The following is a 52,463-nucleotide window of genomic DNA, read 5'->3' on the forward strand; positions in this document are numbered from 1 at the left end:
CCAACGTCGCGGCGGCGGAAATGCTCGAGAAGAAGTCGCTGCCGCTGATCTACCGCGTGCATGACGAGCCGACGCTGGAGAAGGTCCACGCGCTGGCAGAATTTTTGCAGACGCTCGACGTGCCCTTCGCGAAGACAGGCGCGTTGCGCCCCGCGCTGTTCAATCGCGTGCTGGCACAGCTCGAAGGCCACGACCATTTCCCGCTGGTCAGCGAGGTCGTACTGCGCGCCCAGGCGCAAGCCGAATATTCCGCTGAGAATTACGGTCATTTCGGACTGAATTTGCGCCGCTACGCGCATTTCACCTCGCCGATCCGCCGTTACGCCGACTTGGTCGTGCACCGCGCCCTGGTCCGCGCCCTCGGCCTTGGCGAAGGCGCCCTGCCCGACAGCGAGACGCCGGAAAGCCTCGGCGAGGTCGCAGCCCACATCTCGGTGACCGAGCGGCGCGCGATGAAGGCGGAGCGCGAGACCGTCGACCGGCTGATCGCGCATCATCTCGCCGACCGTATCGGCGCGACCTTCCAGGGCCGCGTCTCCGGCGTCACGCGCGCGGGCCTGTTCGTCAAGCTTGCCGAGACCGGCGCCGACGGCCTGATCCCGATCCGATCCCTTGGCACGGAATATTTCAACTATGACGAGGGCCGCCACGCGCTGGTCGGCACGCGCAGCGGCACCATGCATCAGCTGGGTGACGTCGTTGACGTCCGTCTGATAGAAGCAGCTCCCATCGCGGGCGCGCTGCGCTTCGAGCTGCTGTCCTCGACCGGTGAGACCGCGCCGCGGGGCCGCAGGCCATCCGGTCCGCAACGCCGCCCCTCGTTCAAGGCGCATCCCGGACGCAGTCCGGCGAAGAAGCACAAGCCTGCGAAGCAAAAGAAGCCCGGCAAGGGCAAGAAGAACAAAGGAAAAGGTAAAGGCGCAAAAGGCAAGGCGTGGTAGCGATGAACACGGTCCCAAAAGTCTGGACGCGCGAGACCGGCCTCGTCGAGAAGCGCGACCTCTGGGCTGCGATGAGGCGCGGCTTTCGCGGCCGCTGCCCGCGCTGCGGCCAGGGAAAATTGTTCCGCGCCTTCCTGAAAACGGCGGACAATTGTTCGGCCTGCGGCCTCGATTTCACGCCGCATCGCGCGGATGATTTGCCCGCCTATCTTGTAATCGTCATCGTCGGCCACATCACCGTGCCGACCATCCTCTGGATCGAGACCAACTACACCACGCCGGTCTGGATCAGCTTTGCCGCCTATCTGCCGTTCACATTCGTCGCCTCGCTCGGACTGCTCCAGCCGGTCAAGGGCGCCGTGGTCGGATTGCAATGGGCTCTGCGCATGCACGGCTTTGACGACAGCCCTCCGGATGGTATTCCGCCGGTGTAAGCAAAATAAACAAAAGCGGTTTGGGTGAGGACATGACGGGCACGGCGCAGGCGGAAAAGGCAAAGATCCACGAAGGCAAGGAAGCCGATCACCATCCCTATTTCCGTCCCCGGGATGCCGCGACGCTGATCCTGGTCGATCGCAGCGGTGCGATCCCAAAAGTGCTGGTCGGCAAGCGCCACGACAAGGTGGTGTTCATGCCAGGAAAATTCGTCTTCCCCGGCGGCCGCGTCGACAAGACCGACTATCGCGTGCCGGTCGCAGCACCCATCACATCCGAGCTGGAAGCCAATCTCGCCAAGGGCAGTCCGAGGACGCCGCCTTCACGCGCAAAATCACTCGCCATTGCCGCGATCCGCGAGGCCTGCGAGGAGACCGGCCTTTGCCTCGGGCGCAAGATTGAGGGCAAGGCACCCAAGCTTGAGGGCAACTGGAAGCCGTTCGCGGATGCCGGCCTTTTGCCCGATCCGTCCAGCCTGTTCCTGATCGCACGCGCAATCACCCCGCCCGGCCGCGTCAAGCGCTTCGACACGCGCTTCTTCACGGCGGATGCTTCAGCGATCACCCACCGCGTCGAGGGTGTGATCCACGCGGATGCGGAGCTCGTCGAACTGGTCTGGGTCGAGCTCGGCTCAAAGCCGCTCGCCGATTTGCATCCGATGACACGCAACGTGCTCAACGAGCTCGACACGCGCCTTGCCACCGGCCCGCTCCGCCACGATGCGCCCGTGCCGTTCTACCATTTCTACAGCGGCACGATGCAGAAGGATATTCTGAGCTGATCCAGCCGCCGATGTCTTGAAGCCCGCTCACGCGATCAGCAAACTCAGCGCGGCACCTCTGAAGGCGCGGTCTTCGCTGCCGCCTTGTCCGTGGCCGATAGCCCAATGCCGGGGCCACGAAAGCTGGTCCAGCCCTTGCGCCGACGCGGAGGTGAAGGACGACCAACGGCCGGAGTCATGATGGCGGTACAGGAGACCGCCGGGACCCATATCCGGATAGATCGTCACGTCAATGTCGAAACCGGCGCATGCTGGAAGATCAGGTCCAAACCAATAGGACGGACTGCGCCCCGGCTGACGGCCAACGATGGCTGTCAGAGTTTGCTTCGGTCCCCGGAGCCCGAGCCAGAACGGCGCGATCGAACCAGGCGCGAAGGCCGTCAAAATCGTCTGGGCTGACGCCACATCGGTCGCGGCGCTTTGCCCCAATAGTCTCAACTCGATCCGACGTCCGCTCTGCACACACCCGCTAAACGGCGCTGCGACATCTCCGAACGGCAGCTCTTTCCAGCCGGCGGGATCAGGATCACGCAGCGGCCACTCAATCCTCTCCCTCGCTACGCCGTCGGTATCGAGCACCTGATAGCGCAGACCTTGCTCGTCGAGCGCGGCCTGAACGCAATGCAGATATTCGACACCTTCCGGCATCCTGTGAGCCGTTCCCGCGCCCGCCGTGCAAATCTGCAGGACGCCGCGATGCGCCTGCACATCGAAGGCGAGGATATGGCTGCACAAATAGGCAAGCACGTTCTCGTTCACCAGAATGTCCCAGAACGGGCGCGCGTATTCGTGGCCGATCTCGCGCTGATACGTCCCCGTAAAGCCGTTGATGGGAAATACCGGGTGATGACCGAGGACGAGCTTATGCCGCGCGTCAGCATTTTCTCTCAGCGTGGCTTCCAGCCACGCGAGCTCAACATGGCCCTCACCGCCAAGGCCGCTCCAGAGCGTGTTGACGAATACCATCAGGAGGTCGCCGCGCCGCACGAAGTAGGAAAGACCAGTCTGCCCCGGCGGCCCATTGTCCGGCAGGTCCAGAGCGGCGCGAAACACCGCCTCGCTCATCACGTCATAGGTCGTGTGATTGCCGGTTGTGTGCCACATCGGAATGGCTGCTCGGTCGAGCCAGGCCATTTCCGTATCCAGCCAATAGCGCCACTGCGCGCGCAGAGCGTCTGGGTCCGGCGTCAGTCCGATGATCTCGTCGCCCGGAAACAGAATGAATTCAGGCTGCGGTCTCAGGCGTTGAACGACAGCGTTGACCGAGGCGAAGGTCCTTTCGTGCAATGCACCCGGCACGCCGGAGCAGGAGTCGCCATACAAGACAAACTGATGGCCCTTGCCGCGCGGCAGAATCGCGGGGATAGAATGATTCGTTGAGGTCATGGCCTTCCATTGCGGTGTCCGGCCGCAAGGATGGCAATTTTGGCAACTGGGAGCAACAGGTCGCGGCCAGGCTTGATCAGTCCGCGTCCGGCTCGGTGCCGACATAGTCGCGCGCCGGCAGCTTGAGGACATGGCCGATTTCATTCGCCAACTTGTCCGCCTCCTCGCGCGTGGTGAAGCTCATCAGCGTGATCGGCTCGGTGCCCTTGTTGCCGCAGAGATTGACATCATAGGCCGTCAGCTCCGGATCGTAGTCGTCGGTGATGCTGATGAAGTGATAGTCGGCGAGATTGCGGCGCTTGCGAATATTGAGCGGGCCAAACTGCCTGGTGATGACGATCTGGCGCAGCGTCTCGTTGAGCACGACGAAAGTGCGAAACGTCAGCAGGATAAAGCCGGGTATGCCGACGAGCAGCCCGAGGGCCGTGAACACCAGCACCGGCACGAGATCGTCGGCGAGCCGGCCGAAGCCGGAAAAATCCTGGCGCAGGCCGAGGGCGACATTCCAGAGCAGATAGGCGCTTGCCGCCAAGAGCGGCAGCGACAGCAGCCGGCCGATCCAGGGCATCGGCCGGTCGATGCGGACGGTACTGCCATCCACGGTCATTGCACCTGCCATGTCACGTTTCCTCACGGGCCGAGTTCATGGCTTGGTCGGGTCGAGCAGCTGAATGGTTCGAGGGCCTCTCCTCCGTCATTCCGCGGCGCGCCCCTCCGGCGCGGGCCCGGAATGACGCGAATGTGCTGAGGACGCATCGAAAAACGAAAAAATGTTCCTGCCCCGCCCGATGGCAGAGTTTCGCGGCGTTCCTATGTCTTCTCTAACGACACCCAGAACGGATACGGGGCGATGGCACAACGGCAACTCAAGCTTGGCGCGTTCATGCGCCCGATCAGCATCCACACCGGCGCCTGGCGCTATCCCGGGGCCTGGCCGGACGCCAATTTCAATTTTGGTCACATCAAGACGCTGATCCAGAAGCTCGAGGCCGGCAAGTTCGACGCCTTCTTCATGGCGGATCACCTCGCCGTGCTGAACATGCCGGTCAATGCGCTCAAGCGCAGCCACACCGTGACGTCGTTCGAGCCGTTCACGCTGCTGTCGGCGCTCTCCGCCGTCACTGAGCGGATCGGCCTGATCGCAACGGGCTCGACCACCTTTGACGAGCCCTATCACGTGGCGCGGCGCTTCGCCTCGCTCGACCATCTCAGCGGCGGCCGTGCGGGCTGGAATATCGTCACCACCTCGAACCCGGACGCCGCGCTGAATTTCGGCCTCGACGACCACATGGAGCACGCCGAGCGTTACAAGCGCGCCCGCGAATTCTATGACGTGGTCACGGGCTTGTGGGATTCCTTCGCCGACGACGCCTTCGTCCGCGATGTCGAAAGCGGCCTGTTCGTCGATCCCTCCAAGATGCATGTGCTCGACCACCAGGGCAAATATCTCAGGGTACGCGGCCCCCTCAACATCGCCCGTCCCGTGCAGGGCTGGCCGGTGATCGTGCAGGCCGGCGCCTCCGAGGACGGCAGGCAGCTCGCGGCGGAGACGGCGGAAGCCGTGTTCACCGGTGGCGGCAGCCTCGCCGACGGCCAGAAGCTTTATGCCGACATCAAGGGCCGTATGGAGAAGGTCGGCCGCGACCCCGAGCACCTCAAGATCCTGCCCGGCGCATTCGTCGTGGTCGGCGACAGCGTCGAAGAAGCCAAGGAGAAGCGCGCCCTCCTCGACAGCCGCGTGCACTACGACAGCGCCATCGCTTCGCTCTCCGTCATCCTCGGCACCGATGCCTCAGGCTTCGATCCCGACGGCCCACTCCCCGAAATCCCCGAGACCAACGCCAGCAAGAGCGGCCGCCAGCGCATGGTCGACCTCGCCGCCCGCGACAAGCTCACCGTGCGCCAGCTCGCCCAGCGCGTCGGCGGCTATGGCGGGCTCGCCTTCGTCGGCACGGCCAAAACCATCGCCGACCAGATGGAGGAATGGCTGGTCGGCCGCGGCTCCGACGGCTTCAACATCATGTTCCCGTTCCTGCCCGCCGGCCTCGACGATTTCGTCGACAAGGTGGTCCCGGAGCTCCAGCGCCGCGGGATTTTCCGCAAAGAGTACGAAGGGCCCACTTTGAGGGACAATCTGGGCCTGCCGCGGCCGAAAAACCGGTTCTTCGAGGCGTAATATTTTTGACGCCGAAGACGACCGAACCAACAAAACGTTTTAGTAGTGATATCGACATTGGGCGATGACGAGCTGCTGCCCGTCATCCTTGCCCTGAAGGCGGTACACCAATCGTTGCTCGCCTGTAATGCGGCGAGACCACCAACCGCGCAGATCATGCTTGAGGGGCTCCGGTTTCCCGAGCCCCCTGAACGGATCTCTTTTGATGTCCTTGATCAAATCGTTGATGGCCGTGAGGATCTTTTCGTCCTCTGTCTGCCATTGCAGATAGTCCTGCCAGGCAAGCTCGGTCCAGGCGATCAGCATGCGCCTAGCCGGTCGAGCCGGGCTCGATCAATTCACGCGCGACCAGCTTGCCCTCATCGGCTTCCTTGATGGAGCGCAGAAGGCGCGCGGCGTTGGCCGGGCTCTTGAGAAGATGAACCGTCTCGATAAGGCCCTCGTACTCTTCCTCCGAGATCATCACCACGCTACGGGCGTTCTGGCGGGTGACAACGAGCGGGGCGCGATCGTCGCAGACCTGGTCCATGTAGGCCGCGAGGTTGCTCCGTAGCTCCGTATACGAGACGTTTGCCATGGCAATTGTCCTAGTCTTTTTGTACAGACAACCGTACATATCAACGTACAGAAACTCGTACAAGGGCGACTGATAGACTTAGGTCCTGCTACGGCTATTTTGAAGCCTGAAAGGGCCGATTTGAGTGGTTTTCGGGCCCAAAAACCTTGACATCAGGCGGTTTCTGGCTACGTTGCCGGCCAACGCGGGCCGTTTGGCCGGCTCCAGATTCCCCTAATTTTCAGAGGTCCTGAACATGGCCAAAGCGGTCACCATCAAGGTCAAGCTCGTGTCCTCGGCTGACACCGGCTTCTACTACGTCGCCAAGAAGAATTCGCGCACCATGACCGACAAGCTGGTCAAGAAGAAGTACGATCCGGTTGCGCGCAAGCACGTCGAATTCCGCGAATCCAAGATCAAGTAAGATCGCGGAACGTTGAAGACTTTTGCGGGGCCCTCTGGGCCCCGTTTTTATTTGGGCGCTTGATCCGAATGCGCTGCGTCCGGAGCGCGAGAGCGAGAATTGTCGCGTCCGCGATGCGCGTGGAAGACGACGTTGAATCCGGAGGCTCGATGTCAGCTTTGGGCCCAGAAATAGACATCCCTAAGTTGTCAGAGCACGGTTCGTTTACGCGTTTGGCGGAGAGTACCGTGCCATGTGGTCGACCCGGCTCCTCTGGACAGGTGTAATCAGTGCCTTTGCCGTTGCGGCATTGATGCTTGCTGGAATGTTTGTCGTGTTGCTTGCTGCGTCTGGCGGCGAGCACCCAGGCTTGGCAATGATTGTGGTCTTCGCATCCCCCGGCATGATTGTTTATCCGGCGTGTTGGTATGCGGTCATCTTTCGTCGACGCGACTACTCGCGGCACCAAACGTTGAAGCTCATCGGCGCGGCGTATGGTGTCGTCAGCATGATCATTGCGTCATCAATGCTCGTTGACGGTCTTGTTTCAATGATTTCTGATCCCACTTCGAAGATCACCCCCTTATTGATCCTGATCCTACCGTTGGAAATAGTGGCGGTCGGAACCGTCATCCTGGGTATCCCTTACGCAATAGTTGCGACGCCCATGGCGTTGCTGCACCGCTGGCTTCTCTCGAAATGCTTTACCTCAACCAATTTCGCAAACCCGAGCGACCAGTGGCCTTCGCTGTCCCCTCCTGGTTAGAACGCGCGCGATCGTCGGTCAGCCCGCATCCCGAAGCTGACGCTAGCGCGCGCCCCCAGCTACGCCGTCCGCAACACCGGCGGCTGCGACGGCCGGATCAGCGCGAATGCCACCTGCACTATGCCGCCGGCCAAGCCCAACGCGACGCCGATGCGCCACGCCATGGTGTATGACCCTAGCGAGTCGTAGATCACCCCTCCTCCGTACGCGCCGAGGAAGCTGCCGATCTGGTGGCTCATGAAGGCGAGGCCCTGGATCATGGCCTGCCAGCGCAGGCCGAACATCTCGGCGACGGCGCCTGCGACCAGCGGGCCGACGCCCATCCACAGGAAGCCCATGATCGCACCGAACAGCAGCGTCGATGCGGGCGTCGCCGGCAGCATGAAGTACCAGGCGAGCGCGAGCGAGCGGAAGATGTAGATGCCCCCTAACAGCGCGAGCTTGTTCCAGCGCTGGCCGGCCCAGCCGAAGAACAGCGAGCCCAGCACGTTGAAGCCGCCGATCATGCCGAGCGTCTGCGCGCTCAGCATCGGATCGAGGCCGCAGATCGCGAGATAGGACGGCAGATGCGTGGTGAGAAACACGAGCTGCATGCCGCAGACGAGATAGGCGCAGGTCATCACCACGAAGGACGCGTTGCCGAACGCGGTCTTGGCCGCAGTCATGGCAGTGGCATCGCCGATGTCATCGGCCGCAGGCTTCGGCAGCGGAATCATGTCAACGCGGCCGGCGTACCAGGCCGCGGGAATCATCAGCACCGACATCACCACGAAGCCGGCGAGCCCGACCCGCCAGCCGAATCCTTCATTGAGCATCTGCCCGAGCGGCGCCGACAGCAGCGCGCCGAGCGAACCCGCGCCGGAGACGATGCCGAGCACGGTCGAGCGCACGGTCGCAGGCACCGCGCGCGCCGCCACCGACATCGCGATCGCGGCCGCGGTGCAGGCGAGCGAGGTACCAATCAGCACGCCGGCGCCGATCATGATGGCGACGAGCCCGTTCGCGGTCGCCATCAGGATGAGGCCCACGATGTACATCAGTGCGCCCACCATCATGATCGGGCGGAAGCCGTAGCGCGTGGTCATCGCGCCGGCGAGCGGCTGGAGAAAGCCCCAGGCGAGGTTTTGCACGGCGAGTGCCAGCGTAAAGTCGGACACCGATAGATGGATGTCGTGCGTCAGCGGTTGCATGAAGATGCCGAGCGACTGTCGCAGCCCCATGCTCAGCGTCAGCATGATGGAGGCGCCGATCAGGATGGGCAATGTCGGACGCAGGATCTGCAACAGGGGCATTGTTGTTCTCCCTCGTGGGCACGGCACGCGTGCCGGCGTCTGCAATTCGCGTTGATTTTGGTTACACAGACCTGTGTAATTAGTCTATAGGAGACGGGCGCTGTCAAGCCAAGAGAAGCCCAACAGGATGCTCGCCGCCGCATGGCTCCCCCGCCCGCCCCACAGACGATGAAAGAGCGGATCCTCCAGACCGCCGACAAGCTGTTCTATCTGCAAGGCATTCGCGCCATCGGCGTCGACACCATCGCGGCCGAGATCGGCATCTCCAAGCGCACGCTCTACAACCACTTCCCGTCCAAGGACGCGCTGATCGCGGCCTATCTGGAGCGCCGCTTCGTTCATGCGCGCCCGTCCGACAAGCCGCCGGCCGAGCAAATCCTTGCCACCTTCGATTCGCTGGAGCGGCGTTTTGCAGCAAAAGATTTTCGCGGCTGCCCGTTCGTGAATGCGGTGGCCGAGCTTGGACCTACGGACCGCGCGGTGAAGAAGATCGCGATCGCCTTCAAGGAAAGCCGCCGCGTCTGGTTTCGCGAGCGGCTGAACGAGCTCGGTGTTGCGGATGCGGACGCGCTGGCAACCCAGCTCGTGCTGCTGGTCGACGGCTCGATCGCGCAGGATCTCGTGCGCGACGACCCCGCGATGGCACGGGCTGCGAAGGAAGCGGCGACGGTGCTGTTGCGGAATGCTGGGGTGGATATGGGGGATGCGGTGAAGCCGGCAGTGAAGCGAGGCAAGCGCGCGTCACACTAGTTGTCGTCCCGGCGAAGGCCGGGACCCATAACCACGAAAAGCAATTTCGCGAAGACTCGTGGTGAGCTGTTTCGCGCCACAACCCCTCCCTGGGATTATGGGTCCCGGCCTCCGCCGGGACGACACTGAGTGTTAGGCCCCAGTGTTCAGCTCAATCCGCGATCATACCAAAATGCGCCTGTTTTGCCCGACGAGTCAAACCGCTCTGCTGAAGCATTCGCTCCCGCATAAGCCGTTGATCCGACTAACGTCGGCTACTGTGCATGGGGTTGTTTTCGCACTTTTGTGAAGCCGCCAGCCTTTACGCCGCGTGCGAGACCACCCGATTGCGGCCGTCATGCTTGGCGCGATACAGCGCGGTGTCGGCGCGCTTGAGGACGTCGGCCACCGCCTCGCCCTTCTGCTCCAGCGTGGTGAGGCCGATCGAGATCGTGACCTCGATGCGCTTGGTGCCCTTGTGGACGGCAAAGGGTTCGCCCGCGATCGAGCGGCGCAGGCGCTCGGCGACCATGCCGGCGACGTGGAGATCGGTCTCCGGCATCACGATGACGAATTCCTCGCCGCCGTAGCGGCAGGCGAGATCAATGCCGCGGATCGATTTGCGCACGCGCACCGCGAACTCGCGCAGCACGTCGTCGCCGGCATCGTGGCCGTAATTGTCGTTGATCGACTTGAAATAGTCGATGTCCAGGATCATCAGCGCGAGCGGCTTGCCGCGCGTGGAGGCCTGCTCGGCCAGCGTCGCCAGATGGCTTTCCATGTAACGGCGATTGTGCAGTCCGGTGAGCGCGTCCGTGATCGCCATCTCGATCGAGTTCTGCACGTTGTCGCGCAGATGATCGGTGTAGCGGCGGCGGCGGATCTGCGTGCGGACGCGCGCCAGCAGCTCGGTCTTGTCGATGGGACGCAGCAGGTAATCGTTGACGCCGATCTCGAGGCCGCGGAGCAGCCGCGTGGAGTTCTCGGCCTCCGCGATCGCCAGGATCGGCACGTGCCGGGTGCGCTCCAGCGACCGCGCCTGGCTGCATAGCCTGAGCCCGTCGAAATTGTTGAGGTCGAGCGAGACGATCAGCAAATCGTAATTGCCCTCGGCCGCGTGGAACAGCGCCTCCGTCGGATTGGGCTCGACGTCGACGGTGTGCTCGGCCGCGAGCAGGCCCGCGAGCCGCTCATAGGAGGACTGGCGGTCGTCGACCAGCAGAATACGGCCGCCCTTGCCGGTGTCGGCGACCGCCGTGCGCTCGGGCGCCTGCATGCCGATCTCGAGCGAGGTGATGGCGCGCATGCGCAGCTCGTCCGTCATCATCTTCAACCGCGTCAGCGAGCGCACGCGCGCGATCAGCACGACGTCGGAGACGGGTTTTGTCAAAAAGTCGTCGGCACCGGCTTCCAGCCCGCGATTGCGATCGGCGGGGCTGTCGAGCGCGGTCACCATCACGACGGGGATGTGGTGGGTGTTGGGATCGGTCTTCAGGCGGCGGCAAACCTCGAAGCCGTCCATGTCGGGCATCATCACGTCGAGCAGGATGATGTCGCATTCGGCACGGGCGCTGATCGCCAGCGCCTCGGTGCCGTTCGAGGCGGTCATCACGTCGAAATATTCGGCGGAGAGACGGGCTTCGAGCAGTTTGACGTTGGCAGGGACGTCATCGACAACCAGGATACGCGCGGACACTGAAACTCACTCCCTACCCGATGAAACGTCGGACCGTCTCAATGAATTTGCCGACCGAGATCGGCTTGGACAAATAGGCTTCGCAGCCGCCCTCGCGGATGCGCTCTTCATCGCCCTTCATCGCAAAGGCCGTGACCGCGACGACGGGAATGGCGCGCAGCTCCGGATCGTCCTTGATCCAGCGCGTCACCTCGAGCCCCGAGACCTGCGGCAATTGAATATCCATCAGCACGAGATCGGGGCGCATCTTGCGAACGAGGTCGAGCGCCTCGTAACCGTTGCTGGTACCCGAGGTCTGGTAGCCGTGCGCCTCCAACAGGTCGCGGAAGAGCTTCATGTTGAGCTCGTTGTCTTCCACGATCAGGACGGTCTTAGCCACCCTGTCCTCCTGACTGGCAAGGAGAGCAATACATATGACGCCTCAGGCGCCGATTGCCGGCGCTTCGAAAACTGGATTCAAACTAGCCTCAGATTCGCTCTAGTTTCGTTAAACCCGAGGGCCCACTTTCTGCGATGTGGTTTCCAGTTGCTTGTCTGGGGTCGCAAGACTCAAGGCCGAGACTCGGGCATGATCCAAAGTAGACACCGAAAGTTAACGGAAAGGCAAACCGGGCCCGTGAAAAAGCCTGTTCACAACCCTCGCGAAGTCGCTGAAATCGTTGCGATTCAGGCGCTGTCCTTCGTCGCAGGCGATCCCGAGCGGCTGGGCCTGTTCCTGGCTGAGACAGGTGTCGGCCCGGAGACTCTGCGGAACGCTGCTTCCGACCCGAATTTCCTGCTGAGCGTGCTCGATTTCGTGATGCGCGATGACGCCACCGTGAAGGCGTTTGCCAGCACCGCGGAACTGCACCCGACCAACGTTGCCGCAGCGCGGCAGGTGCTGGGCGATGCGCTCGGCGACCGCACCTGGGAGCGCGACGTGCCGTGAGCGCTCCCGACCCGGCCGGGCCCCGCTGCTTCTGCCGGGATTGTCTGGCCGATCTGGATATGGGCGTGCGGCGCTGTGCCGCCTGCGGTTCCCCTCGCCTCGTCCGCCACCGCGCGCTCGCGACGCTGACCATCGCCCATATCGACTGCGACGCCTTCTATGCGACGGTCGAGAAGCGCGACAACCCAGACATCGCCGACAAGCCCGTCATCATCGGTGGCGGCAAACGCGGCGTGGTGTCGGCCGCCTGCTACATCGCACGCACCTTCGGCGTGCGCTCGGCGATGCCGATGTATAGGGCGTTGGAAGCCTGCCCGCATGCGACGGTGATCAGGCCGGACATGGCAAAGTATGTCCGCGTCGGGCGCGAGGTACGCCAGGCCATGCAGGCGCTGACGCCGCTGGTCGAGCCGCTCTCGATCGACGAGGCCTTTCTCGATCTCTCCGGTACTGAGCGTGTCCACGGCATGATCCCGGCAAAGGTGCTGGCGCGGTTCGCACGAGACATCGAGCGCGACATCGGCATCAGCGTTTCCGTCGGCCTGTCCTGTAACAAGTTTCTCGCCAAGATCGCCTCCGACCTCGACAAGCCACGCGGCTTTGCCGCGCTCGATCAGGACGAAGCGCGCGCGATGCTGGCGGAGAAGCCGGTCGGCTTCATTTTCGGTGTCGGGCCTGCAACGCAGGAGCGCCTGGGGCAGCGGGGTTTCCGCATCATCGCCGATCTTCAGAAGGCCGATGAGATCGAGATGATGCGGCAGTTTCCGAGTGAGGGCCGCAGGCTGTGGCGGCTCGCGCGCGGCATCGACGACCGCCGCGTCGAGGCCGACCGCGGCGCCAAGACGATTTCGAGCGAGACCACGTTCGAGACCGACATTCGCGATTTCGCGACGCTGGAGAAGATCCTGTGGCGGCTCTGCGAGAAGACGTCGTCGCGGCTCAAAAGCAGCGAGCTCGCGGGCTCGACCGTCACGCTGAAGCTGAAGACCGCCGACTTCCGCCAGCGCACGCGCTCGCAGTCGATCGCAGCGCCCACGCAGCTCGCCGCCAAGATTTTTGCGATCTGCCGCGAGATGCTGGCCAAGGAAATCGACGGCACTGCCTTCCGCCTGATGGGCGCCGGCGTCAGCGCGCTGCGCGAGGGTTCCCCCGCCGACGACACCGACATGCTCGACCGCCGCGCCGCGCATGCCGAGCGCGCCGTGGACAGTCTGCGCAAGAAGTTCGGCAGTGCCGCTGTGATCCGGGGGATTGCGTATGAGGGGCCGGAGAAGGCGGAGGAGTGATCGTCGGCAGTCATGACAGGTGAACGCGATCTCGATGCGCTGCTGAGACACATGAAACCGGAGATGCGACCGGGCATCTTCGTATTCTGCATGATCCCGCCAAACGAGCCCATTCCCGCAAGCACCAGTCCGCTACTAACGTTTCGCGAGCAGGAAGGAACGACGCTGGTAATCCTGCGTGAAGAAGCCGAAGCGGCAGGATTACGCACCGCATTCGCCTCACGCCTGATCACCCTTACAATTCACTCCGCGCTCAATGCGGTGGGGTTTCTTGCGGCCATCACGGCGCGTCTTGCCGAAGCCGGCATCAGCGTAAACGCCGTCTCGGCCTTCCATCACGACCATCTTTTTGTGCCCGCGGACAAGGCTGATGAAGCGATGGCCATCCTGCAAGAGATGTCCAGAGCGAAGCGCCTTTAGCCCGGATGGAGCGAAGCGCAATCCGGGGCGGTGTATGCGCGGCTATAGGTTTCCCGGATTACGCTTCGCTCCATCCGGGCTACCGGTTCAAACTCTTAATCCGCGACCGCGACCGCCTCGATCTCGATCAGCCATTCCGGCGCGGCGAGTGCGGAGACGCCGACAAGCGTGCTGGCGGGCGGCTCCATGCCTTCGAAGAAGACGGAGCGGGCCTTGCCGATGATGGGGCGGAGTTCGGGCTTGTAGCCGACGACGAAGGTCGTGATCTTCACGATATTAGCGTAGCTCGCACCGGCCGCCTTCAGCGCGTGACCGAGATTCTGCATCACCTGCGTGGTCTGGGCGGCGAGATCGCCCTCGCCGACGATCCGGCCCTCTTCGTCCACCGAGACCTGCCCGGAGATGTAGATGGTGCGCGCGCCGGTGGCGGTGACGACGTGGGAATAGGCCGGATTGTGATGCAGGCCGCTGGGGCGGAGATGGTCGAGCTTGGGCATGGGCTTGCTCCCGGAGATTTGTGATTGGGAGCGAGCGTAGCCGCAGAGTGCGACAAGGGCTAGACGTTTCGCCCCTCAATTACAGGGCTTGCTGTCCTTGACGTCGAATTTGCCCATCGCGCCGGAAATGACAAAGTCGTTGTAGTCGAGCACGAGCTGGCGGGAGACGCCATTCTCGTAGAGCTCGAACGACATCGCATAGACCGGCGTCTGCTCGCCTTCCTTCTGCTGGGCTTCGCGATCGAAATAGCTGACGGTGACGGGCCAGCGCTTGAGCGATTTCATGTGCTCATCCGACGTCGACGGATCGGGCGAAGCGGTGCGGTCGTCGGAGATCGGTTGCCCGATCACGGTCAACGTGTTGTAGACCTTCTGGCCGTCGTCGGAGCCGTCGTAGACCGAGAGCTCCAGCAGCGGCTTGCCGTCCTTGGCGGCGGCAATGATGCGCTGGATCTGCTCGGTCGGGAACACGACCTTGCCGTCGAGGGTGAAATTTTTCGGCTCAGGCAGCTTCAGCTTGACGTTGATGTGGTCGCCGTCGCGTTCCGCCGAGCCGTCGACCAGGCCAGCCTCGGTCTCGTTCATCCGCGTCTCGATCTTGAAGCGGTAGCTCTTCCCCGCCGCATCCTCCCAGGAATTGGAGCGGAGATCGCTGAGTGTGATCTTGCCCTCGCCGCTGTCGAGCTCGGAGACCTGGCGGAATTCCGACGTGTAGCCTTCGCAGCTACTGCCGGCGAAATTGTAGAGGATGCGGCCGCGCGCGCTGTTGATCGAATTGGAGCGCGATTTGACGAGGCTCAGATCGTAGAGCGCCTGGTGCGAGAGAAACGGACCACTGGCCGCGTGAGCCCCGCCGCCTGCCCCGAAAGCGGTCGCCGCGAGCGCCATCACACCGAGCGAAGTCCGGAAAAGGTGCACCATGTCTGTCCCTTGGGAAGCGCAGATTCGACACTTTAATGACCGTTCCATTGCGTCGCAACTGCGGCGGTTTCACGTAAAGTTGCACCTCTTCGTTGAACCTCCTGTCCTGCCTCAGGAAAATGCAGTCCGGTCCGCCACCCCCGCCGCCCTGCCGGCTTGCTTGCATGTGGCGGCACGATGGGCGAAACAGGGCGCGCCCGGCCGCCAACGGACGCGCCGGGACGGATGAATTTTGGGACAACGAGGTCGAAGATGGCGGGCACGGTCGAACAGAAACTGGCTGAACAGGGCATCAAGCTGCACGAGGCCCCCACCCCCGTGGCCAACTACGTGCCGTTCGTGCGCACCGGTAATTTGCTGTTCGTCTCCGGCCAGGTCTGTTTCGCGCCCGACGGCAAGCTGATCGCCAAGGGCAAGCTGGGCGCCGGCGTCTCGCTCGAAGACGGCGCGGCGGCCGCGCGCGGCTGCGCCGTCAACCTGCTGGCCCAGGTCAAGGCGGCGCTCGGCGACCTCGACAAGGTCGTGCGGGTGGTGCGTCTTGGCGGCTTCATCAACTCGGCGCCCGACTTCCTGGACGGGCCGAAGGTGCTCAACGGCGCCTCCGACCTGATGGTCGCGGCCTTCGGTGACAAGGGTCGCCACGCCCGCACGACCGTCGGCGTCGCCTCGCTGCCTGCGGATGCGGCGGTCGAGGTCGAAGGCGTGTTCGAGGTCGCCTGAGGCCGATGCGCGCTCCGGATTGGCTGACAGCGCGGCCGGTCGCCCATCGCGGCCTGCATGACATCTCGCGTGGTATCGTGGAGAACATGCCGGGCGCAGTGCAGGCGGCGATCGCGGGCAATTTCTCCATCGAGGTCGACATCCAGCTCTCCGCCGACGGCGAGGCCATGGTCCACCACGACCATGCGCTCGGCCGCCTCACTGAAGCCACTGGCGAGCTGGTCGAGAGCACCGCCGCAGCGCTGAAGACCCTCAAGTTTAGGGATACGGATGAGCGAATGATGTCGCTGTCCGACCTTTGCGCCATGGTCGCCGGCCGCGTGCCGCTGGTGATCGAGGTGAAGAGCCATTTTGACGGCGACCGCAAGCTGGTGAAGCGGATGGCCGACGTGCTGTCGACGTACAGCGGCCGCGCGGTCGGCATGTCCTTCGACCCCGACCAGGTACTGGCGCTGCGCGAGCTGCTGCCCTCCCGCCCGCGCGGCATCGTCGCGCAGCGGAGCTATGAGGACGAGTACTGGGCGAAGCTGACGAGGGAACAGCGCGACAGCATGCTGTACCTGCGCCACGGCTTTCAGACCCAGCCGCATTTCGTCGCCTTCAAGGTCGACCATCTGCCAGCTCCCGCCCCCTGGATCGCCCGAAACGTGTTCGGCTGCGCCCTGCTTGGCTGGACCGTGCGCACGGCGGAGCAGCGGACGCGGGTTGGCCAATATGCCGACCAGATGATCTTTGAGGGATTCGTACCGTAGGCTTGATGTTCCCTACTCTTGAAGTCGCTGCTGCAATGCACGATCTTGGGCAAGATGGCATCATCTGAAATCACACTCGAGGCTGTACCCTCGATTGGCGAGGTATCTGCCGAGGATTGGGACGCCTGCGCCAATCCCGGCGGCAAGTGCAACGGGCATGGCGCAGGAACCTCATCCGGGCTTCCAGGCGATTCTCTCGGCCTCTCAAAACCTGCCTACAACCCTTTCGTCTCGCACGCATTTTTGTCCGCCGCTGAGAAATCAGGTTCGGCGACTGTGCGCACCGGCTGGGGGCCGCGGCATCTCGTGGCCAAGATCGACGGCCGCGTCGCCGGCGTCGTGCCCTGCTATCTGAAATCGCATTCGCAAGGCGAATACGTCTTCGACCGCGGCTGGGCGGACGCCTATGAGCGGGCCGGCGGCCGCTACTATCCAAAGCTCCAGGTCTCAGTTCCCTTCACGCCGGCGACGGGGCCGCGGCTGCTGATCCGTGACGGCGTTGATCGCGAGCGCATCGCGGAGGCGCTGGCGGGCGGGCTGGTGGCGCTGTGCGGCGTCAGCAAGGCCTCCTCGGTACACGTCACCTTCGCGCGCGAGGCTGAATGGAAGCTGCTCGCGGAGCACGGCTTCCTCCAGCGCACCGACCAGCAGTTCCACTGGCATAACGAGGGCTTTGCGAGCTTCGACGACTTTTTGGCGACCCTGAACTCGCGCCACCGCAAGTCGATCAAGCGCGAGCGGCGTGACGCGCTCGCCGCCGGGATCACGATCCACTGGCTCACGGGCCGCGACATCACGGAGGACGCCTGGGACGCCTTCTTCGGGTTCTACATGGAGACCGGCTCGCGCAAATGGGGCCGGCCTTACCTCACGCGCGAATTCTTCTCGCTGATCGGCGAGACCATGAGCGATGACGTGCTGCTGGTGATGGCCCGCCGCAACGACCGCTGGATCGCGGGCGCGATCAACTTCATCGGCTCGGACACGCTGTTCGGCCGCAACTGGGGCGCGGTCGAGCATCATCCGTTCCTGCACTTCGAGGTCTGCTACTACCAGGCGATCGATTTCGCGATCAAGCGCGGCCTGACCCATGTCGAGGCCGGCGCGCAAGGCGAGCACAAGATCGCGCGCGGCTACCTGCCGCGGACCACCCATTCCGCCCACTTCATCGCCGATCAGGGTCTGCGCCGCGCTATCGCCGATTACCTCAAGCGCGAGCGTGCCTATGTCGCGGAGGCCGGCCGGGAGCTGGCCGAGCTCGGCCCGTTCCGGAAAGACGCCGACGAGGCGCCTTGACGGTGTGCTGTGGCTGGTGACAGTAAGCGCAAAATTCCAGGGAGCCGCTGAGGAGCCGTCATGACCGCCTACGACCCCAACAACATCTTTGCAAAGATCCTGCGCGGCGAGTTTTCCTGCCACAAGGTCTATGAGGACGAGCACGTGTTCGCTTTCCTCGACATCATGCCGCGCGTACCCGGCCACACGCTGGTGATCCCGAAGGCCCCTGCCCGCAACATCCTCGACATCAAGCCCGACGATTACGCCCATGTGGCCCGCGGCGCGCACAGAATCGCCGCTGCCGCGATGAAGGCGTTTAACGCCGCCGGCATCACCGTGCAGCAGTTCAACGAGGCGGCCGGCGGACAGGTCGTGTTTCATTTGCACATGCACGTGATGCCGCGCCACGATGGCGTGGCGATGCTGCCGCCCGCGAGCCGCAAGGAAGACGTCAAGGTACTGGAAGAGAACGCGACCAAGCTGATCGCGGCGCTGAAGGCGGGCTAAGTCTCTCTCCGCTCGTCATTGCGAGCGCCCCGTAGCCCGGATGGAGCGAAGCGCAATCCGGGACCGCCCCCGCATATCGCTTCGCTCCATGCGGGCTACGATCGCCCCCTCACTCCGTCTGAAAATCCCCCGCCTGCGGCGCGGCCAACGGCGTGAACTCGCAACGGTCGGGCTTGAGGTCGATCAGCGGCGTATGGTCGATGCAGTCGAGGCCGCGCACCAGGATCGTGCTGCCTTCGATGCCGACGAGCTTCACAATCGAGGTGCCGATCGGATTGGGCCGCACCGGCGAGCGCAGCGAAAACGTGCCGCGGGTTTTCTCGTTGTTCTTCGGGCTTTGCAGGACGATGTCGCGGCGCGACTTGTCGAGCCAGTACAGCACTTCGAGATTGCTGTAGAAGTCGACGCCCTTGATCGCCGGCACAAACGGCTCGAAAATCTCCAGCCGGCACACTGGACCGTCGACGCGACCCTGCCGCGGCGTCTCCAGCCGCGAGGTCCAGGGTGTGCGGATACGACCGATGAAGAAAAGGCCGGCGTCCTGCGTCGGCGGCAGCTCGATGGCGACCTCGCCCTCGCGGAGCTCGTTTTCGCGAACCATATGTCCAGTTCCCTGCTATTCGGAAGCGATTTTAGCCCAACCACCACTTGCCGGCCAGCATGAAGACTTCGCCGGCGACCACGCCCGCAAAGATCGAGCGGCGGGTCAGCAGGAACACGACGAGCCCGGCGCACACCGCACCATAGCGCAGCACGTCCGGCACGCTCGCAAGCGCGCCCGGCGGCTCGACCACGATCTGGGCGATGACACCGGCCAGGATCGCGGTCGCGACCGCCCTCACCCAGACCAAAAGCTCCGAGCCCTCGTCGATGCCGCCACCGAACCACAGGCCGAGCATGCGCCAGATCTGATTGGGAATGACGCCGGCGACGAAGAGCACGAACAGCGCGTGCCAGTCGCCAATGAGTTGCGCGGCGCTCATGCGCGCACCTCACGCCACCAGTGCACGCCATAGGCGATCGTGCCAGCCACCAGGCCGCTGACGAGGATGTCGAGGCCGGAGCTCATCTTCGCGGCCAGCGGATAAAGTAGAACTCCGAGCGCCAGCGCGACAACGTCCGCGACTTCGCGGCTGTTGCGCGCGGTCGAGAACAAGAAAGACAGCGGCGTGAGCAGCAGGATCGCGGCGCCCAGCGTCTGCGTCAGGTTGGCGGCGAGGAAATAGCCGATCGTGTTGGCAGTAAGACACACCGAGACCAGACCGAAGCCAAGTCCGTTGACGAAGGCGATCCGCCGCTCGCGCGGCACCTGCGGCAGGAAGCGGTGGCATTCGACCCACAGCGTCACGGCCGTGAGATGCGCCGCGAAGAACAGCTCACGCCGCTTGGTCGTCGGCGTGCGCATCAGCGGCAGCACCGAGACCACCATCGGAAACAGGCGGATGGCGCTGACGGTGACCGCGATCGCCGACTGAATCACGGTCGCGCCTGAGCCGAGCGTGGTGATCAAAATGATCTGGGCCGGACCGGCCCAGACGAACAGCGTCGAGGCGAGCGCCCAGGCCAGGCTGAAATGGGTGTCGTGGGCGAGCGCGCCAATGCCGAGGTAGGTTGCGAACAGGACGAGAGTGAGGATCGTCTGCGTGATGGCTCGCAGCCCCCACGCAAAGGCGCGCCAGGGGCTTTGCCATTGAGGTGAATCGAGCGGAGGAAATGCCACGGGAATTTTGGCCGGGGTGAGGAATCGTGCCCGCATAACGGGCAATGCGGCCGGCCTCGTCAAGGAAGCGCGCGGCGGGGCTGGCATGCGTGCAAGGCGAGCGCCCTACCCGGTCACACCGCGGTTCTTCAGCACGAAGCAGGCGCCGCCAGCCTTGCGGATACGGTTGCAGAGATCGTCCGCCTCGCTGCGTGTGTCGGCACCGATGCGCACCAGGTAGAAGGCGCGCGTGCCGCGGCTGCGCATCACCGAGGAGAGCAGGCTCGGATCGCGGTCACCGATCACGGCACTCAGGCGCGTCACCGCGCGGGAATACATCGCCAGCGCCTTGTTGCGGTCGAAGCCCGCGGCAAGTTGCACGCCCCAGATCTTTGCGGCGGCGAGCTGCACATGCTGCTCGAGCTCGGCCACGAAGGGATTTGGCGCACGCTTCAGGAGCGCCATCAGATCGCGGCAGCTCGTCGGCGGCGAGCTCGCTGGTCCCTTGCCTGTGCTGCCCGCCTTGGCCCACGCATCGACCGTCGCACCGGTGATGGCGAAGACATAGTTGCGGGTCTGCTCGGGCATTCCGCCGGTGCCGGCGAGCCATTCCTGCACCCGCCGTGGCCCGGCATTGTAAGCAGCCGCAGCCAGGCCGAGATTGCCGAACTGGTTGCGCAGCTCATTCAAAAACTCAGCCGACTTCGGCAGCGCCTGGACCGGATTGAAAGGATTGAGCAGCCCGCGCTCGCTGGCGGTGCCCGGCATGAACTGCGCAATCCCCTGCGCGTGCTCGCCGCTGCGCGTCATCGGGCCCACCGCATCGACCTGGAAACGGCTCTCCTGCCAGATCACGCGGGCGAAGAATTCCAACGGCAGATTGGCATCGCGCGCGGCCGCCTCGATGATCAGGCAGATCGATTCCCGCGTGTCGCTCTCACGCGCATCCGCCGGCTTCTCGGGCGGCATCGCAAGCTCCTCGACGCTCGGGACCGCGACGTCAGTTTTTGCCGGTGAGCTATCCCATGCCGCCGCCTGTGTCACCGAGACGAGCAGTGCGGCGATGACGCGCCATGCAATCTGCATCAACTGCGTGCAGGCATCGCGGTGGCGCGCGCCGGCGCGGCATGCAACAAGGTGATCTGCCATGTTGTGGCATCGTGCCATGGTTCGACGAGTTGCCAATATATGCCTGACCTGTTTCTCCCAATGCGCTTCCCCGCCAAACGGATCCGCGCGGTCCTTGCCATCGCCGCAACTATCCTGTCCGCCGCGCCGGCCATGGCGCAAGTCAATTGGCGGATGACCACGGAATACCCGCAAAACAACATTTCCGGGATCGGGCTGACCAGTTTCGCCGATCGGGTCGCCACGCGCACAAACGGTTTCGTGACCGTGGCCAACGCCTTCGACAACGAGCTCAAGATCAGCTCGGGCGAGATGCCTCGCGCCGCGGCCGATGGCCGGATCGCCGGCGGTGATGCCTTTGCGGGTGCACTGTCCGGCCTCGACCCCGTGCTCGGCCTCTCCACCCTGCCCTTCCTGGTCCAATCGGCCGACATCGCCCGCGCCGCCAATGCGCGGGCCCGCCCGCTCTACGAGAAGGCGTTGGCAGCGCGCGGTCTCAAGCTGCTCTATCTGACGATCTGGCCGGCGACGGGCCTCTGGTCGGACCGTTCGCTTGCAGGGGCTGACGATTTACCGAAGCTGAACTTGCGGGCCTACGATGCCAATTCGAGCGAGGTGATGCGCGCGGCCGGCGCGAACGCGCAATTCCTGCCGATGGACACGGCGCTTGCCGGGCTCAGGGAGCGCCGGCTGAATGCTTTCCTCACCTCCGGCGATGGCGGCGCGGGACGCAAGCTCTGGGACTTCCTGCCCTATTTCACGGCCATCAACTACGCGATGCCGGTCTCGATCGCCTTCGTCCGCAGCGAGGCGTTTGCCGCGCTGCCCGAACCGATGCAGCGCGAGGTGCTGGTCGCCGCAGCCGAGACCGAGCAAAGCCAGTTTGCGCTGCTGGCCCATCGCACCGTCGAGAATTATGCGCGCATGCGCGACAACGGCGTCAACATCACCGAGCCCGCACCGGCGTCGCTCGTCGCCGCGCTTCGAACGGCCGCAACGGGCGCAATCGCCACGTGGGAGGCCCAGGCCGGCGCGGATGCGACTGCGATCGTCGAATGGGCGAGACAGCAATAAGGCGAACCGCGGCGGCCGTCGGCACGCCGCTACGGTCCGGCGATGAAATGTCCGCCAGTCCCGCCTTTCGCCCGCTTCGGTCTTAAGTCGAGACGGGCTTTTCTGCGCTGATTGCGCGGTCGAGGGCATCGATCAGTGTCTGAAGCTCGACGAATTTGTTCCGTGCTCGCTCGGCCTTGTCATGATCAAAAGGAGCGGCCAGTACCTTTGCATGCGGATCTCTGTCCTCGATCATGCGATCACGAGCCTTCTTCAATATTTCAAGTCGCGCGTTCATCTCTGCTTCTCCACCAACATCTGCTCGGCCGCGACCTCAGGACTCAGTCGAAGCCTCCCGGAAGCTCGCCCTTTCGGAAGAACACCGTAGGTTCATCATCATAGTCACCCATTTCGGCATCGCCGCTGGACGAGAACGCAACGACGCCGAGTTTGCTCAATGCCAGTCTCTCCGCCGTTCGCAGCGCGCCGCTTTCGGACTTGCAGACGATGGGAGGGTCGGCCTTCAGATTTCCACCCTTGCCGGCGTTGAACGCCTGCACCACGTAGGTTGTTTCACGGACCATGACGGCACCTCTGACCTGTTGGCAAACGGAGTTGACGTCAACGACCGTGAAGGCCGCGCTCAGCGGCGCATCGCTTCGATGAGCGCGGAAATCCTGATCGTTGCGAAACTGGAGAAGGTGTCCGACACGGCATATGGCAAGATGATCTGGTCATTGTGCCGCATCGCACCGCAGGTGTAGACGACGTTGGGGACATACCCTTCGCGCTCGGACGGTTCAGGCCGCAACAGCGGCTCGACCGAACGCGCCAGCACCTTGGACGGATCGCGCTTGTCGAGGAGCGCGGCTCCGATCGAGTATTTACGGATCGGACCGACACCGTGCGTCAGCAGCAGCCAACCTTCGTCAAGTTCGATCGGCGACCCGCAATTACCGATCTGGACGAACTCCCAGGGAAATTGCGGTTTCAGAAGGGGGACCCCGCCGCCTTCCCACGTGTAGAGGTCGTCCGAATAGAGCAGGTACAGATTCTCATTGTCTTGTCGCGCGATCATGGCGTAGCGGCCGCCGATCTTGCGTGGGAACAGCGCCATGCCCTTGTTGTATGACGCAGCCCCCCGCAATGGCGTCAGTCGAAACGACATGAAATCGCCGGTCTCGATCAATTCCGACCGGATCGCGCGTCCGCTGTAGGCCGTATAGGTCGCGTAATAGGTCTCCCGATCGCCATCGCTGAATTTGACAAAGCGCGCATCCTCGATGCCGTTCGATTGGGATTCGGTAATGGGAAAGATGACCCGCTCGCTGAGGTCTTCCTCAGGCCTGAACGTCAATTCCACACGGTCACCGTCCGGCCCGGATACGCGATCGGTGATCCTGGGGACCGAGGCAAGGCGCGCCGTCGGGTCGACGGCCAGGCTTCCGTCAGCCGCAATCGTTCCGGTTCGAAACGTCAGTGACGAGACATGCCCCTCGCCGACGCCGCGGAGACTGATGATGAAGCGCAGACCCCCTTTCGGCGCCCCCGATTGATCGGGGTGCGGGACGATGCTGGGGTTGAACAAGGCGGAGGCTTCGAACGAATATTCACTGAGAAAATAGGCGCCGACCAGCTGACGCTGGCTCTTCGAGAAGACGCCATGCGTCGCGAAAGCATCCTCCATTTCGTCCGCGCGGGTCTCGAACCTCTCCAGGAGGTTACGATGTCGCCCCTGGAAATTGTCGAGGACATCCGCAAGCTGAACCGCGACGGCTTCCGAACTGAGCGCGAGAACCCGGTCGACGATATGATTTGCACGCATCTTGTCGGTCGGGTTCAGGTCGCGGGGTTCGGTCGTCGGCTTGAAGGGCCGCACGATGACTCGCGCCGGATCGGGGCGCAAATGAAGCCCCTGCCGGTTCAGGAAAGAAGCTTGTGACACGGTATCCTCGGCTCGCTGAATGAAAGGATGAAGTTCAGGCGCTCACGGCGCGCAAGGCTGTGGGCCTTGTCAGGCTCGGGTTGACGCGCGCAAGCTGACGCATTTCCGCGAGTCCAAGGAGATAACAAACAACCGACTCGCCCCCGCGGTTTTCGTTGGCACGATCGGGGTGCAAGCCATCCCGGCAACTGCCAGTAAGCGGATCGACCAGCGCCACCGAGAGATCGTTGCTGCCGAGGAACCAGGCGAAGGCCCGCGTGGCCTTGGCTTTCCATTCGGCATCGCCGTCGGCACGCCACGCGGTGAGGCAGGCAGCGATCGTTGCCGTTGCCTCCACGGGCTGCTGATCAAATGCACGGGGATGTTGCCGCCGTTCGCCGAAGCCGGCGGTGCCGACCGGCCGGAAATGCCCTGCCGCGGTCGTCTGTTGCGTCATGAGCCAGCGCAGAGACCGCAATCCGGCATCGAGATATTGAGGCGTTTGCGTCGCCACGCCCGTGAGTATCAGGGCCTGCGGCAATCGCGCATTGTCGTAGGCCAGCCCTTCCTCGAACCACACCCAGTCCGGCGTCTCGACCGAGGCCAGACAGGACATCAACCTGCCGGCAAGGGAATGCCGGACTTCCCTGGCGTGCAGATCGTCCGGAGTTACAGCGCAATAGGCGTCCAAACCCAGCAGCATGAACGCCCACGCGCGGGGCGAACGAAAGCTCTCCGCGATCGACAATGCCCGGGCGAACAAGGCGGCAGCCCACAGGCGCCGCGACGGACTTGCGTCTCTGCGTGCGGCCTCACCCAAGGCCCATAGCGTCCGCCCGTGACTGTCTTCGGACCCTCTGTCTTCGAGCCAGGTTCGATTGAAGCCCATGAAGTTGCGAAATTGCCCGGTGTCAGGGTTCCAGGCGTGCTGCACGAATGCCGCAAACCGGCTCGTCAGGACTTCCGACAGGGGCTGTTCGCCTGGACTGTTGAGGGCGCAGGCCAGCAACAGCGCTCGGGCATTGTCGTCCACGCAATAGCCGTGCGCGCGATCCGGCACCGAATGGACCGCGTGCTGGAACAGGCCGACATCATCGCACATCGACAGGAAATAGCTGATCTGCATATCGGGCGGCGCAGGGCTACGTGGCTCCGGCGTGTTCATCTCGGGGCGCGCGAAGACCTTCAACCGATGACCTTGCCGCGCATTCTCGAAGACGGACACGTAGCTCTCAGCCACGCGCTCCCATGTCATCATCCGGCTCGCCGCATAGGCGCGCCGAGACATCGCGTGCCGGCGGGCATCGTCGGTCAGCAGGTTCGCGATCTCGTTGCCGATCGCCGCGGAATCGCCGAAAGGCACCAGCACACCGCACCCGTCGGCAAGCAATTCGCGTGCGTGCCAGTAAGGCGTCGAGACCACCGGCTTCCCCAGTCCGAAGCTGTAGGCCAGGGTTCCAGAGGTCATCTGAGCCTCGTTGAGATAGGGCGTGACATAGACGTCGCACATCGAGATGAATTCGAGCAGCGTCGCCAGATCGGCAAACCGGTCGAAGAACACCACGTGGTCGTCAATTCCGAGTTCGCGCACCCGCGCCATCAGGCTCTCGCGATAGGCCTCGCCCTGGTTTTTGACCAGATTGGGGTGCGTTGCGCCGAGCACGACATACACCGCATTCGCGCAGCGCTTCAGAATCGACGGCATGGCGTCGATCATGACCTCGATGCCTTTGTTCGGTGACAACAGGCCGAATGTCAGAATGACCGATTTCTGCTCAAATCCGAGGGTGACTTTCGCTGCATCGGGCGCGGCGAAGGCGACATCGGGAATACCGTGGGCGATAACCTCGATCTTGTCGTCGGGCACCAGGTAGACGTCACGCAGCAGTTCGCGGCCCTTATGGGCCATCACCACGACCTTCGACGACGCCTCGACGATGCGCTCCATCACCATCCGTTGCGCAGGTGTCGGATTGGCCAGAACGGTATGGAACGTCGTCACCACCGGCATGGCAAGGCGGGACAACAGCACAAGGATATGGGCCCCGGCTTCACCGCCGAAAATCCCGAACTCGTGCTGCAAACACACGGTGTCGAACCGGCCGGCATTGAGGAAATCCGCGGCCCGCATGTAGTCCTCGATATTGCCGTCCTTGATCTGGAACGCGACCGCCGGAGGATAATCATAGGCTTGACCGCGATCGGTCATTGCCACGATGCAAGTCTCCAGATCCTGGCGCGAAACCGATATCGCGTTCTTCAGGTCGGTCGTATAGGTCGCAATTCCGCACCGGCGAGGCAGCGAGTTGCCGATGACGGCAATACGGCGGAGCGGCGTCATGTCGGCACCTCGATGCTTTCTCTTGATGTCGAAAAATGCACGGCCTCAGCAACCGCGGCAGATATTCTTCAGCTTGGCTGCGGTTCTGGCCTCTTCCGCCATGAACGGGTCTTTGTAGGCAGCCCGCGCTCCGTCTTTTTCGGCAGCAGTGGCTTGCTGCGCTTTTGGCGGAAACGCAGCATCGTAACAGGCGAGCCGTCCGCTCGTGCTTTCAATCGCACGGCAGTCCGGCTCTTTCGCGACAGCACCCTGCACGAATGTGCCAAGCGCCAATGCGACGATAAGTATTTTCATGCAGTTATGTTTCCTGTCGGAGAATCCGGGCGCGCCGTTTGATGAGCCGACGGCGGCTCCTCATGCCTCGAACTGATCGAACTCGTCGGAGAGCAGAATCCGGCCTTGCGGCGTGCATATCCGGACGTCGATATAGCCTTCCTGCAACAGCTCCCTCGCCTTTTTCAAAGCGGCAGCCGTCGTGGTGCGGCCCAAGCTCACAAAGCCGCTTTGATCGCGTCCGCTCACCAGATATTGGAGCGAAGTCCTATCCACGCAGAAAGGCCGCAGCAGCCACCAGGAACAATAAAAACAGCGGGACGATCACCGGCGGCACGATCCACTCGGCCAGGCGAAATCGAGGCATGCGCCCTCCTCCTCGTTCGGCGGGAGCGCGAGTGACCCTCAGTCACCGATGGATGCCATGGGAAGGGCGGTGATCGGCGGACTCTACGCTTACGCCCTGCGAATAGCGAGCTTTAAAACCGTACGCGACATCGACGCGGCGGCGTTGCCTTGGCCTGCGGCCTCGTTTAGGTCACGCAATATAGACGGCAGCATCAACACGGGCACGACCAGCATGGTGACAATCTATTTCGATCTCGACGGCACGCTGACCAACCCAAAACCCGGGATCACCCGTTCGATCCAGTACGCTCTGGAGCGGCTGGGCCTCGCGGTGCCGACCGAGAACGAGTTGACCTGGTGCATCGGGCCGCCGCTGCATGCCAGCCTGCAAAAGCTGACCGGCAGCGAGAAACTCGCCGATCGAGCCCTCCTGCTCTACCGCGAGCGCTTCAGCGACATCGGCCTGTTCGAGAACGAGGCCTATGCCGGTATCATGGACACCCTGACAACGCTTGCCGCGACAACGCCGCGCATGTTCGTCGCGACCAGCAAGCCCGTGGTCTATGCCTCCCGCATCGTCGATCATTTCGGCCTGAAACCCTATTTCGAGCGCGTGTTCGGCTCCGAGCTCGACGGCACGCGCGTCGACAAGCGCGACCTGCTGCGCTACGCGCTCGACGAAGCCAGGGTCGATCCCGCCAGCGCGATCATGATCGGCGACCGCAGCCACGACGTGGTCGGCGCCCGCACCAACGGCATGACCGCGATCGGCGTGCTCTATGGCTATGGCAGCGAGGCCGAGCTGAGGGATGCCGGCGCACATCACATCTGCGCCGCACACCCCGAGCTGCTCGGCCATTGCGTGGCCTAGGCGTTCACCCTTCGACCGCCGCCAGCATGCCTGTCTTCGAATGGCAGTTCAGATATTCGAAGAACTGTTCGTCCGCGGTCGCTACCGTGACCTCATGATAGAGCCGCAGTTTTGCTGAGGGCCCGAGCGTGGATAGATACTTCATCGCCGCGCCAAAAATCTTGACATGGGTTGGATGCGACTCCGCCCAGCGCTCCAGCGCAGCGAGACTCTTCCACCAGCTCTGGCCGTAGGATTTTTCGCTCGCGCTGCCGTCGGCGGAGAGCACGCCCATGTAACGATTGGCGTAGCAGCCGATCGCAAGGCCATCGTCGCGTAGAAAGTCCATGCCCTCGCGCAGCACCGGCTCGACATCGTCGAGATAGAGTTTTCGCTCCGACGCTTCTGTGTCACTCCAGTCTTGTCCCGAGCGGATCAGGCAGAGATTGTCATGCGCTTTCACGCGCAGCCGCGCTCCGTCACGGATCAGTTCTGGAGACCCGCCAGGCGCCATCGCGTCGGTCTGCGACAGCGGAATGCGGTCGCGCATGCCGCCCCAATAAGCGTGCTCCTGCACCTCGCCGCTCATGCCGTCGGCGATGACGGCGACCCCCTCGGCCCGACCGAGCGAGGAGAACAGCGTCTCATGCCGCTCGACCGAGGGGCGCAACACCTCGATGAAGGTGCCGACGCCCTCTCGCGCTTTGCCAGTCCAGGCCTCGCGCGCCGAAGCAAACCAGGAGTCGAAGCGTGCGACGTCGTCCCAATAGGCGACCGAGACCACATTCTCATGGCCGGCCTGGTCGACATAGTGCGCGCGGTCCCAATGAGAGGGACCATGCTCGGCAGCGAAGAGCCCTGCGATTTCCTTCAGCGCGTCGGTCGCTGCCGCCGGCACCGTGCCGCGATGCTGCACGCCGAAATAGGCCATCACGACGCGGCTCACCGCGGGCTTGTAGCGCGCCACGAACGACGGATATGGCGGCTGGTAATCGTCCGGTACCCGCTTGTGGCGCGTGCGCTTCATTTCCAGATTCTGAGGAATAGCGGATTCCATGATCAAGCCTCCCCTGCCTGCCGCACTCAGCTCGACGCCGCTGCAATGTCCGTGGGCTCGACAGTGTCGACCGGCAGCGCAAACTGCTCGACGCGCTGATAGCGCTTCTTGTTGAGCAGCAGCCGCGTCACGTCGGGCCGCGAATAATGCCCGGCAGGATCGGCCGCGTTCTTGGCGACGCCAATCGCTCCGAGATCGATCTCGGCGATCAACAACCCCTCCTGGTCCGGCGCGAGCTTGTCGCCAATCTGGCTGCCGTCGGGCCCGTAGATCGCAGCGAACCCGCCGCCCACATGCAGCAGCGCGTTCTTGTCGGGCCGGTCGCAGAGCTCGTCGATCATGGCCTGCGACACGGTTGCGCAAGGCGCCAGCACGAAACAGGAGCCCTCGACCGCATAGACGCGCGAGGCGGCATTGTTGACCTCGGCGCCAAGCGCCGGCGCGAAGGGATCGTAGAGTGAGAAACTCGGCCACGCCGCGACGTGCACCTGCTCGTTCTGGGCATACATGGCGTATTTCGACAGCGGCTGGAGATGTTCCCAGCAGCACAGCGCGCCGATGCGGCCGATGTCGGACCGGGCGTGAACGGCGAGATCGCTACCGTCGCCCTCTCCATAGACAGTGCGCTCGGCATGGGTCGGCCGTAGCTTGCGGCGCTTGGCAATGGTTTCGCCATCGGGCCCTATCAGCCATTGCGCGAGATAGAGACTGCCGCCGTCACGTTCGGACAGGCCGAGCACCGCCGTCAGCTTCGCCTTGCGCACGGCGTCACGCAGCCGCTCGGCCTGCGGACTGTCATAGGACAGCGAATTGTCGAAATAGCGCTGCACAAAACCGCGGCCGATCGCCCAGGCCGGCGAGTCCATCCAGATATGCCAGGGGTAACCGGGGATGAAGGCTTCCGGAAAGGCGATCAGCTTGGCGCCTTTCTCCGACGCCTCCCTGATCAGCGCGATCGACTTGTCGATCGAGGCGTCGAGGTCGAGCCAGGCCGGCGCCGCCTGCACCACCGCCACCTTGTATTTCGGATGTTCGATGCCCATTGCCGCCTCCATTGCCGGTTGATCGGAGACCACGTCCGATGCAGTCTATTGGGGCAAGGCGGGCGGCCGGCGCTCGACCATGGCGGAACAAAAACTCGACCGGGAGGAATTGCCGCCCCGGTACGGAACTTGCCTCCGGTCAGGCCGGATCTGCGCCAACATGCGGCTTTACAGGATGTGAAAGGGAGGCTCTCCAGATGCCAATCCAGTTCACGACGGACGGCAGTCCCGGCTACCGGCGGCTGGCCCTCTGGCAGGACATCGTCTGCGACGTCTTCGTCGGGCTCGACTGCAAGTCGGACCTTGGCAGCGCCTTTCGCGGCTCGGTCACGCAGGCCCCGCTCGGCAAGGCCATATGCTCAGACGTCAGCTCCGACCGCCAGCACGTGTTCCGCACGCCCTCGCGCATCGCGCGCTCGGATCAGGATTTTGTTCTCGTCGCGCTCGGCAATCGCGGCGACGGAGGTGTGGTGCAGGACGGCCGCGAGACCGTGATCCATCCCGGCGAATTCGCCCTCTATGACACCACGCGCCCCTATGAGCTGAAGTTCAACGACACCTTCACGCAGACCATCTTCAAGGTGCCTCGTGAGATGTTGCAGCGGCGGCTCGGCGGCACCGAGGCCCTCACCGCGATCTCGTTCGGCGCCGACGTACCGCTCGAGCGGCTCGCCTATGATTTCATCTTCAAGCTCTGCCAGAGCGCGGACCGGCTGGCGCCGAACAATGCCGCCGCTCTGTCGGAGCAGGCCGTCGATCTATTGGCGATGGCACTGAGCGAACGGCTCGGCAAGGCGTCGCTGCCGTCCTCGACCCATCGCTCCGCCCTGCTCTACCGGCTCAAGGCGCACATCCGCAGTCACCTCTCCGATCCCGAGCTGTCGCTGCCCGAGACCGCCGCAGCCCTCGGCATCTCACCGCGTTACGTGAACGATCTCCTCGCCGATGAGGACACCTCGTTCCAGCGCCATGTGCTCGCTGAGCGCCTCGCCCAATGCAGGCGCGACCTCGCCTCGCCCGTGCTCGCTCACCGTCACATCAGCGAGATTGCGTTTGCCTGGGGCTTTAATGACGTCTCGCATTTCGGCCGCGTCTTCCGCGAGCATTTTGGCATGTCGCCGCGCGACTTCCGGCAGAGTCAGTTGCGGCATTGAGGCGAGGTCTGCCGCGAGCCCCGCCTACGGCACAAGCGCATCGCTGGGAGATGCGACGCGGGCCTTCATCGCTTCGCTCATGGGAAGCTGGAGGCTCTGTCCCTTCGGCGGAATCGGCGACTCGAACCACTTCGCGTAGAGCCTCCCGAATTCACCGGACGCCATCTTCTCCTTGATCGCGGCATCGACAAGAGCCTTGAACTCGGGATCTTCCCTGCGGGTCATCAGCCCGTAGTAGGACGGCGCATAAGTAGCCGCCAACATCCGGAATGCCTTGGGATCGGATGCGTTCGCGACCAGCCCGGCAACCAGGATATCGTCCTCGAACCACGCTGCGGCCCGGCCCGTTCCCAGCATGAGGAGCGACTCGGCATGGTCCTTGGCCTGGACGATCGTCACATTCAGCTTCTGGTCATCGAGGAGCTTCTTGGCTACCCCGAAATTCAGCGAGCCCTGCGTGATGACGACGGTCTGCCCGTCAAGTCCTTTCGGCTCCATCAGCGGCGACGAGGCGGACACCAGCCAGCGCGGCGATGCCACATAGGTTGCAACGGAGAACGCCACCTGCTTTTGCCGTTCGGCCGTATTGGTCGTGCTGCCGCACTCAACATCGATGGTGCTGTTCTGGAGCAGCGGAATGCGATTGGACGCATTCACCGGAACGTATTCGATCTCCAGCTCAAGCCGCTGCAACATGACTTTGATCTTGTCGGCCACTGCGGCACAGAGGTCGAGCGAGAGCCCGGTCGGTTTCTGATCTGCGCCGAGATAAGCGAACGGTATCGACGCCTCGCGGTAGCCGAAGGTGATCTTGCCGACCTCCTTGATCTTGTCCAGGGTCTGGCTCGCCGCTTGCGCCGCTCGAATATCGAGCAGCGCAAGCGACAGGGCCGCAACGGCAAACGTCGGCGAATTCCTGCGGATCATGTCAGCCTCCGGCCAGTTGCTAAGCAGCGGGGTTTCGCGACAGCTCGTCGAGACTTTCCCTCAAAGCCCGATCCAGGATCTCAACAGCGCGGTCGATTTCCTCGGTCGAGACGGTCAACGGTGGCGCGATGCGCCACACCGATCCGCGCTCGGGGCGGCGGCGGATGTTCATGCTCAGCCCATCCTCAAAACACTTCTTCGTCGTCAGGCCGCCAAGCTGGTGAGCCGGGTGCCGGCTGTTGCGATCGGTGACCAGCTCGACGCCAAGCAGAAGGCCCATGCCCCTGATGTCGCCGATCTGCTCGTATTTCTGCTGGAGCCCCTCGAACCGGCTTCGCAGGTAGGCGCCCATGACGTTGGCCCGTTCGACCAGCTTCTCTCCAGTGATCACGCGCAGCACCGCGAGTCCGACCTCCGCAAGCAGGGGATCGGAGACGTGGCTGGTGTAGTAGGTGAAGTGATCCTCGTGCAGCTTGCTCTCGATCGCCTCGGTGGTCGACACCGCCGCAAGCGGAAGCCCGCCGCCGAGCGTCTTCGACATGGTCATGATGTCGGGAACGACCCCGAAATATTCGGATCCCGTCTTCTTGCCGATGCGCCCGAAAGCCGTCTGGGCCTCGTCGAAGATGAGCAGCATGCCGCGTTCATCGGCCGCCTTGCGCAGCGCCTCCATGAACGCCTTCGGCGGCACCAGCACGCCACCGGCGCTGATCACGGGCTCAGCGATGATCGCCGCACCCCGCCCGCTCGACTGCATGTCGAACATCTTCAGGGCGATCTCGAGATTGGCGAGCGCGGACTCCTCGTCGCTGCCTTTTGCGATGTAGGGCCGATAGGCGTTCGGCTCGGGGATGACGAACACGCCGGGCGCCGGCACGCCATATCCCTTGCGGTCGCTTGCCATGGAGACCGAAGCCGCCCCGCCGGTGATGCCGTGCCACGAGCCGCCGAGAACGAGTACCTCGTAGCCGCCGGTGTACATCTTGGCCATCCGGAGCGCGACTTCGGTCGCTTCCGAACCGGTATTGATGAAGATCGAGCGCTTGAGATCGCCGGGCAGCCAATCCCTCGCCAGCACCTGGGCGAGCTCGGCGACCACCTCGGGGATCATCCCGCTGAAGAGATGGAAGGCCTTCTTCCCTGCACTCTCCACCGCCGCGACGATGGCCGGATGGTTGTGGCCGATAGTGGCGCACATCTGGCCCGAGGTGAAATCGAGATAGTCGCGCCCGTCGCTGTCAGTCACGATCGTCCCCTTCGCCGAGGTGAAGAGGTTCGGGAACACGTCTCCGCCATAGCGGACGAGGAATTCGTCGGCGGCCTGTTTCAGCGCTGAAGTCATCGGTTCTCCTCGGGCAAGCGGCATCCGCCGCGCAGCCATGCGGTGCGTCGATGCGGAGGCCGCTCAACTTTGTCGGGTCGGTTTTGGGATACGTAGCTGTTGCTTCGGGGCGCTTGCGGTACGAGACTTGCCTGAGCAACAAGAAATTCGTACCGAGCGGACATAATGGGCGCCAGTTCAAAAAACTCAGCAGGTGATGAAGCGGAGTCAACGCAGCGGCAGCGAATGCCTCCGCTCAAGGCGCTATTGGCATTCGAAGCAGCCTCCCGCCACGGCAGCTTCAGCCGCGCCGCCGAGGAGCTCGGGGTGACGCCCTCCGCAATCAGCCACCACATCCAGAAGCTCGAGGACTTCCTCGGCGTTCGCGTCTTCTCCCGCCACGCCGGCCGCGCGGTGCTCACCAATGCCGGCCGCGTCTATGCCGCCGAGATCGAGCGCGCATTCGGAACGATCATGGGCGCAACGCGGCTGGTCGCGCCGCAGTCGCAGCGCGATCATCTGTTCATCGCGAGCGGTCCGAGCTTTGCCGCCAAATGGCTTCAGCCGCGGATCGGGAATTTCATCGGCGAGCATCCGGAGATCGGGATCAGGCTGTCAACCATCGCCGACTTGCGCGATCTCGAGACCATTCGCTTCGATCTCGCCATTGCCTATGGACGCCCGCCCGTCCTGAACAATCGGCAGATCGAGCCTCTCCTGGCGGAGCGTCTGCGCCCGCTCTGTAGCCCGCGGCTGATCGAGCAACTCGGACTTCACGAACCCGGTGATCTCGCCCGCGCCACGCTGATTCATTCGTCGAACGCACTGACCTGGACCGACTATCTGCGAAAGGTCACCGGCTCGACGATCAAAGCCCGCCACGAATTGTGGTTCGACCGGTCCACCATGGCCATTGACGCGGCTGTCGAAGGTCTCGGCGTCGTCCTCGAGAGCGAGATCCTCGCCGCCGAGGAGCTGGACAAAGGCACGCTCGTCGCGCCTTTTCGCCAGCCCGAGTTCGAGGTCGAGACGGTGTCCTATTATCTCGTGCGGTCCGCCGAAGCCAAAGGCCGCAGCCATGTCGGCGCGTTCGAGGCCTGGCTGCGTGCGAAGATCACGGCCGCGAATTTGCAGGCGACGAGCGCGGCGTAACGCGTGCGGCCCCGGCAGAGCCGCTATGTGAGCGCGCAATAGGACACGGCGCTTGCTTGCATTACCATCCGGCACCAAGGCCGCAGGGATCAATCAGCGGCCAGCCGAGGAGCATATCGATGGAATACCGACGCTTGGGCCGGTCTGGCCTCATGGTCCCTGCTTTGAGCCTTGGAACCGGCACGTTCGGCGGCGTCGGCCGCCTTGCTGCATGGGGGACGACTGACGCGACCGAAGCGCGGCGCCTTTTGGATATCTGCCTCGAGGCCGGTGTGTCGATGTTCGACACCGCCGACGTCTATTCACTCGGCGAATCCGAGCGCGTTCTCGGGCAGGCCGTCAAGGGCCGCCGCGACAAGGTGCTGGTCTCGACCAAGGCAACGTTCCGCTTCGGCGACGGGCCCAACGACGTCGGCTCGTCACGGCAACATCTGCTCGCGGCCATCGATGGCGCGCTGAGCCGCCTCGGCACCGACTACATCGATCTGTTCCAGCTCCATGGCTTCGACGCATTCACCCCGCCTGAAGAGGTGCTTGCGACCCTCGATGGGCTCGTGCGCACCGGCAAGATCCGCTACGTCGGCGTTTCGAACTTTTCAGGCTGGCACCTGATGAAGGCGCTCGGTGTTGCCGACAAGCACGGCTTTCCGCGCTACGTCGCCAATCAGACTTACTATTCATTGATCGGCCGCGACTACGAATGGGAGCTGATGCCGCTTGGCCTCGACCAGGGGCTCGGCGCCGTCGTCTGGTCGCCACTCGGATGGGGCCGCTTGACCGGAAAGATTCGCCGCGGACAGCCGAAGCCGGAGGTGAGCCGCCTGCCCAAGACCGCCGATTTCGGGCCGCCCGTGCCGGACGAGCACGTCTATCGCGTCGTCGAGGCGATCGACGAGGTTGCCAAGGAGACGGGCAAGAGCGTCTCACAAATCGCGTTGAACTGGCTATTGCAGCGTCCGACGGTCTCGACGCTGATCGTCGGCGCGCGCAACGAGACCCAGCTGCGCGAGAATCTCGGCGCGGTCGGCTGGTCGCTGACCAAGGACCAGATCGCAAAGCTTGACGCGGCGAGCAAGGTGACGCTGCCCTATCCCTACTGGCATCAGCGGGGAACGTTCTCCGATCGCAATCCGCCGCCGGTGTAGACCTCTTCGGAAAGTCGACATCGCGCTGGTGAGGCCGCGAGAGCCGTCCCGACCCATGCCTGTGGCGCCGGGGCCCCCCTCCCGACACAGGAACCGCCCGTGTCCTGCCGGGTTGCGATGCATCTCGCAATTTCCTAATCCGGGGATCAATCACGGCTCGAATCAAGCAAGCCTCCACCATGTCGTCTGTCCCGATCGAACATGCCGACGGCCTGCCACAGCCCCAGCGCAACCAGGCGGTCCTGACCATTGCACTCGGCATCATCATGGCCGTCGTCGACAGCGCGATTGCCAATGTGGCGCTGCCGACGATCGCGGCCGACCTCGATGCGAGTCCGGCCTTCTCGATCTGGATCGTCAACGGCTACCAGCTCGCGATCACGATCTCGCTGCTGCCGCTGGCTTCGCTCGGCGAGATCGTCGGCTATCGCCGTGTGTACCTGGTCGGGCTGGTGCTGTTCACGCTCGCATCCGCGTTCTGTGCGCTGGCGCATACGCTGCCGCTGCTCACGATCGCGCGCATCCTGCAAGGGTTCGGCGCGGCCGGCATCATGAGCGTCAACTCGGCGCTGGTCCGCTTCACCTATCCGCGCAGCCTGCTCGGCCGCGGCATCGGGCTCAACGCGCTCGTCGTCGCCTTCTCCGCCGCAATCGGCCCGACGATCGCCGCCGGCATCCTTGCGGTCGGAAGCTGGCCCTGGCTGTTCGCCATCAACGTTCCACTCGGCGTGGTGACGCTGGCGCTCGGCTGGCGCAGCCTGCCGCACACGACGCCCGCGAGCCATTCCTTCGACTGGCAGAGCGCGGGTCTCTCCGCGATCACCTTTGGCGTCGGCATCGCCGCGATCGACAGTGTCGGTCACGGCGAGGCACCGATCACCTGGCTCGTCCAGTTCGCCATCGCCGTTGTCGCCGGCGGATTGCTGATCTACCGCGAAACCCACATGGCATCGCCGCTACTGCCGGTCGACCTGTTGCGCATTCCGGTGTTCGGGCTGTCGATTGCGACCTCGATCGCCTCGTTCTGCGGACAGATGCTGGCCTTCGTTGCGATCCCCTTCTATCTCCAGAGCCGGTTTGGCTATTCGGCCGTGCATATGGGCCTCTTGATCACACCATGGCCGATTGCGGTGGCCTTCGCAGCGCCCCTCGCCGGCCGTCTGGTCGAGCATTATCCGGCCGGCCTGCTCGGCGGCATCGGGCTTACGCTGTTCGCCTGTGGTCTCGGCGCGCTCGCCTACCTGCCCGCAACTCCGACACCGCTCGACATCATCTGGCGGATGGCGCTGGCCGGCGCCGGCTTCGGCCTGTTCCAGACGCCGAACAACCGCACCATGATCGCCGCCGCGCCGCGCGAGCGCTCGGGTGGCGCCAGCGGCATGCTGGGCACAGCGCGGCTGCTCGGCCAGACCACGGGCGCGGCGCTGGTGGCGCTGTTCCTCGGCCGCTATCCGATCGATGGCACCCGAATCGCGCTCCTCACCGGCGTTGGATTTGCGCTCTGCGGCGCGATACTGAGCATGCTGCGGCTGTCGCCTGCGGGCGCGCGCGGCGCCGAACATGTCCGCGTGCAGGACGACCAGCGCCTGCGGGGCGAGTAGCGCGAGCCCACGCAAAGGTCACTGCCTCTCCCTCCATGCAACCCGTGCACGGCTTAACTATCTGACGCACGAACTATTGCACTCGCGCTCCGGTTGCGCTTCACTGGCATCGGGCAAGGGGCATTTCATGCGTTCAATTGGAATTGTGGCGCTCAGCGTCATGCTGGGCGGCTGCGCGTCTGTCACGCGCGGGACGACCGAGAATATCAGCATTGCATCGACACCGTCTGGCGTTGAAGCCGTTGTCAGCGGAATGGAGGTTCCGACCACCTGCACGACGCCTTGCTCCGTGGTCATCAAGCGGAACGCCGACATCTCCATCACCTTCCAGAAGGAAGGCTATGACCCGCAGATCGTACCGCTCAGCCGAGACATCCCGACCTCCGGGGCCGCCGGCTTTGCAGGCAATCTTTTGTTAGGCGGTGTCATCGGCATGGGGGTCGATGCGGCGACAGGTGCGGCAACCGATCACAAGCCGAATCCGGTCATCGTGACGATGCAACCGTCCGTCCCGCACGCAGCACCGCGCGCTCCGAAGAAGCCGCGTCCGCCGCGCGCGCCCGAGGCGGGTACGTAAGGCCGCTGTGCGGTCGGACATCGGCGTCAACAAAAAGGCCGGCTCTTCAGCCGGCCTTTTCGATTCATGATGCGCCTGGATCAGGCCTTGACCAGCGGGCCCTTCGAGGTCGGCCCCTTGGAGCCGCCGGGGCCACCCGGCTTGGGCTTGCCCGGCGGGCGCTTGCGGGCGGGCAGCTTTTCCTGCTTCGGCGTGACCGGGCCCTCGACGAATTCGAAGCCGATCTTCTCCTTGGTCTCGTCGGCCTCGTCCTTAACCAGGACGACGCGGACATGGCCACCACCCTTGAGCTTGCCGAACAGCACCTCGTCGGCCAGCGGCTTCTTGATATGCTCCTGGATCACGCGGGCCATCGGCCGCGCCCCCATCTGCTCATCATAGCCGTGCTGGACCAGCCAGACCTTGGCAGGCTCGGACAGTTCGATGGTGACGTCACGGTCGCCGAGCTGCGCCTCGAGCTGAAGCACGAACTTCTCCACCACCGTACCGATCACCTCGACGCTGAGATGGCTGAACGAGACGATGGCATCGAGGCGGTTGCGGAATTCCGGCGCGAACTGCCGGTTGATCGCCTCGTGGTCGTCGCCTTCCCGCTTGGAGCGGGTGAAGCCGAACGCCTGCTTGGCGAGATCCGAAGCACCCGCATTCGTGGTCATGATCAGGATCACGTTGCGGAAATTAACCTGCTTGCCGTTGTGGTCGGTGAGCCGGCCGTGATCCATGATCTGGAGCAGCACGTTGTAGAGGTCGGGATGCGCCTTCTCGATTTCGTCGAGCAGCACCACGCAATGCGGATGCTGGTCGACGCCGTCGGTCAGCAGACCGCCCTGATCGAAGCCGACATAGCCGGGAGGCGCGCCGATCAGGCGCGACACGGTGTGCCGCTCCATGTATTCGGACATGTCGAAGCGCAACAGCTCGACGCCGAGCGACGCTGCGAGTTGTTTTGCGACTTCGGTCTTGCCGACGCCGGTCGGACCGGAGAACAGGTAGCAGCCGATCGGCTTCTCCGGCTCGCGCAGGCCCGCGCGGGCGAGCTTGATTGAGGCTGCCAACGACTCGATCGCCTTGTCCTGACCGAACACCGTGCGCTTCAGGGTCTGCTCAAGATGCTTGAGCACCTCGGCATCGTCCTTCGACACGCTCTTCGGTGGGATCCGCGCCATCGAGGCGATCGTGGTTTCGATCTCCTTGATGCCGATGGTCTTCTTGCGCTTGTTCTCGGCGACCAGCATCTGCGCCGCACCGGACTCGTCGATCACGTCGATCGCCTTGTCGGGCAGCTTGCGGTCGTGGATATAGCGCGAGGAGAGCTGGACGGCGGCCTCGATCGCCTCGTTGGTATATTTCAACCGGTGGTAGTCCTCGAAGTACGGCTTGAGACCCTTCAGGATCGCGATCGCGTCCTCGACCGTCGGCTCGTTGATGTCGATCTTCTGGAAGCGCCGCACCAGCGCGCGGTCCTTCTCGAAGTGCTGGCGGTATTCCTTGTAGGTGGTCGAGCCCATGCAGCGGATGGTGCCCGAGGCGAGCGCCGGCTTGAGCAGGTTCGAGGCATCCATCGCCCCGCCCGACGTCGCACCCGCACCGATCACGGTGTGAATCTCGTCGATGAACAGGATGGCGTTGGGATGCGCTTCAAGCTCCTTCAGCACCTGCTTGAGGCGCTCCTCGAAGTCACCGCGATAGCGCGTGCCGGCGAGCAGCGTGCCCATGTCGAGCGAGAACACGGTCGCAGCCGCCAGAACCTCCGGCACCTCGCTGTCGACGATGCGCTTGGCGAGGCCCTCTGCGATCGCGGTCTTGCCGACACCGGCCTCGCCCACGAACAGCGGATTGTTCTTCTGCCGGCGGCACAGCACCTGGATCGCGCGGTTGATCTCGGAATTGCGTCCGATCACCGGATCGATCTTGCCGTCACGCGCCTTCTTGTTGAGGTTGACGCAATAGGTCTCGAGCGCCTCGCCCTTCTTCTTGGCGTCCTCGCTGCCCTTGGCTTCGGTCTCCTCGTCGACGCCGCGCACCGGCCGCGCCTCGGAGACGCCGGGCCGCTTGGCGATACCATGGCTGATGTAGTTGACCGCGTCGTAGCGCGTCATGTCCTGCTCTTGCAGGAAATACGCGGCATGACTTTCGCGCTCGGCAAAGATCGCGATCAGCACGTTGGCGCCGGTCACCTCTTCGCGACCGGACGATTGCACGTGGATCACTGCGCGCTGGATCACGCGCTGGAAACCGGCGGTCGGCTTGGCGTCGTCGGCGCCGTCCGTCACCAGATTCTCGAATTCGGTCTCAAGATAATTGACGAGGCTCGTGCGGAGCTTGTCGAGATCGACGCTACAGGCGCGCATGACGGCGGCTGCATCGGAATCGTCAATCAGAGAGAGCAGGAGATGCTCGAGCGTCGCGTATTGGTGATGACGCTCGTTTGCGATCGCCAGTGCACGATGCAGGGATTGTTCAAGGCTTTGAGAAAAAGTCGGCATTCGCGTCCTCTATGGCCCCCACCATCATGATCGCCATCGCCCGGTCAGGCAACAACAACCTTTGTCACATATAGTTATACAAAGCCGCGGCGAAAGACCGGTTCCGCGACTCAAGGGAGTACGCACCCCACGGTATTTTCGATGCAAAACCCGTTCCGATTTGGGCGGGATTGACGCCGGTACAGATTTCCGTAGTTTTGCCGGGAAGCAACCGACATCGCGCAGACATCACGCGACGATCACACTGCGACATGCCCAGGAACTGCGACATGCCAAGAGCCGGCTTCGAACGCGCCGCGAGGTGTCTTACTTCTTCTCCATCACGCATTGCAGCGGATGCTGGTGCTTGCGGGCGAAATCCATCACCTGCGTCACCTTGGTCTCGGCAATCTCGTAGGTGAACACGCCGCACTCCCCGATACCGTGATGATGGACATGCAGCATGATCTTGGTCGCGGCCTCGATGTCCTTCTGGAAGAACTTCTCCAGCACATGGACGACGAATTCCATCGGCGTGTAGTCGTCGTTCAGGATCAGCACACGATAGAGGTTGGGCCGCTTGGTCTTCGGCTTGACCTTGGTGATCACGGACGTGTTCGGCCCCGTCGGGCCGCCGGAACGGTTCTCGTCGTTGCTCATCCGGGGAGCGTGGGCGGCGGCGGCCGCGGACAGGTCGAGTCTGGAAGTCAGTTGCAGCATGGCTCAGGCGTTCAAATTCCCCACGGAAGCGAATAACGGTCCGCCGCGCCGCCCCGCACTTGGGAGCCTCGCACAGGCGCGCCGCCTTGTTGGATCGCCGCTTCCAACCGGTCCGGTCCAAGCCGGATCGATTGCAGGGAATATGGGCCCGCCCCCGGCTCGCCGCAAGCGTGCGAAGGTCCGGCCGATGCGGCCGCGGCGGCCCCGATTCCCGGTCCGGCGATCCTGGCGAAGGTTAATCAATCCGGACTGATTTGACAAAAATTTCCGCCCCGACCGTTTAGAACGTGTTGACCAAGAACCTGACACGGGCGGGACCGCGGCGGTTTAGCGCGGGATCCCTCCGGTTTTCTACGGTCCTGTTTACCCGCGGTTCAATGGGTATGGCGCTAAATCGGGCAAAACCACAGATGTCGGGGATCGTCATGTTTCGCCTGCCCGTTGTCAGCCTCATTGGACGTAAGCTCGCCCGTTTCGCGGGGGCCGAGCAAGGCAATATCGCGGTCATCTTTGCCATCACGCTGATCCCGATCTTGAGCTTCGTCGGCGCCGCCGTCGATTATACCCGGGCAGCCCGGGCACGCACAGCGATGCAGGCCGCTCTCGATTCCACCGCCCTGATGCTGTCCAAGGATCTGACGCAGGGTACGATCACGAGCTCCGACATCAGCTCGAAGGCACAGAGCTATTTCACGGGGCTCTATACGGATACGGAAGCGCAGGGCGTCTCCATCACCTCCAACTACACGACAGCGACGGCGAGCACAGCGGCGACCATCCTTCTGAGCGGCACCGGCCACATCACGTCTGATTTCATGCAAATTGCAGGATTTCCGACACTCGGCTTCAATACGGCGTCGACGACGACCTGGGGCAACGTCAAGATGCGCGTGGCGCTGGCGCTCGACAACACGGGATCGATGGCGCAGGACGGTAAGATCACCGCGCTCAGAAATGCGGTGGCCGGCAGCGGCGGCCTCATCGAGCAGCTCAGCGCACTGAGCAAGACCAACGGCGACGTCTATATCTCGGTCATCCCCTTCGCCAAGGACGTCAATGTCGACGCCAGCAACTATGGCCAGAGCTGGATTGACTGGACGGATTGGCTCAATCCGCCCACCACGCAACCCGCCAATGGCAGCTATCAGGCGACGCTGCCGATGAACTGGCACGCCGTTGGACCCGGCGCGAAGTGCCCGTTCTCGAACAGCAGCGGTGGCTTCACCTGCAACGCCACTCCAACAAGCAAGTCGAATGTTTCGACGATTCCTCCGACTGGCAACACCTACGCAGGCTATATTTGCCCAAGCGTGGATGCCAACTCCCACACTCTTTACAACGGCTGCTGGACCAGTGAGGCCGCCGGCACCGGCGTCTTCTGCTCGGGGTCCTCGTCCTGCGCCTGCCCCAAGGATTCCTCGAACAATGCCGTCTCTGGCTGCACCTGCACCGGCAGCAACGGCGGCAGATCATGCACCGGCAATCTCTATGTCCACAACTGGACGCAGCCCGGACCGAACGATCTGACGCACAATCTGAACCAGCCTCGGGTCAGCGCAGTCGTTGGCTTCACAAACAACAAATGGACCTCCACGAACACCACGCCAACGGTTGTGAACGCCTATAATCAGGCTTCGACGAATCCGATCAACACCTGGACGGGCTGCATCGCTGACCGCACCCAGCCGAACGACGCCACCGGTGTGCTGCCCGTGACGTCCGACGTCACGACGCTGTTCCCTGCCAACGAGTATTACGAGAACAGCGCGTCCTATTGCAGCAGCAGCGCCTCGACGCAGCTCGAGCCGATCATTCCCCTGAGCTACAACTGGAGCACGCTCAAGACAGCCGTCAACGCGATGCAGCCGACAGGCGGCACCAATCAGGGGGTCGGATTGGCCTGGGCCTGGCAGTCGCTGCTGGTTGGCGGCCCGCTGAATACACCAGCTGAGGACGCCAACACGACCTACAACAGGGTCATCATCCTGCTGTCCGACGGCCTCAATACCGAAGATCGCTGGCCCGAATACGGCAACGGCAGTTCGCAAGCGTCGGGCAATCCGATCGACGTCCGGCAGGCGCTGATGTGCAGCAACCTGAAGGCCGCCAAGGATTCCAAGGGCCAGACGATGTACACGATCTACACCATCCAGGTGAACACCTCATCGCCCGCGGATGCGACGTCCACGGTGCTGCAGAACTGTGCGAGCAGCTCCGACAAGTTCTTCATGCTGACGAGCTCGAGCGAGATCGTCACGACGTTCAATACGATCGGTACCGCGCTGAGCAAGCTGCGCGTGGCACGCTGACGGATCAATCGCCCCCGAACAAAAAAAAGCCCGGCTGAACCAGCCGGGCTTTTTGATTCCAGGACTTCCGGAAAAATTAGTTGGCGGCCGGGGTGAACTTCGACACGGCGGTCTCGACCGGCTTGAACGCCTGCTTGGCGAGATCGCTGTAGAGGCCGGCGATCTTCTGCGATTCCGCGACGAAGCTCTCGTAGGCGGAGCGGGCGAAATCGGTCTGCGCTTCCAGCGCCTTGTCCAGCGACTTCACGCCGGAAAGCTTCTCGACAAAGGACTTGGTGTCTTCGAACGACTTCTTGGTGTAGTCGCCGTATGCGCTGGCGATCGCCTGGAGGCCGTGCTGCACCGAGGTCGCGGAAGCAACGTAGGTCTCGAAGTGCTCTTTCCCGTAGTTCTGAAAGTCTTCAACCTTGAACATTTTGGAATCCTTTTCCCTGGCTTTGGTCCGGAAGCCCGGCTCCCTGACTCTGCCCACAATTAGTGCAGCGCACAAAAAAGTCAAGAATCTTGTGCGACGCACAAAAATAGATGCAAGTTACGGAGATTCCCGGGCTTTCCTGCAATGGTTCCTTAAGCTTTTGGAAACCCCGGGCCCCTACCCTGATTCCCTGGACGTATTCACCTTCCGCAGGCGGTCAAAAGCCGTTTGAGAACATCACCTTAGCCAGAACAGCGGCTCAGGCCCAACGTCCCCCGCAGCGAGCAACGGCGGAGGGACAGCCTGAGCAGGTAATGATCCCGGGTCCGCAGGGCACAATTTCGCCTCACGAGCCGGTGATCAAGTCACAAACGGGGACGGGGTTTCATGCTTCGTAACAACTGGTCTTCCTCGCGCTTGGCGCGGGTTGGCGTTTTTGGGCTTCTGACGGTCACGACAGCCGTCATCTTCACGACCGAGGCCGCCGATGCGCGGCGCTATCGGCGGCATTATGCGCACCACCGGGTGCAGCGTGATGTCTCCGAGAGCTACAGCCCGCAATTCGCGTCGATCATCGTCGACGGCAATTCCGGCTCGGTGCTCCAGTCGACCAGCCCCGACGGGCTCCGCCATCCCGCCTCGCTCACCAAGATCATGACGCTCTATCTGCTGTTCGAGCGCCTCGAGTCCGGCAAGATGAAGCTCGACACCGAGATGCCGGTGTCGCAGCACGCCGCCGACCAGGATCCGACCAAGCTGAACCTGCGTGCCGGCCAGACCATTCGCGTCGAGGACGCGATCAAGGGCCTCGTCACCCGCTCGGCCAACGACGCCGCCGTTGTGATCGCGGAAGCGATCGGCGGCGACGAGGACGATTTCGCGCAGATGATGACGCGCAAGGCGCGCGCGCTCGGCATGTCCAAGACGGTCTACCGCAACGCCAACGGCCTTCCCAACGACGAGCAGGTCACGACCGCGCGCGACCAGGCCACGCTCGGCCGCGCCATCCAGGAGCGCTTCCCGCGCTACTATCGCTATTTCTCGACCTCCACGTTCAATTGGCGCGGACAGTCGATCCGGAACCACAATCATCTGCTCGGCAGCGTCGAGGGCGTGGACGGCATCAAGACCGGCTACACCCGCGCCTCCGGCTTCAACCTCGTGACGTCGATGCGCCGCGGCAACCGCCACCTGATCGGCGTGGTGCTCGGCGGCCGCAGCGGCGGCTCGCGCGACGCCATCATGCGCAATCTGCTCGCGGAGAATCTCGAGAAGGCCGCGACCACTCATACGGTCGTGGCGGTCACCGAGCGTAACGGCGCAGACGCCAGCACCGATGTCGCTGATGCCTCCGACACTCCGGCCCGCCCCGCTCCGCAGGTCCAGGCTGCAGCCGCCACTGCGCCCGAGGCACCCGCGCCGCGTCCCGCCTCGCGCCTCTCGGCGCTTGCGGCTGCGACTGCCGCGATGCCGCCCCCCCTGCCCAAGCCTGAAGCCAAGCCCACGGAGTCCAAGATTGAGCCCGCGCCGCTCACCAATGGCGTGATCTCGAGCCAGCCGCTCTCCCTCATTCCGGGTTCGTCCGAGCCGATGAAGCCGGTCCGGGTCAAAACGGTTCAGGTCAAAGCCGGCACCGTGAAGGTCGCGTCTGCCGCCCCGACGCAAGTCGCACCGCAGGTCACCAACGCGATTACGCCCCGCAACGAGGTCGCGGAGACCTCCGGCGCTCTCGTCGCCAAGGCCGACACCATCAACAGCAAGCCAGAGCCCGCCAGGGCCGAGGTCGCCCGTACCGAGCTGCCGCAGCAGCCGGCGGGCTTCGGCACCGGCAACGGCATTCTCGGCGTGCTGCCGTCAGCAACCGCTGCCGCGCCCGCTCCGATGGCCGCGAAGCTCGCCTCCGCCGATCCGTCGCCGCAGCCAATCCAGATGAGCGCCACCACCAGGCCGGTCGTCACCCACAGCGGCTGGATCGTCCAGGTCGGCGCGCTGGAGAGCGAGAATGAAGCCCAGCAGCGCATCGACGCCGCGCGCAGCTCGGCCCGCGGCCTGCTCAGCAAGGCCGACCCGTTCACCGAACCGGTCGTCGCCAAGGACAATCGCAAACTCTACCGCGCCCGCTTCGCCGGGCTCGAGCGGGACCAGGCCGAAGCCGTCTGCCGCGCCCTGAAGCGCGCCGACATCTCCTGCATCACCGTCCGCAACTGATCTTCTCCACCGTTTCCGAACAAAATGCCCGCGCCCAGCCGCGGGCATTTTTGTTTTGGGAGGCGCGGTGACGCAAAGTCAGTTCCGCGACAACCTCTCGTCAACAATTTACGGTTAAATTTCTGCTCAAGGGATTGACCACGCCGACAATGGCGGGCATCGGGGCGACGGCAAACAGAGCATGCGGAGCTCACGCGGTACGGGCGTTTGTAGCGTGGTGCCGGAGTTAGCCGTTATGCGTACGAAGCAGAGTATCCTTGGCCTCGTTTACACGGGCAGCGAGATACGTCGAGCCCCCCTGGTCGGGATGCAGTTTCTTCATCAGGGACTTGTGAGCCCGGCCGATGTCGTCACGCCCCGCCCCCGGCTGCAAGCCAAGGATCTGATAGGCCTCCTCCGCCGTCATTTTGCCGCTCGCCACCGTGCGGCGCTGCCCCCCTGCCGCGTTGCCTTGCGCGTTCTGACGCCAAGCGGGAAACCTGCGGTCCAGATAGCTTTCAAGTAAGGCCACGCTCTCGGCGTCAAACGCCGGGACCATCGCCAGCAGGCCAGCCAGATCGAACTCATCGAGACCGCGGCCGGCGTGGGGTCCGGCAACGAGCTGGCCTGTGAGTTGGCCAGAATCGTGGTCGAGCCGCATGTCCAGGAACTGCGAGCGCACCCGCGAGGTCTTGCCGGACGGGCGCGTTGCGCCACCGCCGAACAGCCCACCGAGATTGCCGAAGCCCGCATTCGCCAGCGGCGTCCAGCCAAGCAGGCCGGCGCCGAATATCCCGAGCGGGATCGCAACCGCCAGTTCGCCCCTCAAGCCGGTGAAGGCTGCAACCGCGAGCGCCACCACGCCGCCGCCGACCTTGATGGTGCGCGCCAGCACCGCCGGATTGGCTGCGCGGAACATCTGGAGCAGCAGATACAGGGTGATAATTGCGACAACGCCGGCGATCAGAGTCATGGCGTGAATATAGTCGCCCTATTGTCAAAAAGCATGGCGTCCTTTCCCGCGTTCGCAATTGGCGGATGACACGAGACGAATGTTCGTCCGATAGTCCGGGGCGCTACGACCGGAACGGAATTACGACATGGGCGCGGATGGACTGGTGACGCTTGCAAGCCCGTACGGGTCTCGGGAAACCATGGACCGGCTCGAGGCCGAGCTGACAACGAAGGGCCTGCGCATCTTCGCCCGGATCGATCACGCCGCGGGTGCGGCGGAGGCTGGCCTTTCACTGCGGCCGACGGAAGTCCTGATCTTCGGCAACGCCAAGGCCGGGACGCCCCTGATGCAGTCAGTCCAGTCCATCGGCATCGACCTGCCGCTCAAGGCCCTGGTCTGGCAGGATGCTGCCGGCGCCACCTGGTTATCGTACAATGATCCGGCATGGCTTGCGGCGCGCCACGGAGTACCGGCCGACATGGCCGTGCTTGGCAATATGTCGGCGCTGCTTGCGGCCGTGACGAAGGCGGCGACGGCGCCTCCGTCCGCGTCGCCTCCATCGCAGGCCGCGCCCGCTTAAGCCGCTACTTCATCTGGCCGATCAGCTTCGCCGCGCCGCTCGTCGCCTTTGACAATTTCAACAGCGCCTCGCGGCCGCCGGCAGCGTAGGCCGCCGCCGCGCGCAAGAGATCGCGCAACTGCGCCGCCGCACCGGGATCGAACCGGCACCAGGCGCCACCGGTCAGGCGTGCGATCTCGCGAAACGCCTGCTCGGCCACGGCATCGTCGCCTTCCTGAAACAGGAACACCGGCACCTTGAGCATGCCGAGCTCGCCGGCCTTGGCGCAGAGCTCGTCGACCTTTTCTTCCATCGCATCGCCGACGAAGACCACGGCGCGCACGCCGGATGCAACCGCTTCGCGCCGCGCCTCGGTCAGCACCTTGCCGATCTGGGTGTCGCCACCACGGCAATCGATCTTGCTCATCAGCGTCGCAAGCCTGCCGCTGTCGGAGATCCACCCGCTGGCACGGCATTCATCGTAGCCGCGATAGTAGACGAGCCGGATGTCGAGGCTGCCGAGCACCGCGGCCTCTCGGAACATGTCTGCCTGAAGCGCGCAGGCCATATCCCAGGTCGGCTGCCGGCTCATGGTCGCGTCCAGCGCAAAGATCAGCCGCCCCTTCGCGCCGGGCGCATGGGGCGATAACGCACGCGCCTTGGCAACGAAGGCGGCGACGTCCTCCGAGGTCGAGGTTTTTGCCTGCGGCAGCGCGCGGTCGCTGTCGGCCTTCGCCGACACGGCATCACTGTTGCGCGGTTTGACTGGTTCGTTGGACATCCGGGATCGCACTTGGTCTCAAGCAACCAATGTGGATAGCGCACCCTGCCCGGTCAATGTGCAAAGCCTCCGCAGGCGGATACCGGCGGAGGCTTTTGAAACTTGTTTTCGGCTATGGCGGGGGCGTTTAGCTCTTGGCGGGCGCCATCAGGGCAACCGGACCGGGCTCAAGTATCTTTGGCGGGGACGACGTGGTGTCGACCGGCGCTATCGAGCTGTCAGTGTCGCTCAGGAATTTATCGAGCATGCCCTGGATCGAGTTCTTGGCCTGATCCGGACCGGTATCGCGCATGTCGTTATGCTGGAAGTCCGTCTTCACGACCTGGATGCCGGCCTTCTCGCACTCCTCGTCGGTCGGGATCACGCCCGGATCGGTCTTGAACTGCGGATCCTTGGAGCGGAACGACAGGATCTTGAACTTGCCGGCGGTCACGAAAGGCACGCGGAGATTATCCAGCGTCACGACCTTCTTGACCTCGTCCGGATATTGCTTGGCGAAGTACATGGTGATGTCGCCGCCCATGGAATGGCCGACCATCGTCACCCGCTCGTAATCGGCATTGGGCTGAACCTTCTTCATCTCCTGCATGGCGAGATGGATGTTGGCAACGCCGCGCAGGATCTGCGGCAGCCGGCCGACATAAAGCTCGCCGGGCTTGGTCACCATCGGAGGATCGGTCGGCAAATCATGCTGCGGGCTGACCACGAGATAGCCGCGCGCTGCAAACACGTTGGCGAGGAAGCCGTACTCCGTGTTCTTGACCGTATTGCCGTGATTGATCACTGCGACCGGCATCGTGATCATGCCGGCATTGGCCTGCATTTCCTTGTCGCGGCGGATCGCGATATCGACAGGCACGGGACGATTGTCACGCGACGGATCGTAGAAGGTGATGGTCTCATGCCTGATCGCCCACTTGCTCGCCGTGAAATAGGCGACGCCGCAGAGGGCACTGACACAAACCAGAACGGCAATTCCACGCTTCATTTTCGTCCTCAGCCTCAGGCTTGTCTCACCTGAAGTCCCTGTCGAAACCGTGTTTGTTCGGGGAGCTCTTTGGCTCCCTCGCGCCTATTCCCTAATATACGTCACAGCCGCGTGACAGAAAGGCCAAATATTGTGAACTAGCAGCCCTTTCATTGTGCGACGCACACGTTTCTTGGGCACCCCGTCCTCATACCGCTACGTCAAGGTGCAGGTCACCATCCGACGCAACTCGTCTCGATCGGGTTCAATTTCGCGGTAAACGCAGGATGAAAACGGCTTTGCGCGCGCTCGGTTCCGGCGGGAACCGACAACGCTGATCACCCAGAAGTAGCGGCGTACCGCCAGCGCCTAGGCCCCGAGGATGTCGTGGACCTCAAGCGGCTTGTCGACCTGGCTGAACCACTCGGCCCGGTTGGCCGCACGGCGGCGGCCACGCTCGTCGAGCGGCAGCTTGAGCTGGCGCAGCAGGCTCGTCACCTCCTCCCGCGCGGTCAGATGGCCGAGATTGGGTCGCATGCCGAGCGTCGCCTCGTCGATCTCGTCGAGCGCGGTCAGGCCGCGCGGGAAGAACTCGCGGTAGACGACGCGCTCGGCAAAGCCGTCGACGTAGCGGAAGCCGAGCCGCAGCGACAAATCCTTCAAGCCGTCGGCGACGAGCTGCTTGTTGCGGGAGCCGAGCATCGACAGGCGGTTGCGCACCACGATCCAGTCGGTGCTCGAGCCATCGAGCTGGCGGCGCTTGCGGCGGGTGTCGCGCACCATCTCGGCATAATGGCTTTCCCCCGTCACCGCGTAATTGGCGGGATCGACGGTGCCGAGCACGTCGAAATCGAGGAAGCTGTCGTTGATCGGCGTGACCAGCGTGTCGGCCATCGAATGCGCGAGCCGCATCAGGTAGCTGTCGGTGCCGGGCGTATCGATGACGATGAAGTCGAAACTGCTCTCGACCGCCGAGACCGCCTCCATGAACTGCTGGAACTCGGAATTCTCGTTCTCGGCGATCTGCATGGTCTCGCCGAGCTTGATGCAGCGATGCACCGGCAGCTCGAGGTCGAGCTTGGTGCGGCGCGCCCAGGCGGAACGGTTGTTGATGTAATGGGTGAAGCTCTGCTGGCGGCAGTCGAGATCGATGGTGGCGACGCGCTGGCCGGCCTTCAGCAGCGCAACCGCGATGTGCAGGGCGGTCGTCGATTTGCCGGAGCCGCCCTTCTCATTGCCGAGCACAACGACATGCGCCGAGCCGGATTGGCTTTGGCTAGCCTGCACAAGCATGGCGATCCTCAACACCCCTAAACAATATCTTCGAGTTGGCCGCGTCTGCGGTCAAGTGAAATGCGTGACAGGATGACGAAATCACTGTGCGTCATTCTTCATCATGAATTGTGTCGCCATGTCGCGTCTGTGATTCAGCCCACAATGGCGCGACATCCTCGCTGCGGGGGATGCTGTGCCGCATGTCGATGCATGGCGTCCACGACCGCCGCTTGTTAAGGTTAGCCGGCTGCGGGACAAGCCGCGCCCACCCCCCAACCATCCCTGAGTCCTGATGTCACGAAGCCCCTTGATCGCCCGCACGGTGCCCGCCCTGCGGCGCGCCGTCGACAATCTCCGCAAGCGAAAAGCCACGGTCGCGCTGGTGCCGACCATGGGGGCACTCCATGACGGCCATGTGTCGCTAGTGCGCCTGGCCAAGCGGCGCGCGAGCCGTGTCGTCGTCTCGATCTTCGTGAACCCGACTCAGTTCGCGCCGACCGAGGATTTCGGCGCCTATCCGCGCACCTGGAAGGCCGATATCGCCAAGCTCGCCGCCGAAGACGTCGACATCGTCTGGCACCCCGGCGTCGAGGCGATGTATCCGGAGGGCTTTGCGACCCGCATCGTGCCGGAGGGACCGGCGCTGGCCGGCCTCGAGGATCGCTTCCGGCCGCACTTCTTCGGCGGCGTCGCCACCGTGGTCGGCAAGCTGTTCACGCAATGCCGGCCGGATGTCGCGATCTTCGGCGAGAAGGACTTTCAGCAGTTGCGGGTGGTGGCGCAGATGGCGCGCGACCTCGACCTCGGCGTCAAGGTGATCGGTTCCCGCACCGTGCGCGAGCGCGACGGGCTCGCGATGTCCTCGCGCAACGTCTATCTCTCGCCGGAGGAGCGGCAGACCGCAACGACGCTCTACCGCGCCATGAAGGACAGCGCCAGGCGGATCCAGGCCGGCGAATCGATCGCGCCCGCGATGGCGCGCGGCGCCGAGATGATCACTGCGGCCGACTTTGCGCTCGACTATTTCGAGGTCCGCCACGCCGAGACGCTCGCGCCGGTCACATCACGCAAGGACGGCCCCTTGCGGATCCTGGTCGCGGCCAAGCTCGGCACGACGCGGCTGATCGACAATATCGCGGTCTAGAGCAATCCGAGATCGCGCAGCTCGCGCCGCATCGGCTCCGGCATCGCCGCGATGGTTCCGGCGGCAGACTTGCCAAGATCGGCCGGCACGGAATCGTCGGCGAGATAGCGCCAGCCCTGGAACGGGCGCATCGGCCGCGGCGACACCGAGATCACCTTCGGCTGCATCACGATCCGGCAGCGGCCGATACCGTCCTTGTCGCGGAACGGCTCGATGCCGATGATCTTTTCGCGGGCGGCGACCTCGCCCTTGATGACCCAATAGAGCGAGCCGCCCGAGAGTATCTCGGCGTCGCGCTTGGGCACCATGCGGGTGATGTGGATGTGGTGTTGCGGCAGGCCCTTTTTCTTGGCCGTCTGCATCCGTTCGGCGATCCACCCCTTCAATTCCTTGACGGAGTCGCAGCCGACGGCAAGCTTGATCAGATGAAGTGGCATGCTCCAGCATTAGCGGGCCGGCCGCGGGTTTTCAAAGCCGATCTACTCGTTATCCGCAGCCGCGGGAGCCGAGCCCGGCGGCGGCGCGAGCGGAACCGGCGCGGCTGCCGGCGCGCGCGCGGCCTTCGGAGCCGGCGGCTTCTTCGCAGCCGGAGCCGCAGGCGCGGCGGCCTGCGCCGATGTCGC

Annotated in this window: 56 protein-coding genes (1 of these 56 running past the window's edge); 25 read left to right on the forward strand and 31 right to left on the reverse strand. The window is 63.7% G+C overall.

Translation table 11 applies throughout. The features are described from left to right. The 3 genes in view from rnr to UP06_RS33815 are tightly spaced (at most 32 nt apart) and all read left to right on the forward strand, a layout consistent with a single transcriptional unit that may run on beyond the window. Nucleotides 1–941: the 3' end of a ribonuclease R gene (gene rnr, locus UP06_RS33805; protein WP_045008033.1), read on the forward strand. The gene continues 1,408 nt to the left of window position 1, outside the view; the window shows 941 of its 2,349 coding nt (coding positions 1,409–2,349); its start codon lies beyond the left edge, outside the window; the stop codon is at nt 939–941. Nucleotides 942–943: 2 nt separating this feature from the next. Beyond that, a complete protein-coding gene (locus UP06_RS33810) occupies nt 944–1,375 on the forward strand; it encodes a DUF983 domain-containing protein (protein ID WP_045008034.1) in 432 nt (143 codons plus the stop codon). Nucleotides 1,376–1,407: 32 nt separating this feature from the next. Then, complete coding sequence (locus UP06_RS33815; protein WP_045008035.1) at nt 1,408–2,157, forward strand: NUDIX hydrolase; 750 nt, start codon at nt 1,408–1,410, stop codon at nt 2,155–2,157. A gap of 27 nt (nt 2,158–2,184) precedes the next feature. Here UP06_RS33815 and UP06_RS33820 read toward each other — a convergent pair whose 3' ends face one another. After that, entirely contained in the window at nt 2,185–3,543 is a 1,359-nt protein-coding gene (locus tag UP06_RS33820) for a metallophosphoesterase family protein (RefSeq protein WP_045008036.1), read from the reverse strand. A 76-nt stretch (nt 3,544–3,619) separates the two neighbouring features. Beyond that, nucleotides 3,620–4,162, reverse strand: coding sequence for a hypothetical protein (locus UP06_RS33825; protein ID WP_045008037.1), 543 nt, complete (start codon nt 4,160–4,162; stop codon nt 3,620–3,622). Between the two features lie 231 nt (nt 4,163–4,393). Between UP06_RS33825 and UP06_RS33830 the strand changes: the two genes are divergently transcribed. After that, a complete protein-coding gene (locus UP06_RS33830) occupies nt 4,394–5,719 on the forward strand; it encodes an LLM class flavin-dependent oxidoreductase (protein WP_045008038.1) in 1,326 nt (441 codons plus the stop codon). A 39-nt stretch (nt 5,720–5,758) separates the two neighbouring features. Here UP06_RS33830 and UP06_RS33835 read toward each other — a convergent pair whose 3' ends face one another. Together UP06_RS33835 and UP06_RS33840 are read right to left on the reverse strand one after the other, a co-directional pair. Next, on the reverse strand, nt 5,759–6,025 hold the full coding sequence (locus UP06_RS33835; protein ID WP_045008039.1) for a Txe/YoeB family addiction module toxin: 267 nt from the start codon (nt 6,023–6,025) through the stop codon (nt 5,759–5,761). Between the two features lie 4 nt (nt 6,026–6,029). After that, nucleotides 6,030–6,296 carry a type II toxin-antitoxin system Phd/YefM family antitoxin gene (locus UP06_RS33840; RefSeq protein ID WP_045008040.1) on the reverse strand — a complete coding sequence of 89 codons (267 nt, stop codon included), beginning with the start codon at nt 6,294–6,296 and terminating at the stop codon, nt 6,030–6,032. Between the two features lie 235 nt (nt 6,297–6,531). Here UP06_RS33840 and rpmG point away from each other — a divergent pair, with 235 nt between their 5' ends. Next, a complete protein-coding gene (rpmG, locus tag UP06_RS33845) occupies nt 6,532–6,699 on the forward strand; it encodes a 50S ribosomal protein L33 (protein WP_045008041.1) in 168 nt (55 codons plus the stop codon). A 232-nt stretch (nt 6,700–6,931) separates the two neighbouring features. Further along, nucleotides 6,932–7,444: a hypothetical protein gene (locus tag UP06_RS33850; RefSeq protein ID WP_045008042.1), complete on the forward strand. Its 513-nt coding sequence runs from the start codon at nt 6,932–6,934 to the stop codon at nt 7,442–7,444. Between the two features lie 59 nt (nt 7,445–7,503). Here the strand turns inward: UP06_RS33850 and UP06_RS33855 are convergent, their stop codons facing one another. Further along, entirely contained in the window at nt 7,504–8,736 is a 1,233-nt protein-coding gene (locus UP06_RS33855; RefSeq protein ID WP_045008043.1) for an MFS transporter, read from the reverse strand. A 141-nt stretch (nt 8,737–8,877) separates the two neighbouring features. On the opposite strand from UP06_RS33855, the gene UP06_RS33860 reads away from it, so the two are divergent. After that, entirely contained in the window at nt 8,878–9,486 is a 609-nt protein-coding gene (locus UP06_RS33860) for a TetR/AcrR family transcriptional regulator (protein WP_045008044.1), read from the forward strand. A gap of 301 nt (nt 9,487–9,787) precedes the next feature. Here the strand turns inward: UP06_RS33860 and UP06_RS33865 are convergent, their stop codons facing one another. Continuing rightward, a complete protein-coding gene (locus UP06_RS33865) occupies nt 9,788–11,161 on the reverse strand; it encodes a PleD family two-component system response regulator (RefSeq protein ID WP_045008045.1) in 1,374 nt (457 codons plus the stop codon). Nucleotides 11,162–11,174: 13 nt separating this feature from the next. After that, nucleotides 11,175–11,540 (reverse strand): response regulator, encoded by a 366-nt coding sequence (locus UP06_RS33870; protein WP_008566616.1) that lies wholly within the window; start codon nt 11,538–11,540, stop codon nt 11,175–11,177. 237 nt (nt 11,541–11,777) lie between these two features. Between UP06_RS33870 and UP06_RS33875 the strand changes: the two genes are divergently transcribed. Genes UP06_RS33875 through UP06_RS33885 form a run of 3 tightly spaced genes read left to right on the forward strand, consistent with a single transcriptional unit; the run spans nt 11,778 to nt 13,795 of the window. Then, on the forward strand, nt 11,778–12,089 hold the full coding sequence (locus UP06_RS33875; protein ID WP_045008046.1) for a DUF3572 domain-containing protein: 312 nt from the start codon (nt 11,778–11,780) through the stop codon (nt 12,087–12,089). Continuing rightward, a complete protein-coding gene (locus UP06_RS33880; protein ID WP_045008047.1) occupies nt 12,086–13,375 on the forward strand; it encodes a DNA polymerase IV in 1,290 nt (429 codons plus the stop codon). The genes UP06_RS33875 and UP06_RS33880 overlap by 4 nt, the downstream gene beginning before the upstream one ends. 12 nt (nt 13,376–13,387) lie before the next feature. Beyond that, on the forward strand, nt 13,388–13,795 hold the full coding sequence (locus UP06_RS33885; RefSeq protein ID WP_045008048.1) for an ACT domain-containing protein: 408 nt from the start codon (nt 13,388–13,390) through the stop codon (nt 13,793–13,795). A 95-nt stretch (nt 13,796–13,890) separates the two neighbouring features. On the opposite strand, the gene UP06_RS33890 is transcribed toward UP06_RS33885, so the two are convergent. Next, complete coding sequence (locus tag UP06_RS33890) at nt 13,891–14,292, reverse strand: RidA family protein (protein WP_045008049.1); 402 nt, start codon at nt 14,290–14,292, stop codon at nt 13,891–13,893. A 75-nt stretch (nt 14,293–14,367) separates the two neighbouring features. Further along, nucleotides 14,368–15,213 carry a cell envelope integrity EipB family protein gene (locus tag UP06_RS33895; RefSeq protein WP_045008050.1) on the reverse strand — a complete coding sequence of 282 codons (846 nt, stop codon included), beginning with the start codon at nt 15,211–15,213 and terminating at the stop codon, nt 14,368–14,370. Between the two features lie 252 nt (nt 15,214–15,465). Between UP06_RS33895 and UP06_RS33900 the strand changes: the two genes are divergently transcribed. The 4 genes from UP06_RS33900 to UP06_RS33915 are packed head-to-tail and all read left to right on the forward strand — an operon-like array spanning nt 15,466 to nt 18,470. Next, nucleotides 15,466–15,933, forward strand: coding sequence for a RidA family protein (locus UP06_RS33900; RefSeq protein ID WP_045008051.1), 468 nt, complete (start codon nt 15,466–15,468; stop codon nt 15,931–15,933). 5 nt (nt 15,934–15,938) lie between these two features. After that, nucleotides 15,939–16,685 carry a glycerophosphodiester phosphodiesterase gene (locus UP06_RS33905; RefSeq protein WP_045008052.1) on the forward strand — a complete coding sequence of 249 codons (747 nt, stop codon included), beginning with the start codon at nt 15,939–15,941 and terminating at the stop codon, nt 16,683–16,685. A gap of 54 nt (nt 16,686–16,739) precedes the next feature. Beyond that, nucleotides 16,740–17,981, forward strand: coding sequence for a GNAT family N-acetyltransferase (locus tag UP06_RS33910; protein WP_045008761.1), 1,242 nt, complete (start codon nt 16,740–16,742; stop codon nt 17,979–17,981). A gap of 60 nt (nt 17,982–18,041) precedes the next feature. Next, nucleotides 18,042–18,470, forward strand: coding sequence for an HIT domain-containing protein (locus tag UP06_RS33915; RefSeq protein ID WP_045008053.1), 429 nt, complete (start codon nt 18,042–18,044; stop codon nt 18,468–18,470). Between the two features lie 109 nt (nt 18,471–18,579). On the opposite strand, the gene tsaA is transcribed toward UP06_RS33915, so the two are convergent. From tsaA to UP06_RS33935, 4 genes are all read right to left on the reverse strand, one after another. Then, on the reverse strand, nt 18,580–19,071 hold the full coding sequence (gene tsaA / locus UP06_RS33920; RefSeq protein ID WP_045008054.1) for a tRNA (N6-threonylcarbamoyladenosine(37)-N6)-methyltransferase TrmO: 492 nt from the start codon (nt 19,069–19,071) through the stop codon (nt 18,580–18,582). Nucleotides 19,072–19,102: 31 nt separating this feature from the next. Further along, complete coding sequence (locus UP06_RS33925) at nt 19,103–19,453, reverse strand: AzlD domain-containing protein (RefSeq protein WP_045008055.1); 351 nt, start codon at nt 19,451–19,453, stop codon at nt 19,103–19,105. Then, entirely contained in the window at nt 19,450–20,190 is a 741-nt protein-coding gene (locus UP06_RS33930) for an AzlC family ABC transporter permease (RefSeq protein WP_045008056.1), read from the reverse strand. The genes UP06_RS33925 and UP06_RS33930 overlap by 4 nt, the downstream gene beginning before the upstream one ends. Before the next feature lie 105 nt (nt 20,191–20,295). Continuing rightward, nucleotides 20,296–21,255 carry a lytic transglycosylase domain-containing protein gene (locus tag UP06_RS33935; RefSeq protein ID WP_045008762.1) on the reverse strand — a complete coding sequence of 320 codons (960 nt, stop codon included), beginning with the start codon at nt 21,253–21,255 and terminating at the stop codon, nt 20,296–20,298. Nucleotides 21,256–21,357: 102 nt separating this feature from the next. Here UP06_RS33935 and UP06_RS33940 point away from each other — a divergent pair, with 102 nt between their 5' ends. Then, the gene (locus UP06_RS33940; RefSeq protein WP_045008057.1) at nt 21,358–22,371 is read left to right on the forward strand and encodes a TRAP transporter substrate-binding protein; all 1,014 of its coding nucleotides are present in this window, start codon (nt 21,358–21,360) and stop codon (nt 22,369–22,371) included. An 82-nt stretch (nt 22,372–22,453) separates the two neighbouring features. Here UP06_RS33940 and UP06_RS33945 read toward each other — a convergent pair whose 3' ends face one another. Genes UP06_RS33945 through UP06_RS33970 form a run of 6 tightly spaced genes read right to left on the reverse strand, consistent with a single transcriptional unit; the run spans nt 22,454 to nt 27,164 of the window. Then, complete coding sequence (locus UP06_RS33945) at nt 22,454–22,648, reverse strand: hypothetical protein (protein WP_045008058.1); 195 nt, start codon at nt 22,646–22,648, stop codon at nt 22,454–22,456. 43 nt (nt 22,649–22,691) lie between these two features. After that, nucleotides 22,692–22,934 (reverse strand): hypothetical protein, encoded by a 243-nt coding sequence (locus tag UP06_RS33950; protein WP_045008059.1) that lies wholly within the window; start codon nt 22,932–22,934, stop codon nt 22,692–22,694. 59 nt (nt 22,935–22,993) lie between these two features. After that, nucleotides 22,994–24,295: a glycoside hydrolase family 130 protein gene (locus UP06_RS33955; protein WP_045008060.1), complete on the reverse strand. Its 1,302-nt coding sequence runs from the start codon at nt 24,293–24,295 to the stop codon at nt 22,994–22,996. 34 nt (nt 24,296–24,329) lie between these two features. Beyond that, complete coding sequence (locus UP06_RS33960; protein WP_045008061.1) at nt 24,330–26,615, reverse strand: glycosyltransferase family 4 protein; 2,286 nt, start codon at nt 26,613–26,615, stop codon at nt 24,330–24,332. A 45-nt stretch (nt 26,616–26,660) separates the two neighbouring features. After that, on the reverse strand, nt 26,661–26,909 hold the full coding sequence (locus UP06_RS33965) for a type VI secretion system-associated protein TagO (protein WP_045008062.1): 249 nt from the start codon (nt 26,907–26,909) through the stop codon (nt 26,661–26,663). A gap of 60 nt (nt 26,910–26,969) precedes the next feature. Continuing rightward, nucleotides 26,970–27,164, reverse strand: coding sequence for a hypothetical protein (locus UP06_RS33970; RefSeq protein ID WP_045008063.1), 195 nt, complete (start codon nt 27,162–27,164; stop codon nt 26,970–26,972). 304 nt (nt 27,165–27,468) lie between these two features. Between UP06_RS33970 and UP06_RS33975 the strand changes: the two genes are divergently transcribed. Further along, the gene (locus UP06_RS33975) at nt 27,469–28,107 is read left to right on the forward strand and encodes an HAD family hydrolase (RefSeq protein WP_045008064.1); all 639 of its coding nucleotides are present in this window, start codon (nt 27,469–27,471) and stop codon (nt 28,105–28,107) included. Nucleotides 28,108–28,111: 4 nt separating this feature from the next. On the opposite strand, the gene UP06_RS33980 is transcribed toward UP06_RS33975, so the two are convergent. Both UP06_RS33980 and UP06_RS33985 read right to left on the reverse strand, forming a co-directional pair. Then, nucleotides 28,112–29,143, reverse strand: a complete 1,032-nt coding sequence (locus UP06_RS33980; protein WP_045008065.1) for a phenylacetaldoxime dehydratase family protein — start codon at nt 29,141–29,143, stop codon at nt 28,112–28,114. Between the two features lie 26 nt (nt 29,144–29,169). Then, nucleotides 29,170–30,186 carry a carbon-nitrogen hydrolase family protein gene (locus tag UP06_RS33985; protein WP_045008763.1) on the reverse strand — a complete coding sequence of 339 codons (1,017 nt, stop codon included), beginning with the start codon at nt 30,184–30,186 and terminating at the stop codon, nt 29,170–29,172. A 197-nt stretch (nt 30,187–30,383) separates the two neighbouring features. Between UP06_RS33985 and UP06_RS33990 the strand changes: the two genes are divergently transcribed. Continuing rightward, complete coding sequence (locus UP06_RS33990) at nt 30,384–31,340, forward strand: AraC-like ligand-binding domain-containing protein (protein WP_045008066.1); 957 nt, start codon at nt 30,384–30,386, stop codon at nt 31,338–31,340. A gap of 24 nt (nt 31,341–31,364) precedes the next feature. Here the strand turns inward: UP06_RS33990 and UP06_RS33995 are convergent, their stop codons facing one another. Both UP06_RS33995 and UP06_RS34000 read right to left on the reverse strand, forming a co-directional pair. After that, on the reverse strand, nt 31,365–32,267 hold the full coding sequence (locus tag UP06_RS33995) for an amino acid ABC transporter substrate-binding protein (RefSeq protein ID WP_045008067.1): 903 nt from the start codon (nt 32,265–32,267) through the stop codon (nt 31,365–31,367). Nucleotides 32,268–32,286: 19 nt separating this feature from the next. Continuing rightward, a complete protein-coding gene (locus UP06_RS34000) occupies nt 32,287–33,609 on the reverse strand; it encodes an aspartate aminotransferase family protein (RefSeq protein WP_045008068.1) in 1,323 nt (440 codons plus the stop codon). 225 nt (nt 33,610–33,834) lie between these two features. Between UP06_RS34000 and UP06_RS34005 the strand changes: the two genes are divergently transcribed. From UP06_RS34005 to UP06_RS34020, 4 genes are all read left to right on the forward strand, one after another. Further along, nucleotides 33,835–34,740, forward strand: coding sequence for a LysR substrate-binding domain-containing protein (locus UP06_RS34005; RefSeq protein ID WP_045008069.1), 906 nt, complete (start codon nt 33,835–33,837; stop codon nt 34,738–34,740). A 119-nt stretch (nt 34,741–34,859) separates the two neighbouring features. After that, entirely contained in the window at nt 34,860–35,885 is a 1,026-nt protein-coding gene (locus UP06_RS34010; RefSeq protein ID WP_045008070.1) for an aldo/keto reductase, read from the forward strand. 179 nt (nt 35,886–36,064) lie between these two features. Further along, the gene (locus UP06_RS34015) at nt 36,065–37,486 is read left to right on the forward strand and encodes an MFS transporter (RefSeq protein WP_045008071.1); all 1,422 of its coding nucleotides are present in this window, start codon (nt 36,065–36,067) and stop codon (nt 37,484–37,486) included. 127 nt (nt 37,487–37,613) lie between these two features. Next, a complete protein-coding gene (locus tag UP06_RS34020) occupies nt 37,614–38,063 on the forward strand; it encodes a PEGA domain-containing protein (protein WP_045008072.1) in 450 nt (149 codons plus the stop codon). 80 nt (nt 38,064–38,143) lie between these two features. On the opposite strand, the gene clpA is transcribed toward UP06_RS34020, so the two are convergent. Both clpA and clpS read right to left on the reverse strand, forming a co-directional pair. Continuing rightward, nucleotides 38,144–40,549, reverse strand: a complete 2,406-nt coding sequence (clpA, locus tag UP06_RS34025; RefSeq protein ID WP_045008073.1) for an ATP-dependent Clp protease ATP-binding subunit ClpA — start codon at nt 40,547–40,549, stop codon at nt 38,144–38,146. A gap of 306 nt (nt 40,550–40,855) precedes the next feature. Beyond that, nucleotides 40,856–41,188, reverse strand: a complete 333-nt coding sequence (gene clpS, locus UP06_RS34030; protein ID WP_014494655.1) for an ATP-dependent Clp protease adapter ClpS — start codon at nt 41,186–41,188, stop codon at nt 40,856–40,858. A 485-nt stretch (nt 41,189–41,673) separates the two neighbouring features. Between clpS and UP06_RS34035 the strand changes: the two genes are divergently transcribed. Continuing rightward, nucleotides 41,674–43,557 (forward strand): TadE/TadG family type IV pilus assembly protein, encoded by a 1,884-nt coding sequence (locus UP06_RS34035; RefSeq protein WP_045008764.1) that lies wholly within the window; start codon nt 41,674–41,676, stop codon nt 43,555–43,557. Between the two features lie 76 nt (nt 43,558–43,633). Here the strand turns inward: UP06_RS34035 and UP06_RS34040 are convergent, their stop codons facing one another. Beyond that, nucleotides 43,634–43,972 (reverse strand): phasin family protein, encoded by a 339-nt coding sequence (locus UP06_RS34040; RefSeq protein WP_045008074.1) that lies wholly within the window; start codon nt 43,970–43,972, stop codon nt 43,634–43,636. 387 nt (nt 43,973–44,359) lie between these two features. On the opposite strand from UP06_RS34040, the gene UP06_RS34045 reads away from it, so the two are divergent. Continuing rightward, the gene (locus UP06_RS34045; protein ID WP_045008075.1) at nt 44,360–46,180 is read left to right on the forward strand and encodes a D-alanyl-D-alanine carboxypeptidase; all 1,821 of its coding nucleotides are present in this window, start codon (nt 44,360–44,362) and stop codon (nt 46,178–46,180) included. A 226-nt stretch (nt 46,181–46,406) separates the two neighbouring features. Here UP06_RS34045 and UP06_RS34050 read toward each other — a convergent pair whose 3' ends face one another. After that, the gene (locus UP06_RS34050) at nt 46,407–47,132 is read right to left on the reverse strand and encodes a DnaJ domain-containing protein (RefSeq protein ID WP_045008076.1); all 726 of its coding nucleotides are present in this window, start codon (nt 47,130–47,132) and stop codon (nt 46,407–46,409) included. Between the two features lie 127 nt (nt 47,133–47,259). On the opposite strand from UP06_RS34050, the gene UP06_RS34055 reads away from it, so the two are divergent. After that, the gene (locus UP06_RS34055) at nt 47,260–47,694 is read left to right on the forward strand and encodes a DUF302 domain-containing protein (protein ID WP_045008077.1); all 435 of its coding nucleotides are present in this window, start codon (nt 47,260–47,262) and stop codon (nt 47,692–47,694) included. A gap of 4 nt (nt 47,695–47,698) precedes the next feature. Here the strand turns inward: UP06_RS34055 and UP06_RS34060 are convergent, their stop codons facing one another. The 3 genes from UP06_RS34060 to UP06_RS34070 form a co-directional block, all read right to left on the reverse strand. Further along, nucleotides 47,699–48,454, reverse strand: coding sequence for a vWA domain-containing protein (locus UP06_RS34060; RefSeq protein WP_045008078.1), 756 nt, complete (start codon nt 48,452–48,454; stop codon nt 47,699–47,701). Between the two features lie 127 nt (nt 48,455–48,581). Continuing rightward, a complete protein-coding gene (locus UP06_RS34065; protein WP_045008079.1) occupies nt 48,582–49,442 on the reverse strand; it encodes an alpha/beta fold hydrolase in 861 nt (286 codons plus the stop codon). A gap of 348 nt (nt 49,443–49,790) precedes the next feature. Next, entirely contained in the window at nt 49,791–50,714 is a 924-nt protein-coding gene (locus UP06_RS34070) for a division plane positioning ATPase MipZ (RefSeq protein WP_045008080.1), read from the reverse strand. A gap of 274 nt (nt 50,715–50,988) precedes the next feature. Between UP06_RS34070 and panC the strand changes: the two genes are divergently transcribed. Further along, nucleotides 50,989–51,840 (forward strand): pantoate--beta-alanine ligase, encoded by an 852-nt coding sequence (gene panC / locus UP06_RS34075; protein WP_045008081.1) that lies wholly within the window; start codon nt 50,989–50,991, stop codon nt 51,838–51,840. Here the strand turns inward: panC and UP06_RS34080 are convergent. Next, entirely contained in the window at nt 51,837–52,277 is a 441-nt protein-coding gene (locus UP06_RS34080; RefSeq protein ID WP_045008082.1) for a DUF1489 family protein, read from the reverse strand. The genes panC and UP06_RS34080 overlap by 4 nt on opposite strands. Nucleotides 52,278–52,463 lie beyond the last annotated feature (186 nt).

The organism is Bradyrhizobium sp. LTSP857 (genome assembly GCF_000938285.1).
Taxonomy (GTDB): domain Bacteria; phylum Pseudomonadota; class Alphaproteobacteria; order Rhizobiales; family Xanthobacteraceae; genus Bradyrhizobium.

Bases quoted from the DNA above. Each gene is read 5' to 3' on its own strand.
- UP06_RS33810 (WP_045008034.1), top strand. From the start codon at position 944: ATGAACACGGTCCCAAAAGTCTGGACGCGCGAGACCGGCCTCGTCGAG.
- UP06_RS33815 (WP_045008035.1), top strand. From the start codon at position 1,408: ATGACGGGCACGGCGCAGGCGGAAAAGGCAAAGATCCACGAAGGCAAG.
- UP06_RS33820 (WP_045008036.1), bottom strand. From the start codon at position 3,543: ATGACCTCAACGAATCATTCTATCCCCGCGATTCTGCCGCGCGGCAAG.
- UP06_RS33825 (WP_045008037.1), bottom strand. From the start codon at position 4,162: ATGGCAGGTGCAATGACCGTGGATGGCAGTACCGTCCGCATCGACCGG.
- UP06_RS33830 (WP_045008038.1), top strand. From the start codon at position 4,394: ATGGCACAACGGCAACTCAAGCTTGGCGCGTTCATGCGCCCGATCAGC.
- UP06_RS33835 (WP_045008039.1), bottom strand. From the start codon at position 6,025: ATGCTGATCGCCTGGACCGAGCTTGCCTGGCAGGACTATCTGCAATGG.
- UP06_RS33840 (WP_045008040.1), bottom strand. From the start codon at position 6,296: ATGGCAAACGTCTCGTATACGGAGCTACGGAGCAACCTCGCGGCCTAC.
- rpmG (WP_045008041.1), top strand. From the start codon at position 6,532: ATGGCCAAAGCGGTCACCATCAAGGTCAAGCTCGTGTCCTCGGCTGAC.
- UP06_RS33850 (WP_045008042.1), top strand. From the start codon at position 6,932: ATGTGGTCGACCCGGCTCCTCTGGACAGGTGTAATCAGTGCCTTTGCC.
- UP06_RS33855 (WP_045008043.1), bottom strand. From the start codon at position 8,736: ATGCCCCTGTTGCAGATCCTGCGTCCGACATTGCCCATCCTGATCGGC.
- UP06_RS33860 (WP_045008044.1), top strand. From the start codon at position 8,878: ATGGCTCCCCCGCCCGCCCCACAGACGATGAAAGAGCGGATCCTCCAG.
- UP06_RS33885 (WP_045008048.1), top strand. From the start codon at position 13,388: ATGACAGGTGAACGCGATCTCGATGCGCTGCTGAGACACATGAAACCG.
- UP06_RS33890 (WP_045008049.1), bottom strand. From the start codon at position 14,292: ATGCCCAAGCTCGACCATCTCCGCCCCAGCGGCCTGCATCACAATCCG.
- UP06_RS33895 (WP_045008050.1), bottom strand. From the start codon at position 15,213: ATGGTGCACCTTTTCCGGACTTCGCTCGGTGTGATGGCGCTCGCGGCG.
- UP06_RS33900 (WP_045008051.1), top strand. From the start codon at position 15,466: ATGGCGGGCACGGTCGAACAGAAACTGGCTGAACAGGGCATCAAGCTG.
- UP06_RS33905 (WP_045008052.1), top strand. From the start codon at position 15,939: ATGCGCGCTCCGGATTGGCTGACAGCGCGGCCGGTCGCCCATCGCGGC.
- UP06_RS33910 (WP_045008761.1), top strand. From the start codon at position 16,740: ATGGCATCATCTGAAATCACACTCGAGGCTGTACCCTCGATTGGCGAG.
- UP06_RS33915 (WP_045008053.1), top strand. From the start codon at position 18,042: ATGACCGCCTACGACCCCAACAACATCTTTGCAAAGATCCTGCGCGGC.
- tsaA (WP_045008054.1), bottom strand. From the start codon at position 19,071: ATGGTTCGCGAAAACGAGCTCCGCGAGGGCGAGGTCGCCATCGAGCTG.
- UP06_RS33925 (WP_045008055.1), bottom strand. From the start codon at position 19,453: ATGAGCGCCGCGCAACTCATTGGCGACTGGCACGCGCTGTTCGTGCTC.
- UP06_RS33935 (WP_045008762.1), bottom strand. From the start codon at position 21,255: ATGCAGATTGCATGGCGCGTCATCGCCGCACTGCTCGTCTCGGTGACA.
- UP06_RS33940 (WP_045008057.1), top strand. From the start codon at position 21,358: ATGCCTGACCTGTTTCTCCCAATGCGCTTCCCCGCCAAACGGATCCGC.
- UP06_RS33945 (WP_045008058.1), bottom strand. From the start codon at position 22,648: ATGAACGCGCGACTTGAAATATTGAAGAAGGCTCGTGATCGCATGATC.
- UP06_RS33950 (WP_045008059.1), bottom strand. From the start codon at position 22,934: ATGGTCCGTGAAACAACCTACGTGGTGCAGGCGTTCAACGCCGGCAAG.
- UP06_RS33960 (WP_045008061.1), bottom strand. From the start codon at position 26,615: ATGACGCCGCTCCGCCGTATTGCCGTCATCGGCAACTCGCTGCCTCGC.
- UP06_RS33965 (WP_045008062.1), bottom strand. From the start codon at position 26,909: ATGAAAATACTTATCGTCGCATTGGCGCTTGGCACATTCGTGCAGGGT.
- UP06_RS33975 (WP_045008064.1), top strand. From the start codon at position 27,469: ATGGTGACAATCTATTTCGATCTCGACGGCACGCTGACCAACCCAAAA.
- UP06_RS33980 (WP_045008065.1), bottom strand. From the start codon at position 29,143: ATGGAATCCGCTATTCCTCAGAATCTGGAAATGAAGCGCACGCGCCAC.
- UP06_RS33985 (WP_045008763.1), bottom strand. From the start codon at position 30,186: ATGGGCATCGAACATCCGAAATACAAGGTGGCGGTGGTGCAGGCGGCG.
- UP06_RS33990 (WP_045008066.1), top strand. From the start codon at position 30,384: ATGCCAATCCAGTTCACGACGGACGGCAGTCCCGGCTACCGGCGGCTG.
- UP06_RS33995 (WP_045008067.1), bottom strand. From the start codon at position 32,267: ATGATCCGCAGGAATTCGCCGACGTTTGCCGTTGCGGCCCTGTCGCTT.
- UP06_RS34000 (WP_045008068.1), bottom strand. From the start codon at position 33,609: ATGACTTCAGCGCTGAAACAGGCCGCCGACGAATTCCTCGTCCGCTAT.
- UP06_RS34005 (WP_045008069.1), top strand. From the start codon at position 33,835: ATGCCTCCGCTCAAGGCGCTATTGGCATTCGAAGCAGCCTCCCGCCAC.
- UP06_RS34010 (WP_045008070.1), top strand. From the start codon at position 34,860: ATGGAATACCGACGCTTGGGCCGGTCTGGCCTCATGGTCCCTGCTTTG.
- UP06_RS34015 (WP_045008071.1), top strand. From the start codon at position 36,065: ATGTCGTCTGTCCCGATCGAACATGCCGACGGCCTGCCACAGCCCCAG.
- UP06_RS34020 (WP_045008072.1), top strand. From the start codon at position 37,614: ATGCGTTCAATTGGAATTGTGGCGCTCAGCGTCATGCTGGGCGGCTGC.
- clpA (WP_045008073.1), bottom strand. From the start codon at position 40,549: ATGCCGACTTTTTCTCAAAGCCTTGAACAATCCCTGCATCGTGCACTG.
- clpS (WP_014494655.1), bottom strand. From the start codon at position 41,188: ATGAGCAACGACGAGAACCGTTCCGGCGGCCCGACGGGGCCGAACACG.
- UP06_RS34035 (WP_045008764.1), top strand. From the start codon at position 41,674: ATGTTTCGCCTGCCCGTTGTCAGCCTCATTGGACGTAAGCTCGCCCGT.
- UP06_RS34040 (WP_045008074.1), bottom strand. From the start codon at position 43,972: ATGTTCAAGGTTGAAGACTTTCAGAACTACGGGAAAGAGCACTTCGAG.
- UP06_RS34045 (WP_045008075.1), top strand. From the start codon at position 44,360: ATGCTTCGTAACAACTGGTCTTCCTCGCGCTTGGCGCGGGTTGGCGTT.
- UP06_RS34050 (WP_045008076.1), bottom strand. From the start codon at position 47,132: ATGACTCTGATCGCCGGCGTTGTCGCAATTATCACCCTGTATCTGCTG.
- UP06_RS34055 (WP_045008077.1), top strand. From the start codon at position 47,260: ATGGGCGCGGATGGACTGGTGACGCTTGCAAGCCCGTACGGGTCTCGG.
- UP06_RS34060 (WP_045008078.1), bottom strand. From the start codon at position 48,454: ATGTCCAACGAACCAGTCAAACCGCGCAACAGTGATGCCGTGTCGGCG.
- UP06_RS34065 (WP_045008079.1), bottom strand. From the start codon at position 49,442: ATGAAGCGTGGAATTGCCGTTCTGGTTTGTGTCAGTGCCCTCTGCGGC.
- UP06_RS34070 (WP_045008080.1), bottom strand. From the start codon at position 50,714: ATGCTTGTGCAGGCTAGCCAAAGCCAATCCGGCTCGGCGCATGTCGTT.
- panC (WP_045008081.1), top strand. From the start codon at position 50,989: ATGTCACGAAGCCCCTTGATCGCCCGCACGGTGCCCGCCCTGCGGCGC.
- UP06_RS34080 (WP_045008082.1), bottom strand. From the start codon at position 52,277: ATGCCACTTCATCTGATCAAGCTTGCCGTCGGCTGCGACTCCGTCAAG.